Source organism: Pseudenemella bisphenolivorans, from assembly GCF_051133435.1.
In the GTDB taxonomy this organism is placed as follows: domain Bacteria; phylum Actinomycetota; class Actinomycetes; order Propionibacteriales; family Propionibacteriaceae; genus JAAYAO01.
Window position 1 is genome coordinate 1 of the sequence record NZ_JBPGNY010000003.1, and the last position, 55663, is coordinate 55663.

The following is a 55663-nucleotide window of genomic DNA, read 5'->3' on the forward strand; positions in this document are numbered from 1 at the left end:
CACCTCCTCAACATCCGACCCCGACAAACCCTCAACTGGGCCACCCCAGCCGAACAACTCAACGAGTACCTCACTGCACTCACCACTTGACACCGCCCAGGCAGCTTCAGCACCCAAAATCAGGCCAGTTGCAGCAGCACGGACAGGCACGGGGGTACCAAAACCTCCAACTCAGAACGCGGATCGGGCCCGAATCCGGCAAAAGCCGGAGGTGAGTTGGAGGTTTTGGTACCCCGAGCCGCCGACTCAGCCCTCTGTGCGGCGCCGGTACCCCACCCAGTCGAAACCGTCCTGGGGTTCGCGGTAGATCTCGACCCACTCGTCGGTCGAAAGCCCGGGGAAAGTCGTGTCGCCGGCGGGTTCGGCGTGTACCTCGGTGACCTCCCAGCGGGAGATCAGATGCCAGGCCATCCGATAAATCTCCCCGCCGCCGAAGATCCAGATGGTGCGGCCCGGGGCGAGTTCTCCGGCCAGGTCCAGGGCCTCGTCCAGGCTGTGCGCCACCGCCGCGCCGGGGGCCGACCAGTCCGGCGAGCGGGTGATCACGATCGAGGTCCGGCCCGGCAGGGCACCGGGCAGCGAATCCCAGGTGCGCCGGCCCATCACCAGCACATCACCAATGGTGAGGCGCTTCAGTCGGGGCAGGTCACCTTTCAGCCGCCACGGCATGTCACCGTCGGCGCCGATCACGCCGTTGCGGGCGACCGCAACGATCCCGGCGATCTCGGCGGTCGTCGGCGAACCGGACGGGCCGGGCCCGCCTTCCCCGGCACTCATCAGATCGCGATCGGGGCTTTGATGCCCGGGTGCGGGTCGTAACCCGTGACAGTGATGTCGTCGAAGTCGAAGCCGTCGATATCGGTCACCTCGGGATTCAAGGTGAGCGTCGGCAACGGCCTCGGGTCGCGGGCCAACTGGGTGCGGGCCTGTTCCAGATGGTTGGAGTACAGGTGCGCATCGCCCAGGGTGTGCACGAAGTCGCCTACTTCCAGCCCGCAGATCTGGGCGATCATGTGGGTCAGCAGGGCGTAGGACGCGATGTTGAACGGCACGCCCAGGAAGACGTCGCCGGAGCGCTGGTAGAGCTGGCACGACAGCTTGCCGCCCCCGACCCAGAACTGGAACAAGGTGTGGCAGGGCTGCAGCGCCATCTCGTCGAGCTGGCCGACGTTCCAAGCACTCACCACGTGCCGGCGCGAATCCGGATTGGCCTTGATCTGGGCGATCACCTGCTGCAACTGGTCGATGTGCCCGCCGGCCGCATCCGGCCACGACCGCCATTGATAGCCGTAGATCGGGCCCAGGTCACCATCCTCATCGGCCCACTCGTCCCAGATGGTGATGTTGTGCCGGTGCAGGTAGTCGACGTTGGTGCCGCCGCTGATGAACCACAGCAGCTCACCGATCACCGACTTCAGGTGCACCTTCTTGGTGGTGACGAGCGGGAACCCGTCGGCCAGGTTGAAGCGCATCTGGTGGCCGAACACGCTCAGGGTGCCGGTGCCGGTGCGGTCGCCCTTTTCGACACCCTCGGTCAGGATGCGGTCGAGTAGGTCCAGGTAGGCCTGCATGGGTTACTCCTCCCCCGAGTCGGCGGCCAGCAGTTCGGGCAGCCGGGCCACCATCGCCCGCACCGCCCGTCCGCGATGGCTGATCTCGTCCTTGGCTTCGGCGGTCAGTTCGGCCGTGGTCTGCTCGAATCCCTGGGGGACGAAGATCGGGTCGTAGCCGAAGCCGTTCGAGCCACGGGGTTCGGTGATGATCACACCCTCGACCTCACCGCGTTGCAGTTCGGTGCGTCCGTCGGGGTGGGCGAAGGCCATCACGCAGACGAAGCGGGCGGTGCGGCGGCGGGTTTCGACGTCGTGCAGTTGGCGCAACAGCAGTTCCAGGTTGGCCCGGTCGTCGCCCTCGGGGCCGGCCCACCGGGCCGAGCGCACCCCGGGCATCCGGTTCAGCACATCGACCTCCAGCCCGGAATCGTCGGCCAGGGCGGGCAGTCCGGTGGCCTGTGCGGCGGCCGTGGCTTTCAACAGGGCGTTGCCCTCGAAGGTCAGCTCGGTCTCGGCAGGTTCGGGGTAGTCGGCGACTTCACTCAGCCCGACCACGTCGATACCGGCATCGGCGACCAGCCGGCGCAGTTCTTCGAGTTTCTTGGCGTTGTGGGTCGCCAGTACGACCCGGTTCGCCGTCACTGCAGAGCCTCGTTCTGCAGGCGGGTGAGTTCGGCGCAGCCGCTGACCCCGAGGTCGAGCATCGCGTTGAGCTGGTCGCGATCGAAGGGGTCTCCCTCGGCGGTGCCCTGCACTTCGACGAACTTGCCGTCGCCGGTGCAGACGATGTTCATGTCCACCTCGGCGGTGGAGTCCTCTTCATAGGGCAGGTCGAGTACCGGGACGCCGTTGACGATGCCGACCGACACCGCGGCCACCGAGCCGGTGAGCGGTTCACCGGCGAGCAGGTTGCGTTCGCGCAGCCAACTGACCGCATCGGCCAGGGCCACGTAGGCCCCGGTGATCGCGGCGGTGCGGGTACCGCCGTCGGCCTGCAGCACATCGCAGTCGATCACGATGGTGTTCTCGCCCAGCGCCTTGTAATCGATCACCGAGCGCAGGGCGCGGCCGATCAGCCGGGAGATCTCGTGGGTGCGGCCGCCCACTCGGCCCTTGATCGATTCGCGGTCGCTGCGGGTGTGGGTCGAGCGCGGCAGCATCGCGTACTCCGCGGTGACCCAGCCCAGGCCGCTGCCCTTGCGCCAGCGCGGCACTCCCTCGGTGACCGAGGCGGCGATCAGCACCCGGGTGCGGCCGAACTCGACCAGCACCGACCCTTCGGCGTGATCGAGCCATTTGCGGGTGATGGTGACCGGACGCAACTGATCGGGGGCGCGTCCGTCGAAACGTGGGGCAGCAGACATGGCAGCAACCCTACCGGCGAGCCGGGACGGGTCAGATCGTGAGGCGCATCCCGGGCCGGGCGACCTCGATCGGCCCGGCATAGGCCTCCGACGCGGCTGCCACGGTGGCCTCGACATCGGCCCAGGGCGCCAGGTGGGTCAACACCAGGGTGCCGACTCCGGCGGCGGTCGCGGCCTCCCCGGCCTGTCGTCCGGTCAGGTGTACCCCCGGCGGCACATCGTCCCGGTCGGCGAAGCCGGCCTCGGCCAGCAGCACATCGGCGCCGGTGGCCAGCTCCACCAGGGCATCGCAGGGCCCGGTGTCGCCCGAATAGACCAGGCTGCGTCCCTCGGCTTCCAACCGGATCGCGTAGGCCTCGACCGGGTGGGCCACCCGCGCAACCCGCATCCCGAAGGGACCGACCGACCCGGTGTCGGTGATCTGCAGGTGCCGGAAAACCTCGGCATAGGTGTCGACCCCCTCGGCCAGCGCCTCGGGGGTGGCCGGTTCGGTGAGTTCGGCCTGGGCCAGTCGGACCAGAGCGTGCTGCGGGGTGACCAGAGGCAGTTGCCGCCAGTGGTCCTTGAGCCCGTGGCGGGCAGCCACCTTGAGGGCGATCAGGTCGAGGCAGTGGTCGGCATGCAGATGGGACAGCACCACCGCGTCCGGGGTGGCGGGGTCGGTCACGCCGTAGAGCGCTCCGAAGGCGCCGGGGCCGAGGTCGAGCACCACCTGGCCGGCCTCGGTGCGCACCAGGTAACAGGAGGCGGGATTATCCGGCCCGGAGGCCGAGCCGGAGGAACCTACGACTACGAGCTCCATGACGAGAACTGTTCCACATTGTCGACGAATCCGCCCATCAATCGGGCCCCGATGCCGGCGAACTGTTCCGGCATGCCGGTGGTGAGGAACTTGTGGCTGCCTCGTTCGGTGCTTTCGCGCAGCAGGCCCTCGCGGGTGAGCCGGGCGTAGACGGCCTTGGCGCATTCGTCGGCGCTGGAGACCAGGGTGACCCGCTCCCCCAGCACGTAGGAGATCACGCCGGTGAGCAGCGGGTAGTGGGTGCAGCCCAGTATCAGGGTGTCGGCCTCGGCGTCCTGCACGGTGGCGAGGTATTCGCGGGCCGCCTGCAACAGTTCGTCCCCGCCGGTGACCCCGGCTTCGACGAAGGACACGAATCGGGGGCAGGCCTTGGTGGTGAGCTGCACCTGCGGGGCCGCGACGAAGGCATCGTCGTAGGCCCCCGAGGTGGCGGTGGCCTGGGTGCAGATCAGCCCGACCGAGCCGGTGCGGGTGGCGGCGACCGCGCGGCGGGCCGCGGGCAGTATCACGTCCACCACCGGGACGTCGTAGCGTTCGCGGGCGTCGCGCAGCACCGCGGCCGAGGCCGAGTTGCAGGCGATCACCAGGGCCTTGACGCCCTGGGCGACCAGGTAGTCGAGGCATTCCAGGGCGTATTCACGCACCACCGCGATCGGCAGGTCGCCGTAGGGGGCGCGGGCGGTGTCGCCGAGGTAGATCACATGTTCCCCGGGCAACTGGTCGACCACTGCCCGGGCCACGGTCAGGCCGCCGAATCCGGAGTCGAAAATGCCGATCGGGGCTTCGGGGGTGGTTGGCACGGCGGCTACTGTACTCCGACCTCGACCGGGGCAGGCGCTGAGCGGGTCGGCGCAGCCATGACGGTCGTGCCCCTCGTTGGACGCCCCGGTGGGACACCGGGCTCAGGTGCGACGCGACAAGGTCAGCAGCACCGGCCCACCGGTGGGCCCGGCACCGCAGCCCGAGGACGAGGGGCACGACGAGCATCCGCCGCTGGAACAGCCCATCGCCAGTTCCCGGGTTTCGATCCGTCCCATCCGCACCAGGTGGTCGGTGGCGGTGCGCACGGTGTCGATGGCCAGGCCGGTGCGGTCGGCGACCTCGGCCAGTGACCGGCAACCGGAGTTGAGGGCACCGAGTACTTGATGCAGTGGCCCGCTCACCAGAACAACCTGCCGATCTGGAAGACCGCGACCGCCAGTACCCAGGCCATCGCCATTTGCACCGCGATCCCGAACAGGGTCCATTTGGGGCCGATCTCGCGCCATTGGGCGGCCAGGGTCGCCACACAGGGGGTGTAGGCGACCAGGAAGACCAGGAAGGCCATCACCGCCGGTAACGGATGCCCGCCGGAGGATTCCTCGAAGGCGGACATGATCTTCTGACCCAGTGGGCTGTCGGCTTCCTCGGTCTCCTCCACCGCGTAGGTCTGGGCCCAGGACGAGATCACGGCCTCCTTGGCCACGAAGCCGACGACCAGGGCCGAGACGGTTTGCCAGGTGTCGAATCCGGCCGGGGTGAAGACCGGGGCGACGGTCTGGGCGGCCACCGCATAGGCCGAGTCCTCGACCGGTACCTCGGCGAAGCCCTGATCGCCGCGCACCGGGATCGATTGCAGCACCCACACCACGCACACCGTGGCGACGATGATGCCGGCCGCGGTTTGCAGGAAGCCTTTCAGCCGTAGCCAGGTGACCGCCGCGGTGAGGCGGGCGGTGGGGCGCTGGTACGGGGGCAGGTCGATCACCAGCGGGTCGGCGCCCATGGTGCGCCACAGGGTGCGGCGCAACAACAGGCCCAGACCGACCACCAGCAGGATCGAGGTCAGGTACATCGAGAAGACCACCACCCCGGCCCATTTGCCGAAGAAGATCGTGCCGAGCATCACGTAGACGGTGAGCCGCGCCGAGCAGGCGGTCAGCGGCACCAGCAGGGCGGTCAGCAGCCGGTGTTGGGCATTGGGCAGGATCCGGGTGGCACTGATCGCCGGCACATTGCAGCCGAAGCCCACGATCAGCGGCAGGAAGGCCCGTCCGGGCAGGCCGAGGGCGCGCATCACCCGGTCGGTGACCACCGCGGCCCGGGCCAGGTATCCCGAGTCCTCCAGCAGGGCGAGCAGCAGGAACATCAGCGCCATCAGCGGCACGAAGGTGAGCAACATGCCCACACCGGCGATCAGCCCGTTGACGATCAGGCCCTCGAGCCAGGTGCCGCCGAGCCCGACCGATTGCAACAGGCCGGACGCCCCCTCGCTGACCGGGCCGGTGAACAGTCCGTCCAGGAAGTCCTGCAGGGGTGCGGCGACGGTGGTGGTGATCTGGAAGACGACGAACATCACCGCGAGGAACAGCAATCCTCCCCACAGGGGGGCGGTGGCGATCCGGTCGATCCGGTCCGACCAGTTCTGCCGGGCCTCCCCGGCCTCGGTGCTGCGTTCGACGACCTGGTCGATCCAGCCGAAGCGTTCGTCGGCCTCGGCCAGTTCGTCCTCGGCGTCGAAGGGGGCCCGGATCCGGGCCAGCGGGACGGGCAGGCGCAGGGTCTCCCCCACCACTTGGGCCAGCTCGAGCAAGCCCGTGCGGCGCCGGGGGTCGATCGGTACCACCGGGCAGCCCAGTTCGGCGGCCAGGGTTTCGGCGTTGATCCGTACCCCGCGTCGTTCGGCCACATCACCCATGGTGAGGGCGACCACGACTTTCAAGGAGCGTTCGCGCAGTTCGCTGACCAGGTACAGGCCGCGGGTCAGGTTGGCCGAGTCGACCACCGCCACGACCGCGTCCGGGGCTTCGGTGACGATCAGGTCGCGGGCCAGAGCCTCGTCGGGCGAGTGGGCGTCCAGGCTGTAGGCGCCGGGCAGGTCGACCACCGTCCAGGCGGTGCTGCGCGGTTCGGGGCACCCGGCGGCGACACAGTCGCGTTCCGGGCAGTCACAGGCGCCGTCGAAGTGTTCGCATTCGCAGCCGGGCAGCAGCACCTTCCAGCGGCCGCGGGCCACGTCGACGGTGGTGCCGGGCCAGTTGCCGGTGGTCACCCGGCTGCGGGTGACGGCGTTGAACAGGGTGGATTTACCGACGTTCGGCAGGCCCGCGAAGGCGATCACCGGCGCGTCGGGGCCGGCTCCCCCGGAGGTCGCCGCGGCATGGCAACTGACCGTTGCCACCGAACGGGCGCGAAGTTCAGTCATGGGTTTCCACCCGGAAATCTCGGAGCAGGTCCTTGCCCAGGGCGACCCGGGATCCGGCCACCGCGACCACCCGGCCGCCCCCGGCGGTGGTGTGCAGGATCTCGATCTCGGCGCCGCGGCGCAGGCCCAGGGAAGCCAGCCGCCGCGCCACCGCAGCGGTCGGATGAGCTTCGACGATCATCAGCGGGTGACGCTTCGGCGCGTCGACCAAGTTGAACCCGGGCATGCCGACAATCTACACGCCCTTAGGCAAGCCTAACCATACTAAGTGAGGTTCATCACAGGACGTGCAAGAGGGATTCCTGCATCCAACCGAGGAACTCGTACACCGAATACATGAAGGCCCGCGGGTCGGTGTCGGGCAGTTCGGTCAGCTCCTCGGCCGATTCCTCGTCGGTGATGCCCAGCCGGGTGGCAACGGTCAGCCGCAGCGCGTTCAGGGTGCGCAACCAGGCGGTCACCTCATCGGGCTCGACCCGCAGCGGACGGACCCCCGAGTAGGTGGTGTTCAGCGCCTGCAGCACCACCTTGGCCTCGGCGATCTTGCGCCGGCGCTGGTCGGCCTCGGTGAAGCGGCGAAAGTCCGAGGACGCGGCCGGGTCGTGCGGGTAGGCGTCCGGAAAGAGCCGGCGCACCGCGGGGTCCTCCGACACCTCGGGCTGATCGGGGTCGTCGGCCAGTTCCCGGGCCAGGGCCTCGAACGGGTCATCGTCCTCGGCACCGGGTTCGTCCTCGCCGGGCACCTCGAGCAGTTCGATGAGTTGTTCCACCAGCGACGAGATCAGCGCGACCTCGGTCTCTTCCATCTTCGCCTGGTAGTCGCCACCGCGGCGCTTCTTGAAGGCCTTCACTCCGACCGGTCCAGGGTCGCCCACAGGCCGAACTCGTGCATGGCGTTCACATCCCGTTCCATCTCTTCGCGGCTACCCGAGGCCACCACCGCCTTGCCCTCGGTGTGCACCTCCATCATCAACTGGTGCGCCTTGGCCTTCGGGTACTTGAAGTAGGTCACGAACACGTGGGTGACATACGACATCAGGTTCACCGGGTCGTCCCACACGATCGTCACCCAGGGCGGCTGGGTCAACAACTCATCGGCGGGACGTTCGACGACCGCCGTTCCGCCGACCGGAGCCTCAGGAGTGGTGGACATGAGGGTCATTGTCGCAAACTTCCCGGCCTGCACGCATTCGGGAGCACAGGGGTTCTAGTCTGGGGTTCGTGACCTCCACCGCACTGCTCACCGACCATTACGAGCTGACCATGGTGCAGGCCGCCCGACACTCGGGTGCGGCCGACCGCCACAGTGTGTTCGAACTGTTCGCCCGCAAACTTCCCGACGGCCGCCGTTACGGGGTGGTCGCCGGAGTCGGACGGGCGCTGCGGGCTCTGGCCGAGTTTCGTTTCGGCGAACCCGAACTGGATTTCCTGCGCACGAACGAGGTCGTGGACGACGACACCGCCGACTGGCTCGCGAACTACCGGTTCAGCGGCAACATCTGGGGTTACCCCGAGGGCGAGCTCTACTTCCCCTACTCCCCGATCGTGGTGGTGGAGGGCACCTTCGCCGAAGCGGTGCTGTTGGAGACCATGCTGCTGAGCATCTACAACTTCGACTCCGCGATCGCCTCGGCGGCCTCCCGGATGGTGCTCAAGGCCGACGGGCGGCCCTGTATCGAGATGGGTTCGCGCCGCGCCCACGAGGAGTCCGCGGTCGCCGCCGCCCGGGCCGCCTGGGTGGCCGGTTTCGGGTCGACCTCCAACCTGGAGGCCGGCCGCCGCTGGGGTATCCCGACCGCGGGCACCGCGGCCCACTCCTTCACTCTGCTGCACGACAGCGAACGCGATGCCTTCGAAGCCCAGATCCAGTCGCTGGGCGAGACCACCACTTTGCTGGTCGACACCTATGACATCGCCGAGGCGGTCAAGGCCGGCGTCGAGTTGACCGGCGGCAAGTTGGGTGCGGTGCGGCTGGACTCCGGCGACCTGGGCGTGGTGGCCCGTGAGGTGCGGGCCCAGTTGGACGAGCTGGGCGCGAAGGACACCCGGATCATCGTCACCAGCGATCTGGACGAATGGCAGATCGCCGCCCTGCAGGCCGCCCCGGTGGACGGCTACGGGGTCGGTACCTCGCTGGTGACCGGGTCGGGGCATCCGACCTCGAAGATGGTCTACAAGATCGTTTCCCGGGCCGGGGCGTCCGGGGAGATGGAGCCGGTGGAGAAGAAGTCGGCCGGCAAGGGGTCGGTGGGTGGTCGCAAGTTCGCGCTGCGCCGGTTGAACTCCCGCAATGTGGCCACCGCCGAGGTACTCGGGGTCGGCACCCCGCCCGAGGGGGACGACAACGACCGTCCGCTGTTGGTGCCGTTGGTCGAGAACGGGGAAATCGTCGGTGAGGAGCCGCTGTCGGCGGCCCGGGAACGGCACACCTCATCGTTGGCCGAGATGCCCCGAACGATCAGCCGACTGTCGGCCGGTGACCCGGCGATTCCGACCCAGTACCTGAACTGAAACCCCGATATCCGAGTTGCCCCCGGTGCGCCCGGGGGTAACTCAGCCCAGCCCGCGCACGGCCTTGGCTATCGCCTCGAATCGGGGTGAGAGGAAGACCTCGTCCAGCAACAGCGGCTGCCCGTCCGGACGGCTCAGCGGCACGCGCCAGTTCGGGTACTCGTCGATCGTGCCGGGCTGGTTCTGGATCTTGCGGTCCCCCACCGCATCGACCAGGGCCACCCCACGCATCCGTGATCGGGTGTGGGCCAGGTAGCGGTGCAGGGCCAGCACGGTCTGCTCGGTGTCGGTCTCGCCGGCGTCGAGGTAGCCGCGGCGTTCCAGGGCGGCCCGCCAGTCGGCCTGTTCGGCCTTGTCGGCGGCGAGTTCCTCGGACAGGTCATCGCCGATCAGCCCCAGGGTGTGGCGTAGTTCGACGTGGGCATGTTCCAGGTAGCCGGCCGCCGGGGGCAGGTCGTGGGTGGTCACCGAGGCCAGGCAGTATTCGCGCCATTCCTCCGGTTCCAGGGGCAGGCCGTCGCCGTGGTGGTCGCGTTCCCACCACAGAATGGACGTGCCGAGCAGGCCGCGCTCGGCCAAGTAGTCGCGCACCCACGGTTCGACGGTGCCGAGGTCTTCGCCGATGATCACCGCACCGGCCCGCCAGGCCTCCAGGGCCAGGATGCCGATCAGGGCTTCGTGGTCGTAGCGCACGTAGGTGCCCTCCGAGGGCGGTTCGCCCTGCGGAATCCACCACAGCCGGAACAGTCCGATGATGTGATCGACCCGAATCCCGCCGGCATGCCGCAGCAGAGCCGCGACCATCGACCGGAAGGGGGCGTAGGCCAGTTCGGCCAACCGGTCGGGACGCCACGGCGGCTGGCCCCAGTCCTGACCGCGGTGGGTGAAGGCATCCGGTGGTGCGCCGACCGATACCCCGCGGGCGAAAACGTCGCCGCGGGCCCAGGCCTCGGCCCCGGTGGGATTCACCCCGACCGCCAGGTCGTGCACCACCCCGAGCTTCATCCCGGCCTCGGTGGCCGCGGTCTGGGCGCGCTGCAGTTGTTCGTCCAGTACCCATTGCAGCCAGGCGTGGTAGTCGGCCTCGGCCCCGTGGTCGGCCAGGTAGGCGGCCACCGCGGGCGAATCGGGGCTCTGCAGCTCGTCCGGCCAGGTGGTCCAGTCGCTGCCGTGTTCGGCCGCGATCGCACACCAGGTGGAAAAGCCCACCAGGTCTTGACCTTCCCGATCACGGTAGGCGTCGAAGTCGGCCTGTCGCTCGGGGCTGCGCGGCCGGGCGAACACCGCCCGCAGTGCGGTCTCCTTGGCCTGCCACACCATCTCGCGGTAGATGCGGTCTTCATCGGGCGGCACCGAATGCCGCGCGTCGGCGATTTCGGCGCGGTCCTCCTCGTCCAGGTCGGCGTACTCGGCCACCTCTTCGACCCGGATGTAGAGCGGGTTCAGGAATCGGCGGGTGGTGGGCAGGTAGGGCGAGGGCTCCACCGGCGGAAAGGGTTGGGCGGCATGCATCGGGTTGATCAGCACGAAGTCGGCATCGTGCTCGGTGGCCGACCAGGCCGCCAGCTCACGCAGGTCGGCGGCATCCCCCATCCCCCACGACTGCGCCGAACGCACCGAGTACAACTGAGCGATCAGACCCCACACCGGGTCTGCGCCCATCGCCTCGGGGGTGCCGAGCCAATCGGGGGTGATGATCAACGGGGTTTCGGCCCGGTGCTCACCGCTCACCGCGACCAGGCGGTGGTAGCCGAAGGGCAGCCCTTCCGGTACGGCGAAGGTCGCCTCACCGATCCGGGTGCCGTCGATTTCACGCGGCGGCACCCAGTGGTCGCGTTGGGTGCAGGTGACTTCGTCGCCGGTCTCGGTGACCACAGTGACGGTGACCTCGTTGCCGTCGGGGATGTGCACCGGGAAGGTGCGCTCAACCCGCGATCGGGTCACCACGCAGGGCGGCAGCATCCGCCGCCAGGTGGCGTGTTCGGCCTCGTCGCGGGCACGTTCGGCCGCCTCGGGGGTGGAGACGTCATTGCCGAGGGCGGTCAGTACCGCGGTGAGGGTGCTGTGTGGCACCTCACGCAGTTGACCATGCCAGTCGTAGTAGTCGGTGGCGACACCGAAGTGTTCGGCCAGCGCTTGCAGGGCGGGATCGAGGGCCACGGCTCATCTCCAACTCGGGTGCAACGATTCGACTCTAGTGGGTGAACGGCGCCGCCGGGTCACCACAACGCAACGTGGTCGGTTGTTCCCCACCGGGAGCAACCGACCACGTCGGAGTTGGATCAGCCGGAGATGGCCTCGTCCAATACCCGGATCACTTCCTGGGCATCGTCGGCATTGCGCAGCCCATCGCGCACCGGGGTGCGCATCAGGGCCCGCGACAGGGCGGCCAGAATCCGCAGGTGCTCGTCGCCGGCCTGGGCCTCGGGTACCGCGATCAGGAAGATCAGGTCCGAGGGTTTGCCGTCGGGAGCCTGCCAGTCCACCCCGGCACTGCGCCCGAAGGCCAGCACCGGACGGGTGGCCCCGTCCGATTTCGCGTGCGGGATGGCGATGCCGTCGCCGACCGCGGTGGCACCCTGTTCCTCACGCTTCATCGCCGCCGCCACCACGGTGTCGATGTCACCGATCGCCCCGGTGCCGGCACCCAGACCGGCCAGGTGACGGATCACCTGTTCGGGGGACTCCCCGGAGATATTCAGGTCGATCGTCTCCGGGCTCAGGTAGTTGGTGATCTTCGGTGCCTCGGCCTTGGTCTCGGTCTTGGCCTCGGCGGTCTCTGTCGTGGTGTCGGTGTCGGTCTTGGCCCGGGTGGCGGTGGCCGTTGTCGCAGCAGCGGCCGAGTCACCCGGTTCCACGCCCCGACGGGCGGCAACGGCCGGTGCCCCGGCGGTGGCCAGAGCCGGTTCGCCGGGAGCCGGGGAGTCGTCTTCCTTCTTGTGCCCGATCGACAGCAGGCCGGTGGCCACCAGGGCGGTGACCAGGGAGCCGGCGATGATCGCCACGAAGTACATCGGCACGTTCTCGACCGCACCGAGCACGGCCACGATCGGTCCACCGTGCATCACGTTGTCCTTGACCGCGAACAGGGCCGCGATCGCGCCGGCGACCGCACCACCGATCATGTTGGCCGGAATCACCTGCAGCGGACGGGCCGCGGCGAACGGAATCGCACCCTCGGTGATCCCGAAGAAGCCCATGAACAGCGCGGCGATACCGGAGTCACGCTGTTGTCGGTTGAACAGTCGGCGTCCGATGAAGGTGGCGAGCCCCATGCCCAGCGGCGGGACGGCGATGGCGGCGGCCACCATGCCCATCGGGGCGGCGTTGGTGGCGATCAGGCCACCGGCGAACAGGAAGGCCGTCTTGTTGACCGGCCCGCCCATGTCGAAGGCGATCATCGCCCCGAGGATCAACCCGAGCACGATCGCGGTGGCGCCGGTCATCCCGGCCAACCAGTTGGTCAGCGCGGTGAAGGCCGCGGCGATCGGGTTGCCGAGCAGGAACACGAAGGCCAGGCCGACGATCACGGTGGTGAAGATCGGAATGATGATGATCGGCATGATCGGTGCGATGTACTTGTGCACCGGGATCTTCTTGATCGCCAGGGCCACGTAACCGGAGGCGAAACCGGTGATGATGCCGCCCAGGAAGCCGGCATTGGCCTCCGAGCCGTACAGCGATCCGGTGACCGCGATCATGCCGGTGATCATGCCGGGTGCCAGGCCCGGACGGTCGGCGATCGCCATCGCGATGAAGCCCGACAGGATCGGCACCATCAGGCCGAAGGCCAGCGCGCCGATACCCTCGATGGTCTTCCAGAAGCTGTCCTCGGGGATGGTCAGGCCGGCCTCGGTGGGTTGACCGCCGATCGCCAGCGCGATCGCGATCATCAGACCACCGGTGACCACGAACGGGATCATGTGTGACACACCGTTCATCAGGGCCCGGTAGATGGTGCCACCGACCGATTCCCGCTCCCGTCGGGTGGAGTGATCCTCGGCATCGGCTCCGGCGGTGCGTTGACCGGTCGCGGGCTTCGCGGTCAGGGCCCGTTCGATGAGTTGGGTGGGGCGTTTGATGCCCTCGTCCACCCCGGTCACCACGGTTGGGATGCCCTTGAACCGGGTGGTGTCGATCTGCTTGTCGGCAGCGATGACCAGGGCATCGGCTTCCCGGATCTGCTGCTCACTGAAGGCGTTCTCCACGCCGATCGAGCCGTGCGTCTCGATATGGATCGAGTGACCCATCTCGGCCGCGGCTTCCTCGAGTTTCTCGGCCGCCATGTAGGTATGGGCAATGCCTGTCGGACACGCGGTGATCGCCAAGATTTTCTTCGGTTCAGACATTGCTGCCTCCCCCTTCGTTACCGCTGGCAAAAGTCGTTCGACTTCCTTGCGCGGTCTCGAACAACCCTATCGACCCGCTACAGCGTTACGACAAGAGGTAGTGGAGGTTCCCACCCGAGCGTTACCCGGTCGTTAGCAGAGCCTTACCGAAATCACTCGCGGGTGCGGATCACCTGGGTCTTGGCCACCAGATCGTGGACGGCCATCCGGCGCGGATTCCACAGCGACCACAGGGCGTTGATCATGCCGATGAAGTACAGCGAACTGAGACACCAGGGAATGCTCCAGATCACCGCCCGCGGCACCACCACCGAGTAGCCGAGCCGCTCGATGCTGCGGCCCTCACCGACCGGCACCACCCGCAGCCCCAGCGCCAATTGGCCGAGGGTCGCACCCCGGAAATGCCACAGCAGGATGTGGTAGCTCAGTTGCAGGCCGGCGAGCACCAGCGCGATCGCGAGCTGGTTGCCGAAGGGCAGGAGTTCACCGTAGGTGGGGGCAACCGGTGGCGTGCTGCCGGTGCGGGTGGCCTCCATGGTCTCGCCCCAGAAGGTGACCAGCCCGTCGAACAGCGGCCCCATGAAGGGCAGCGCGAGCATGAACCCGACGAAGCCGAGCAGGATCTGGTCGATGCCCGCAGCCAGGAAGCGCCACCAGAAGCCGGCCAGCAGCACACCGTCGTCGGTGGTCAGGCCGGGTACCGGATCACGGGTCGGCGGGACGACCCGGCCGCGGGGACGAGTCGGTGGCCCGGGTTGGGGGCGGTGCTGCGGCGGGGCCGGTGGCCGCGGCGTGTGTTGTCCCGGCACCTGTTGTCCCGGCGCGTGTTGCGCGTGAGGTCCGGGCGCCTGGCCACTCGGCGCCTGCTGCGCGTGCGACCCGGGCGCCCCTTGCGCCGGCGGCCTCGGGGGCGTGGCCGGTCGGTCGTCGGGGCGGTCCTGTGGACCCCGCTGATGCGGGCGCTCCTGGGTGGAGTGAGTCGCGGCCGGTGAGCCGATCCCGCGCTTCTTGCGCCGCGGGCCCCGTCCGGGCTTGTCGGCTCCCGATCCCCGGCGGTTCTTGGCCTCGCGCACTTCCCTCGACCACTGCCACCCGTCCCAGTACCGTTCCCGGGACAGGTCGACCGGGTCGGGGTACCAACCACTCGGCGCGGCGTGCCGGCCGGGCGGGGCTGGAGGGGTGCCCACCGGGATGTCGTTCACCCGACCAGTCTGCCAGCTTTGGTCGACCGGCCCCACGGTAGGCGACAATGAGGGAATCATGGACAGGATCGGACGCTATCGGCTCACCCGTCGACTCGGGTCGGGCTCCTTCGCGACCGTCTGGTTGGGCCATGACGACGATCTGGACGTGCCGGTCGCGGTGAAGATCCTGGCCGACAACTGGGCCGGCAATGACGATGTGCGCGGCCGGTTCCTGGCCGAGGCCCGGTTGATGCGGCAGGTGCGCGACGAGCGGATCGTGCGGGTCTACGACATCGGCACCCTGGACGACCAGCGTCCCTATTTCGTGATGGACTACGCCGACTCCGGCTCCCTGGAGGATCTGCGCAAGCAGGGCATCCAGGCGAAACGTGCCATCCAACTGTGTGCCGAAGCGGGCCGGGCCCTGCACGTCCTGCATGCGCACAATGTGATCCACCGGGATGTGACCCCGGGCAATATCCTGCTGACCCGGCGGGCCGACGGTGAGATGCAGGTGCTGCTGGCCGATCTCGGGGTGGCCAAGTCGATGATCGATCAGGTCGGCCAGACGATGACCGCCGGAACCCCCGCCTATATGGCCCGGGAGCAGGCCACCGGGGTCGGGGTGCTGGATCATCGCGCCGACATCTACTCCCTGGCGGCGGTCACCTACGCGATGCTGACCGGTCGGCCCCCTTTCCCGGTGCGGACGCTGGCCGATTTGCTGGCCCTCGACCCGAATCAGCCGCCGGCGCCGACCGCCGAACGGGTCGGTGCCCCACCGATTCTGGACGGGCTGTTGTTGGCCGCCCTCTCGCCGCAACCGGGCCGCCGGCCGCCCTCGGCCGAGGTGATGGCCAATGCCCTGGACGACATCGCCCGCACGATGCCGGGGCCGGATCGCACCGATCCGGGGGGACGGCCGAGCACCCCGGCCGTCCCTCCCGATGCCACCGTGCTGCGACCCAGCGGCCCCACCCCGACCAGCCTGATCGGGGCCGCCCAGCCCGCCGGAGCCCCGGTACCGGCGATGTCACAGGCCGGGGCACCACAGGCCGGAGCCGTGCCGCAGATGGGTCAGCCGATGGCCCCGGTGATGCCCGCGGGGCTGGCGGTACCGCCCGGGCCCTCGGTTCCCACCGGACTCCAGCCGGACGGCGGCCCCGCCCTCTCACCCGGCAGCCGGGCCGAGTACGCCCCCTCGCCCGGTTCGGTCACCGGGCAGGCCGCCGCGCGTCAGGGCCTCCCCCTGTGGGTGCTGATCGCCGGTGGTGTGCTGTTGTTCATCGCGACGATGTTCATCACCATCTGGCTGCTGTAACCAGCCACCGACACCCCGTCGCCGTCGGCGACGACAGTCCCCAACGGCGCGCGTCTCCTAATAGCTCGTGTCGCGTCCGCTGACCGCCCACTGCCGGATCAGGTCGATCCGCTCCCGCAGTGCGCTTTCCTCGGCCGCGGCGCTGGGCGGGCCGCCGGTGGCCTTGCGCAGTTCGGAGTGGATCACCGCATGCGGTTGTTGGGTGCGGTGGTGCCAGGCGGCCACCAGCCCGTTGAGTTCCTTGCGCAGATCGCGCAGCCGCTGGTGGGTGCTGGGTCCGCTGGGGCTGGCCGCACTGGTGCGGCGCACCTGCTGGGCCTGCCGGTCACGCAACAGGGCGGTCACCTGCTCGGGTTCGAGCAGCCCGGGAATACCCAGGTACTCCAACTCGTCCTCACTGCCGGGCATGGCCTGTTGACCGAAGGAGCCGCCGTCGAAGACCACCCGGTCGAAGTCGGCCTCACTGCCCAGGGCGGCCCACTGGTCCTCCAGCAGCACATCGGCTTCGGTCTCGGTGCGCTGGGCGGCCGCGATGAGTTGTTCCTCATCGGGGGCGGCCTGATCGATGCGCAGCGCGTGGTTGCGTTCGCGTTCCATCGTCGCGGCGTATTCGAGCAGGTGCGGCAGGCTCGGCAGGAACACCGACGCCGTTTCACCACGGGTGCGGGCCCGCACGAAGCGTCCGATCGCCTGGGCGAAGAACAGTGGGGTGCCGGTGGCGGTGGCGTACACCCCGACGTTCAGCCGCGGCACGTCCACACCCTCGGAGACCATCCGCACCGCCACCATCCAGCGCTGTTGGCCGGCGCTGAACTCGGCGATCCGGGCGCTGGAGCCGGGTTCGTCGCTGAGCACCACGACGGGCTTCTCCGCCGAGATCGCCTCCAGCATCTTCGCGTACTCGCGGGCGTGGGCCTGGTCGTTGGCGATCACCAACCCGCCGGCATCGGGGACGTGCCGGCGCACCTCGGTGAGCCGGTGGTCGGCGGCCCGCAGCACGGTCGGAATCCAGGCACCGTGCGGGTCCAGGGCGGTGCGCAGGGCCTGTCCGGCCAGGTCGCGAGTGAGCTCGGTACCCAACCGGGCACTGATCTCCTCACCAGTACTGGTGCGCCAGTTCATCTCACCCGAATAGGACATGAAAATCACCGGACGGACGATGCCGTCGGCAAGGGCCTGGCCGTAGCCGTAGGAGTAGTCGGCCCGTGATTGCAGGGCCCCGGTACCGTCCGGCTCGTACTTCACGAACGGGATCGGATTGGCATCGGAACGGAACGGGGTGCCGGTGAGCGCCAGCCGGCGCCGGGCCGGTTCGAAGGCCTCGCGCACCGCCTCACCCCACGACAGGGCATCCCCGGCGTGGTGGATCTCGTCCAGGATCACCAGGGTGCGGGAGCGTTCGGTGCGCAGCCGCAGACCGGTCGGGTTCACCGCGACCCCGGCGTAGGTCAGCGCCACCCCGGTGAAGTCGGCCGAGGCGCGGCCCTTCCGGGTGGAGTAGTCGGGGTCCAGCGCGATGCCGACCCGTTCGGCGGCCTCGGCCCACTGGGTTTTGAGGTGTTCGGTGGGTGCGACCACGATGATCTTGTCGACCACCCGCCGGTTCAGCAGGTCACTGGCCACGGTCAGCGCGAAAGAGGTCTTGCCCGCCCCGGGGGTGGCCACCGCGAGGAAGTCCTTGGGGTCGGTATCGCGGTATCGCTGCAGGGCCGCGGCCTGCCAGGCCCGCAATGTCTGGACGGTGCCCCACTTGGCTCGGCCGGGGTACGCCGGGGACAGCCCCTTGGCCTGCAGGTCAGGGACGTCGGGGGCGAACAGGTTGGGCTGATCAGACATCGCCGCCGATAGTAGCCGCGGTCACTGACAGGGCCGAACCGGACGGCCCGGGCCTCACTCGGCCTCGTCCGGGACGGGGCCGATCCGCAGGGCCAGCAGTACCCCGAGCCCACCGACCAGGGCGAGCACCAGGAGCGGCCACCCGAAGGTGGGCGCGGTCTCGGCCCGCCCGTCGAGGGAGGCAAAGATGGTGCCGGCGATCGCCAGACACAGGCCGGCTCCGAGGTTCTCCCCGACCTGCAGGGAGGAACTGTTGCGGCCCATCTCGGCTCGACCCGACAGGTTCATCACCGCCACCGCCGAACTGGCGGTCAGCAGTCCCATCCCCACCCCGGCGATCGTCCAGGCACCGGCGGTCAGGGCGAACCACCATCCCGGGTTGAAGGCGATGGCTGCCGCCCAGCCGACCCCGAGCGCGGTCAGCACCACCCCGAGCAGGATCTTGCGGTCGCGGCGCAACCATCCCGGACGGGCCTGGGCCCAGGAGCCGACCATCCAGCCGAAGGCCCCCATCGCCAACACCAGGCCACCGACTTCGACGGGGGTGCCGCGGGTTTCCAGCAGCATCAGCGGCAGGAAGGATTCGGCGGCGAAGAAGGTGCCGGGTACCGCCATCCGCACCCAGACGATCGCGGCCAGCCCCGCGCTCAGGGTGAGGAATCCCCTGGGCATGGCCGGTGGCAGCCCGATCAGCAGCAGCACCAGCCCGCCGACACCGAGCCCGATCGCCACCGCGTCGAGGCGCTGACCGGCGAGCTGGATCATCATCGCGCCGACCGCCAGCACCAGTCCGGCCCACAACGGCACCGGACGCACCGCGGGCAAGGACGAGGCGCCGGCTTCGGGGCGGCCGATCACCCCGTCACGGGTGAGTCGGCGCAGTGGGGGTGCGCCGAGGATCACGGTCATCAGCAACAGCGGCAGCAGCCCGAGGAAGGCCCAGTGCCAACTGAACACCCGGGATACCCAGCCGGCCACCGGTGGGCCGACGAAGGCCGGTAGCACCCACATCGCCGATACCCAGGTCATCACCCGGGCTCGGCCGGGCCCGTCCCAGACCTGGGCGATCACCACATAGACCGAGACGTTCATCAGCCCGGCGCCGAGCCCCTGCACCAGCCTGCCGACCAGGAAAACTCCCATCACGGTGGCCAGGCCGGCCATCGTCAGGCCGATCGCGAAGACCGCGGTGCCGATCGCGACCGGCAGCAGCGGGCCGATCCGGTCGTTGCTGCGGCCGCCGGCGACGGTACTGAAGACCATGCCGAGCATGTACAGCGAGAAGGCCCAGGCATACCACTGCCGGTATCCGAGTTCGCCGACGACGAAGGGCATCGCGGTGGTGACCGCGTACACCTCGAAGGCGATGGACAACACGCCCACGCACAGGCCCACCAACAGGGCCGTCGAGCCGGCGTTCGTTCGGGACACGCCGCTCAGGCTAGATCACCTCAGTTGAACTTGGTGAAGTCCGGCCGGCGCTTCTCGGCGAAGGCCGCGAAGGCTTCCCGGGCCTCATCGGTGCGCAACCGTTGCCCGAAGATCTCCAGTTCTTCCTCGATCACCCGGCCGATCATCTCGGTGTCGCGCATCAGCCGCTTGGTGGCCCGCAGCGCCCCGATGGGTTGCTGTGCGAGTCGTTCGGCGACCTGCTGGGCCCGGTCGTGCAGTTCTTCGGCGGGGACGACGTGGTTGGCGACCCCGGCGGCCACCGCGTCGGCGGCGTCCAACGGTTCGGCCAGGGCGAACATCTCGAAGGCCTTGCGGTGCCCGAGCACTTCGGTGAGCAGCACCGATGAACCGGCCTCGGGTACCAGGGCCAGGTTGACGAAGGGGGTGGTCAGCGAGGCGCCCTCGGCCAGCAGGACGTAGTCGCAGTGCAGCAACATGGTGACCCCGATGCCCACCGCGCGGCCCTGGACGGCGGCCACGATCGGGCAGCTACTGGCGCCCAGTGCCCGGATGAAGCGGCCGCCGTGGGATTCCTCGATCGACCTGCCCTGCGACATCGCGGCGAAGTCGCCCAGGTCGTTGCCGGAGGTGAACATCTCACCGTTGGCCCGGATCACCAACACCCGCACCGCGCTGTCGGTTTCGGCACGCTCCACCGCATCGGCCAGCACCCGGTACATCTCGTTGCTGATCGCATTGCGTTTGTCCGGCCGGTCGAGGGTGACGGTGAGGATGCCGTTGCTCAGCTCAACGCTGATGTCGGGGGTCATGCGCCAAATGTCCTGTCTTTGCGGAAGTACTGCCCGGTCATGGGCGAAGCGTTACGATTGTGGCATGACCCAACTGAGCCCCGGCGCGGAAACGATCCTCGACGAGCGCACCGAGGAACGCCTCGACGATGGTGATCACGAACGCTTTTCGCACTATGTGCCGAAGGACAAGTTGACCGAGGCGATGGTGATGGGTACCCCGGTGATCGCGCTGTGCGGCAAGGTGTGGGTTCCCAGCCGCGACCCGCAGAAGTTTCCGGTCTGCCCCGAATGCAAGGAGATCTGGGCTTCGCTGCGGCCGGGCGAGGGGGACGACGAGTAGGTCCACTGCCCCACCGTCCACTTCACTTACCCGGGGTGGCCTTTCGGGTGACCCGCTCAGCCCCGGGGTACGTGAAAACCGAGTAGCCGGCCCTTGCCGTCGCCGGCCTCGTCCCAGCCGCCGGGTACTCCGACCACCGCCAGGGCGCTGGTGGGGAATTTCTCGCACAGGGCGCGCCAGTTCTCGTCGGTGGCGTCCGGCGTGGCGAGTAGCCCGACCACGTCCTGTACTGCGGGCCAGTGCCCGATCAGCAGCAGGGTGCGCACCTCGGCCGGGGTGTCCCGAATGACCTCCAGCAGGTCGGACCCGTCGGCGTCGTAGATCGCCTCGCTGTAATGCACCGGCTCGGCCTCCGCGCCGCCGAGCACCAGTCGCTCCAGGGTCTGCCGGGTGCGGGTGGAGGTGGAGCACAACACCAGGTCGGGTCGCAGCCCGAGGCGTTCGAACAGTTCCCCGGCGGCCTTGCCGTCGCGGCGTCCGCGGCCTGCCAGCGGACGTTCATGGTCGGGCAGGTTGTCTTTCCAGGACGACTTCGAGTGTCGCATCACGATCACTCGACGGCTCTTCACGTACTCCACAGTAGTCCAGGGACGCTCCCGGCCCGGCCCCGGTTCCCCGGGGCGCGAGCCGTTGCTTCCGGACCGTCGAACCCGAGCCGTCAGCCCAACGTCCAACCCCCGCGGTCGAGCCCAGCTCTCGAGGCCCGGCGCGCCCGCTGCTCAGTAGCGGTAGTGATCGGACTTGTAGGGACCCTCGATCGGAATGCCCAGGTACTCCGACTGCACCGGGGTCAGGGTGGTCAGCTTCACCCCGAGGGATTCCAGGTGCAGGCGGGCGACGTGTTCGTCCAGATGCTTGGGCAACAGGTGGACGCCGATCTCGTAGTCGGCATTCCACAGTTCCAACTGGGCCAGCACCTGGTTGGTGAAGGAGTTACTCATCACGAAGCTGGGGTGGCCGGTGGCATTGCCCAGGTTCAGCAGCCGTCCCTCGCTGAGCACGATCACCGCATGGCCGTCGGGGAAGTGCCACAGGTCGACCTGCGGTTTGACGTTCTCGCGGCGGATGCCCTCGATCGCGGTCAACCCGGCCATGTCGATCTCGTTGTCGAAGTGGCCGATATTGCCCACGATCGCCTGGTGCTTCATCTTCGACATGTGTTCGGCGGTGACCACATCGCGGTTGCCGGTGGCGGTGATCACGATGTCGGCCTCGCCGACCACATCGTCGAGGGTGGCGACCTGGTAACCGTCCATCGCGGCCTGAAGGGCGCAGATCGGATCGATCTCGGTGACGATCACCCGAGCGCCCTGCCCGCGCAGGGATTCGGCCGAGCCCTTGCCGACATCGCCGTAGCCGCAGATCACCGCGACCTTGCCGCCGATCAGCACATCGGTGGCCCGGTTGATGCCGTCGATCAGCGAGTGGCGGCAGCCGTACTTGTTGTCGAACTTCGACTTGGTGACCGAGTCGTTGACGTTGATCGCGGGGAACATCAGGGTGCCGCGCTGGTGCATCTCGTACAGCCGGTGCACGCCGGTGGTGGTCTCCTCGGTGACCCCGCGGATCGCGGCGCCGATGGCCTGCCAGTCGAGTTTGCCGGCCCCGATCGTCTCGGCGACCCGGTCGCAGAAGACGTGGTATTCCTCCGAGTCGTTGTCGCCGGCCTTCGGCAGCTCGCCGGTCTTGGCGGCCTCGGCGGCGGCGTGCAGCAGCATGGTGGCGTCACCGCCGTCGTCCAGGATCATCGTGGGCAACTCGTCTCCCCAGTCGAAGATCTGCTCGGTGCACCACCAGTACTCGGCCAGGCTCTCGCCCTTCCAGGCGAACACCGGCACTCCCCGGGGGTCGTCCGGGGTGCCCTTGCCGACCACGATCGCGGCGGCGGCATGGTCCTGGGTGGAGAAGATATTGCACGAGGCCCAACGCACCTCGGCGCCGAGGTCGACCAGGGTTTCGATCAGCACCGCGGTCTGCACCGTCATGTGCAACGAGCCGACGATGCGGGCCCCGGCCAGCGGCTTCTGCCCCCGGTATTGCTCCCTCATCGCCATCAGGCCGGGCATCTCGTGCTCGGCGAGGGTGATCTCGGTTCGTCCGAAGTCGGCCAGCGACAGGTCAGCCACGCGGTAATCCATGACAGGGAGCGTACAGGCCCGCACCGACCATTTTTCCCGCGACCGGGCAGCGATCGCCCGGCGCCGACGGACGGGGTTCGGGCCGGCTCAGGCCGACCGGTTCAGCACCGAGGCCAGGTGGGCCAGGGCGAGGTCGTAGCCACCCAGGCCGAGCCCGGCGATCACCCCGGTGGCTCTGCCACTGACCACCGAGTGGTGCCGGAATTCCTCGCGGGCGTGGATATTGGAGATGTGCACCTCCACCAGGGGTGCGGTGCGCATCGAGACCGCATCGGCCAGGGCGTAGGAGTAGTGCGTCCAGGCGGCCGGGTTGAGCACCACCGGCAGCGACTGGTCGGCGGCCTCATGCAGCCAGCCGATCATCTCGGCCTCGTTGTCGGTCTGGCGCACCTCGACCTCGAAGCCCAGACCGGTACCGGTCTCGACCAGATGGTCGGCCAGTTCGGCGAAGGTGGTGCTGCCGTAGATCTCCGGTTCGCGTTTGCCGAGCCGGCCCAGATTCGGCCCGTTCAACACCAGTACCTTCTGCATCGCGTCCTCCTCGTCCCTCACTGCTCGTCGGCCAGCCCCAGGCCCAGGTACAGGGCGGCGAAGCGTCCCTCCTGCAACACGGCCGCGTACCGGGCGACCGCGGACGGGGCGTCATGGTCGATCACCGCCACCCGCACATCGCGCCGGTCGGCGGCCGCCATCAGGCTGGTGCGGGCGGCCCGGTCGATCTCGTCGTCGGGCCCGTCGGCGCAGACCACCAGCACCGGACGGCGGTCTCCGGCCGGGTCGTCGAAGGGGTCGGCGAACAGGTCGCGGCCGGTGGTGGCGTTGATGATCGGCAGCAGTTCGCGGGCATCGGCGGCCAGGGCCGGACGTCCGGACTCGGCGCGCAGGGCCTCGGCAATCCGTCGGCTGGCCCGGGCGGCCAGCACCGAACCACCCCACACCAGGGGCTGGGCGTCGGCCAGGGCACAGGCCAGTTCCTTGGCCCGGTTGGCGGCCAGGTCGGCCGAGGGGGAACAGGCGATCGCGACCTGATCCACGGCGTCGGCCACCTCGGCGATGTCGACCCGCGGCCCCAGGCCGAGGTCGTGCAGGCAGGACAGCACCAGCAGCACCGCGGCCAGGGTGTCGCCGGTGTGCATCGGCAACATGGTCGTGCCGCGGGCGGCGGCGTGTTCGGCGATCAACGAGCCGGGCGGGCAGGCGACCAGCAATCGGGCCCCGCGCCGGACGGCCTCGCGCACCGTGGCGACCAGGCCCGGGTCGGAGCCGTCGGTGGCCAGCACGATCACCAGATCCAATGGGCCCACCCAGCCGGGCAGGCCGTGGCTGGGCCAGGCGACGAAGGGCACCGGGCAGGTCGGTTCCAACAGGGCACGGATCAGCCGGGCCTCGGAGCCGGCGGCCACCACCGCGCGCGGCCGGTCGTCGGCGGTCAGGTGCTGGGCAGCGGCGGCATCGGCCTCCCGGCGCAGTCGGGCACCGAGTTCGGCCAGGTGTCGCAGCGGGGCGTCGATGCGCGCCAGCCACTGCTCGTCCTCGAGGCGGGCGTCGTCGAACAACCCGGCCATGGTCAGCTCCCGGAGGTCGGCGAGTCGGCGGCGGGGGCCGGCCCGGCGGTGCCGGGGGCGCGGGCTTCGTCGATCAGCAGCACCGGAATCCGGTCCCGCACCGGGTAGGCGAGCCCGCAGTCGGCACCGGTGCAGACCAGTTCGTCGCGTTCGTGGTCGACCGCGAAGGAGGCGTGGCAGTTCGGGCAGGCCAGTACGGCCAGCAGGTCAGGGGCTAGTTCGACGGCCATGATTCCTCCCGGTCGGGGGCACTCCCCCGTTGGTCAACAGTCGTATCCAATCACGCGCGGACGATGGCCAGCACCTCGTCGCGGATCTCCACCATCCGATTGTGCTCCACGGCCTCCACATTCAGGCGCAGCAGCGGCTCGGTGTTGGACGCCCGCAGGTTGAACCGCCAATCGTCGCCGTTGACGGTGAGCCCGTCGCTGCGGTCGATGGTGCCGCGGTCACGCCACCGCTCGGCCACCTCTTCGATGGCCGCGTCGGTGTCGGCGACGGTGCTGTTCAGCTCGCCCGAAGGCTCGTAGCGCCGGAACCGGGAGAACAACTGCGACAACGGCTCGTCGCGCCCGGCCAGCATCGCGATCACGTGCAGGGCCGCGAGCATGCCGGTGTCGGCACCCCAGAAGTCGCGGAAGTAGTAGTGCGCCGAGTGCTCGCCACCGAAGATCGCCCGGTGTTCGGCCATCGCGGTCTTCACATAGGTGTGCCCGACCCGGGAGACCACGATCTGGCCGCCCATCTCCTCGACCACCTCGTGCACCGAGCGGGAACTGATCGTGTTGCACACGATCGTCGCGCCGGGTTCGCGATGCAGTTCCTGCACCGCGATCAGGGCGGTGATCGAGGACGGGTCGACCGCCTCGCCCTGCTCGTCGATGATGAAACACCGGTCGGCGTCACCGTCGAAGACCAGCCCGATGTCGGCGCCGTGCCGGCGGACGGCTTCGCGGCAGTCGCGCAGGTTCTCCGGATCCAGCGGATTGGGTGGGTGGTTCGGGAAGGTGCCGTCCAGGTCGGTGTAGAGCTCGATCAGGTCGAGATCGAGGCCGCCGAAGACCGCCGGCAGGGTGTGTCCGGCCATCCCGTTGCCGGCATCGACCACCACCCGAAGTTGGCGGCGCAGATCCAGCGGCACCAGCGACAGCATCCGGTTCGCATAGCCGGGCAGCACATCGGTCTCGGTCAGGGTTCCGGGCCGGTCGACGGTTTCACCGGCCCCGGCCATGGCCCGGCGGGCCACCTCGGCGAGCAGGTCGGGGGTGATCGGGGCGGCTTGGGCCAGGCACAGTTTCATGCCGTTGTACTGCCCGGGGTTGTGGCTGGCGGTCAGCATCACGCCGGGGACGTCGAGGTGTCCGGAGGCGAACCACAGTTGGTCGGTGCTGGCCAGACCGATGTCGATGACGTTGGCTCCGCGCGAGCGGGCACCCGAGATCACGGCTTCGGCGAGCATCGGTGAGGAGGTGCGCATGTCCCGCCCGACCACGATGGTGTCGCCGGATTCCGTGCCACGTAGGACATCGGCCCAGGCGGCGCCGATCGCGAAGGCGCCGTCGGCGTCCCAATCGTCGCCGACGACACCGCGGATGTCGTTGGCCTTGAAGATGCCGGGGTTGATCACAATCGGCCAGCGTACCCGCTGAGGGGTGGAAAGCGGGTCTCAGGCGTCCGGGTCGGTGAGGACTCTCAGATGTGCTTTACGTCCCACTTCGACCACTCCGCTGCCCGGGGCGAGGTCGGTGTGGGCGGCTCGTTCGCCATAGCTGAACCCGACTTCGCGCACCGCATTTGCCAGGGCCAGCAGGTCGTCGCCGTCGGCCACCGGGGCCTGATCGGGCATCGGCAGGCGGATGATCTCCCATCCCCGGGGGGCCGAAAGGGTGCTGCAGTGCTGTTCGCAGATGTCGTAGGTGCCCGGTTCGGTGCGCTGGGCGAGGGGACCCAGGATCGCGGTCGAATCGGCGTAGGCATAGGTCAACGTGGCGACCGCGCGCGCCGAGCAGCCCGTCCGGGAGCACTGTCTGATTGCCACGGGAGAGAAACTAATCCGCCCGGGCAGCTTTGGGTGGTAGGCGCGCCGCCGACCATCTCCGGAGGCACCCGCCGCTCGGAATCGGGTCGGCTCCACCCGGTGCCTGCTGCAACCGGCCCGTTCTTGGCCCGCCGGCGCAATATACGGCTTTGCTCCCCGAAACTAGGCTCGTTGCAGCAGCTCGGGTGTCGGAAGGGGGTGAGAGTGGGGGCAGGTCCGGCGGGGTCGACAGTGGGGCAGGTCCGGCGGGGCCGACAGCGGATGACAGGTCGGGCGGGGTGCGAGTAGGCGGAACTGCGACCGGACGGCGAGTGGGTACAGTGCGGGTCATGTCTGCGCGACGCGACCGGCACGGCCGGGGCCTGCGGGGCCCCTTGGCCCTGAGCAACCCCTATACCGCCACACCGGTGCGTCCGCCCCGGACGATCAATCACGGCGACTGGTTCGCCGAGGCGGTGGCCGGGTCGGTGAACCGAATTCGGGAGCACTGCCCCGAAGCGCTGCGCAACACCCGGGTGGGCATCGAGGATGTCCCGGTGTTGACCGATGCTTGGCGGCCCGATCGGGTTCCCCTGGCCGCGGCGGTGGAGGCCGACGAGGAGAATCCGGGTCAGGTGGTGGTGTTCCGGCGTCCGCTGGAGCGGCGGGCGGCCAGCCGCCAGGGCCTGCGCATTCTGGTGCACCGCACCATCGTGGAGCAGTTGGCGGCGTTGACCGGTCTGGATGTCACCACGATCGATCCGAGCGCCGACCCCGACGACGATGACGACGACTGACCTGCCGCATCGCCGGTAGCACTTCCACCCCGAGAACTTTCGCCCCGAAACAATGAAGCCCGGGCGGCGAATGCCTGCCCGAGCTTGATCAACCGGCCCGCTTCTTCAGCTTGCGCCGTTCTCGTTCACTCAGGCCGCCCCAGATGCCGAAGCGCTCGTCGTGCTCCAGTGCATATTCCAGGCACTGGGTGCGAACATCACACGACTGGCACACCTTCTTGGCATCTCGCGTCGATCCGCCTTTCTCCGGAAAGAACGCTTCGGGGTCGGTCTGCGCGCAGAGTGCTTCTTCTTGCCAGGCGAGGAGACCTTCATCCTCGTCGGTAAGCACCTCCCAGATGTCCTGCATATTTCCCCCTCGACCCGACGATTCAACTGAATAACACTGATGGAATTACACGCCTGTCGTTACCCGTTAGTCAAGCTCGAATGAGGTATATACGTCCAAAATCACCCAAACGGAGCCAGTGGTAGCTACCAGTTGCGAAGTTTCGGACTCTCCGGGGTGTCGCTGGACACGACGAACCCGCCGCCTCCACGAAAGATGTGAAACGACGGCGGGTTCGGTTCAGGCACTGCCCGGTTCGGCTCCGATCAGCGGTAACCGCCCTGCTGCGGATCGTTCGGGTCGATCGGCTGCCACTGGTTCTCCGGCTGCTGGTTCGACCACTGATTCTCGGGCTGGTTCGACCACTGGTTGCCGGGCTGCTGGCCGTACTGGCCGGGCTGCTGGCCGTACTGGCCGGGCTGCTGCGCCGGGTCGGTCGGAATCGGGCCGGTGTGTTCGGTCGCGCTCGGCACCGAACCCCACCCACCCTGCGGCGGCTGCTGCTGACCCAGGTAGCCCTGCTGCGGGTCCTGCTGAATCGGGCCGGTGTGCTCGGTCGCACTGGGCACCGAACCCCAACCTTGCTGGGCCTGGGCGGGATCCTGCTGGATCGGGCCGGTGTGCTCGGTGGCGCTGGGCACCGATCCCCAGTCCTGCTGAGGCTGCTGGGGCTGCTGGCCCTGGGCCGGGTCGTGCTGGATCGGACCGGTGTGCTCGGTCGCGCTCGGCGCCGACCCGGTACCCCAGCCCTGGTGCTGACCGGGCTGACCCCATTCGGTGGCCGAGGCCCCGCTGGCGGCATGGCCGGCGGTCTGCCAGGCACCACCCGAGGCCTGGTCGGGCGCCCAGGTGGGCTGCTGACCGGGCTGCTCCTGCTGGCCCGGCTGACCGGCCGGCATTCCCGACTGGCCCTGGGGGTACCCGGAGCCCACCTGGCCCGCGGCCGACCCGTACTGCTGCGGGTGCTGGTAGCTGGGAGCGGGCTTGGTGCCGAAGTAGGTCAGCATCAGCACCGCGGCGCACACCGCCGGAACGACCAGCGTGATCAGCCAATTGATCAGATAGGAGATCATATTGCCCGCGCCGTCGAACTCACTGCCCAGACCGATGAGGCCGAAGACGAAGGCCGCAAAAGCTCCGACCGCGGTCAAGATCGCGCCGATCAGGGCAATCATGCCGACTCGCGGCGACTTCGGCTCCTGGGTCGCCAACGACAGCACCAGCAACACCAGCACCACGGCGGGCACCGCGGCCACGAAGTTCCCGTAGGTGTAAGAGGCCCGAACAGCCACGCCCGGGTCGTACTCGGAGGCGCCGATGACCCGAACCAGGCCGGCCAGGATGGACAACCCAAGGGCTCCCATCATCACGAACGCGCCGACCTCGCGATATCCCTTCAACTTATCGAGCCACTGCATCTGCTCATCCCATCGTTGTCGTCCGGCCACCGTGGCGGCCACTCCGCAGTCACCCTAGCCCGGTGGGGTTCCATCGACCACATACCTCGGGCGGGTCGTGCCGAACAGCCCGGTGCGGTAAGACTGGTGGGGTGCACATTGTGATCTTGGCCGGCGGTGTCGGTGGTTCCCGATTCGTCCGCGGCGTGCGACATGCCCACCCCGAAGCCACCATCGACGTGGTCGTCAACACCGCCGATGACATCACCTTGCACGGGCTGCGGGTGTGTCCCGATCTGGACACGATGATGTACGCCCTGGGCGACGGCATCGACGCGGACCGCAAGTGGGGTCGCAGTGACGAGGGCTGGCGGATCATGGACGAGCTGCGCACCTACGGCGTGGAGCCCACCTGGTTCGCCCTCGGCGATCGTGACGTCGCCACCCACATCATCCGCACCGAGTTGATGAACGCCGGCTACCGGCTGGCCGATGTCACCGCGGCCCTGTGCCACCGCTGGTTGGGCCCGGAGTCGAAGATCCGGATTCTGCCGATGACCGAGGATCGGGTCGAGTCGCATCTGGTGGTCGACGACCCGGAGTCCGCGTCCGGACGCCGCACGATGCACTTCCAGGAGTATTGGGTGCGGCACCGGGCCGAGCCCGAGGCCCGCGAACACCTGCTGATCGGAATCCAGGAGGCGACGCCGGCACCCGGGGTGACCGAGTCGATCGCGGCCGCCGACCTGGTGTTGTTCGCCCCGTCCAACCCGGTGGTTTCGATCGGGCCGGTGCTGGCGGTACCGGGCATCCGGGCGGCGATCCGGGCGGCCAAGGCCCCGGTGCTGGGGGTGTCGGGCATCATCGGCGACTCCCCCGTGCTCGGCATGGCGCACCGGCTGCTGCCGATGGTCGGGGTCGAGGTCAGTGCCGCCGGTGTGGGTCGCCACTACGGGCATCGCTCCCGCGGCGGGCTGTTGGACGGCTGGTTGGTGCACGAAACAGACCGGGACGCCGCCGAGACGCTGACCGCCGAGGGGCTGCCGACAGTCGCCACCCCGCTGATGATGGACGACCCGGCCGAGACTGCCCGATTCCTGACCGTGGGTGAAGAACTCGTGGGCCGGCGGGCCTGATGCGGCTGGAGATCCGGGCCCCAGAGGGGCTCGGGGAGATCACCCCCGGCACCGATCTGGGCGCGCTGCTCGCCGATCTGCTGGCCGACGACCTGCGCGACGGCGACATCGTGGTGGTCACCTCGAAGATCGTCAGCAAGGCCGAGGGCCGGCTGGCCGACGAGGCCGACTACGAGCAGGTGTTCGCCGACGAGACGGTCGAGGTGGTGGCTCATCGGCCGGGGGTGCGGATCGTGCGCAACCGGCTGGGGATCACCCAGGCCGCCGCCGGGCTGGATCGCTCCAATGTCGCCGGGGGCACGGTGCTACTGCTGCCCGCCGATCCCGATGCCTCGGCCCGCGCGATCCATGCCGCACTGACCGCGCGCACCGGCCACCGGCTGGGCGTGGTGATCTCCGATACCGCCGGCCGGGCCTGGCGGGAGGGCCAGACCGACCATGCGATCGGCTCGGCGCATGTGCTCGACATCGACGACCATGCCGGACGGGTGGACGCCCACGGCAATCCGCTGGCGGTGACCGCGATCGCGGTGGCCGATGAATTGGCTGCGGCGGCCGACCTGGTGAAGGGCAAGTTGTCCGGACGCCCGGTGGCGGTGGTGCGGGGCCGGCCCGATCTGGTCACCGACGAACCGGGCGGGGTGCGCGGGTTGTACCGCGACCCGTCCCGCGATCTGTTCGCCCACGGCACCCGTGAGGCAGTGCTGTTGGCGGTGCTGCACGCGATCGGACGCGGCGAGGAGTACGGCTCGTTGGTGCTGCTCGACCACGACGAGGTGGTGCGCCGAGTCACCGAGTGGGCACCCGAGACCGAGGCCGCCGCACTGGCCCGGGTGTTGACCGCGGCCGGCTACCCGGCTGTCGACTGAACGGCGTGGCCTGATCCCTGTCGCCTGAAACCTGTCGACGGAACCCGGCCGACTCCCCGAGGAGCGGAGCCCGCCCGATTCAGGCGTAGTGGTCCCCGGCGGTTTCGGTGACCCGGGCGACGAGTTCCTTGATCCGTTCGGCCTGATCCAGCGGGCAGACCAGGGTGATTTCGTCGGTGTGCACCACCACGTGACCGCTCAATCCGACCGCGGCGACCAGGTGGCCGTCGCCGACGTGGTTCACCACCAGGTTGTCGGTGCCGTCCAGCAGTACTGCCGCACCGTCCACCGCATTGCCCGCCTCGTCGGTGGGTAGTTGGCCGGCCAGGGAGGTGAAGCCGCCGATGTCGTGCCAACTGATCGGCAGTTCGACCGCGACCATGTCGAGTTCGGTGCGGCCGTGCGAGACCGGCTCCATCACCGCGTAGTCGACGCTGACCTTGGGCAACTGAGCGAACAGCTCATCGAGCAGTTCCGGCTGCTCGGCGAGTTGGGTGACGATCCGGTGCGCATGGGGCAGCAGGGTGGCCAGGGCGGACAGGAAGTGTTCGGCCCGCCAGACGAACATGCCGGAGTTCCACCAGTACTCCCCCGAGGCCAGATAGGCCTCGGCGGTTTCCCGGTCGGGCTTCTCGCGGAACTCCCGCACCCGCTGCACCGATTCCCCCAGTACCTCGCCCTGCCACAGGTAGCCGTAGCCGGTGTGCGGATGGGTGGGCACCACCCCGAAGGTGACCAGTGCCGGCTGAGTTTCGGCGACCTCGAAGGCCCGTTGCAGGGTGGCCCGGAAAGTCTCCTCGGGTTCGATGATGTGGTCGGCGGTGACGATCGCCACGGTGGCTTCGGGGTCCTGGGCGGCCAGTACCGCGGTCGGCCAGGCCATCGCGTTCAGCGAATCGCGGCCGACGGGTTCACCGAGGATGTTCCGGGCCGGCAATTCCGGCAGTTCGGCGGCGACCTGATCGGCGAAGGCCGCGCCGGTGCACACCAGCACCCGTTCGGCGCCGACCACGTCGACCACGCGATCGAAGGCCATCCGCAACAGCGAACGGTCACCGATCAGCGGGAGCAACTGCTTGGGCGTCCCCTTGCGGGACAACGGCCACAGCCGGGTACCGGCCCCGCCTGCGACAATCACGGCATAACGCATGCCTTCGACCCTAGTGGCCGGACGAAGCCCACTGCCGCCGGCTCGTCACTTCGCGACCCGGACCGCCCCGCGAGCCGAGGCTCAGGAACTGAGGGTGACGACCTCGTTGAGGGAGCTGACCCCGAGGCTCACCTCGACGCTGGTCAGCAGACCCTCGCGCACGAAGGCGTCGGCGGGGAGTCCGCGTTGTTCGGCCACCCCGGCCATCGCCCCGAGCGCATCGCGCATGTTCTCGCGCTTGTCGGGGAAATGTCGCGCCGCGCTGAGGCAGTGCAGCAGCACCATCAGTTCATCCGGCCGCTGGTCCTTGACCGCGTCCCAGGCCGTTTCGGGCTGCTGGTGATGCTCGAGGCGATCGGTCAACTCCTGAACCACGACGGTACTCGCCCAGGTGAACGCCGCCTGCCAGGCTTGCTCCTTGCTGCCGAAGATCTGACTGATGCGCGGTTGGCTGACCGCAGCTTCAGCAGCAATGTCGTTCACCGTGGTGCCTTCGGGGCCGCGGCGGGCAAATGCGCGCACGGCGGCCATGATCAGGTCTTCACGGTAGCTCACCCGTCAATCTTAGACAGAACTAAAAGTAAACAGAGAATCGGAGGAATCCGTGTACTCAAAAGGATTTCTGGCGTATGTTGCCCCGTTTCACCCTCAGGGGTGTGGTGTATTTAAGGCCAGTGCCTGATTGCTGCCGTGGACGGAGCCCGCGGATCCCTGCCGTGGTGCGGAACCGGGCTCAGAGCCGAGCGTGTTCGTCGGCGGCGATCGCGCTCAGGCGTTCGTCGGCGGCGGTGCCTTCGACCATCACCGCCGATCCCCCGGTCAGGATCGGGGTGACCAACCCGGCCCGGACGGTCGGCCAGGGCTCGCCCGCCCTGATCAGCCGTCGGGCGGCCTCATCCGACTCGGAGGTCAGTTCGGCGAAGGTGACCGGCGGATCGACCCAGGCCTCCCCCGTCTCGTCGTCCACCGGGGGCACATGCAGGTCGGGGTAGCCGCGCACCTCGTCGGCCCAGTCCAGCACTCCGGGGCCGGTGTTACCGAGCCCGACCCCCAACGGGTGCAGGGATACCGCCCAGGCCGGCCGGCCGGCCGGATCGGCCTCGACCGCGGGACCGCCGATCACCAGTCGGGCCCGGTCGTCGTCACGGTGGCTGACCGCGGCACCCAGATGCCAGCAGGCCGCCACCAGTACCAGGGTCATCCAGTGCCCGGGACGTTCGGCCGCCAGGGGAATCGCGACCAGGTCACCGTCCTCGATATCGGCCTCCTCGGCCAGGAGGTGGCCGGTCTTGTCGACCCAGTTGCCGAAGGTGGTGGCCGACAGTTCGACCCTGGCTCCGGTGTCCAGGTCGTACCAGGTCAGCAGCGGTGCGCTCGCGTCGTGGCGCAGCCGCTCCTCGAAACGGCGGTGGTAGCTCATCGTCGACTCAACCCCACCAGAAAGCCCAGACCCCATGACAGGTGCATCACGACCAGCACCGCCGGCAGCAGCGCGCGCACCTTCGGTGGCAGCGGTCGGCGCAGGGAGGCCGCCCCGGCAACGACGACGGTGCCGTAGACCAGCGGGGCCAGGAAACCCAGCATCAGCAGTACCGAGAAGAAGCCGCGTCGTCCGGCGGCCCGGCGCATCAGCCCGGCGAGGCCGGCCGTGCTGCCGACCCCCAGTCCGAGCACGGTCATCGGCGGGGCCAGGTAGCGCAGGGACGCGGTTTCGGGATGGCGGCGCACCACCTCGCGGCGCCAGCGTCCGGTGTTGTAGAACTGCTTGGCCAACGAGACCCAGGTCGAGCGGGGCCGGTAGGTGACCCGCAGTTCGGGTGAGAACCAGATCTGCTCCCCGGCCCGGCGCAGTCGGTAGTTCAGTTCCCAGTCCTGGGCGCGGTGCATGGTTTCGTCGAATCCGCCGACCTTGGCCAGGGCGTCGCGGCGGAAGGTGCCGAGATAGACGGTGTCGGCCGGGCCCTCGTGGCTGGTGGCCAGATGGAAGGCCCCACCGCCCAGTCCGAGCCGGCTGGTGTAGGCGGTGGCGACCGCCCGCTCGAAGGTGCTGTCGCCCTGGGCGTCCATGAAGCCGCCGACATTGGCCGCCCCGGTCTCCTCGATCAGTTCCACCGCGGTGGTGATGTAGCCGGGGGTGAGCTCGCCGTGCCCGTCGACCCGCACGATGATGTCGTGGCGGGCCACCTCGATCGCCCGGTTCAACCCGGCCGGGGTCCAGCCGTCCGGGTTGTCCACGATCCGCACCCGCGGGTCGGCGGCGGCCAGTTCCTCGGCGATCCGGTGGGTCCGGTCCTTGCTGGGCCCGATCGACACGATGAGTTCGAGCTCCCCGGGATACTCCTGGTCGAGCACCCGCGCCACCGCCGCCGACAGGTGCCGTTCCTCATTGCGCACCGGCATCACCACGCTCACCGGTGGATAGCTGAGGCGGTCGGCGGATGCGGGTGCGGTGGTCATGGGTCCATCCTGCCAACCTCGTCACAAATGGCGTCGGCGGCTTCGCCTGTCGGTTACCGTTGCTCTTATGGCCCCTTCCCGCAGCGACCTCGATTGGTTGTATCGGCGCGACGAAAACGATGACGACGCCACCCGCCAGATGCCGCCGGCCGACGACACCCCGGCGGCGGTCAACCCACCCCAGCGTGGCCGTCAGTCGTTCGTCGAAGAACCGGCGGCCGAGGACCCGCGTCGCCGGCAGTCCTACCTCGAGGATCCTGCACAGACCCGGATGCAGCCTCCGGTCGCCGAACCCGAACCCGAGCCGCAACGTCCGGTGCGCCCCACTGCGGCACCCGGGGGTCGTGGCAGTGGCCGCCCGCCCGGGCCGCCGCCCACCCGGCCCGAGCCGTCCCGGCCGCGCAAGCGTCGTCGGCGCCGCCCGGTACGGAGTTTCTTCCTGATCCTGTTGGTGCTGATCCTGGCCCTGGGCGGGTACCTGATCGGGGTGCCGATGGTCGCCTGGAACAGTGCGACCAAGATCGAGGCGATGCCCACCGGTGAGCGCCCCGGTGACCAGCCCGGCACCACCTACCTGTTGGTCGGCTCCGATTCCCGCGAAGGGCTCACCCCCGAGGAACAGCGCCGGTTGGGTACCGGCCGGACCGAGGGCCAACGCACCGACACGATGATGTTGCTGTTCGTGCCGCGCACCGGAAAGCCCGCACTGATCTCCCTGCCGCGCGACCTCTACGTGCCGATCCCGGGGCAGGGCGAGAACAAGTTGAACGCGGCCTATTCCTTCGGTGGCCCGCAACTACTGGTGCAAACCGTGGAACAGAGCACCGGGGTGCGCATCGACAAGTACATCGAGGTCGGCTTCGGTGGCTTCGTCAATGTGATCGACGCCCTGGGCGGCATCGAGATGTGCCTGGACGAACCGATCCAGGACCGCGACTCGCACCTGGATCTACCGGCGGGTTGTCAGCAGATGGACGGACCGACCGCGCTCGGGTACGTGCGGATGCGCAAGGCCGATCCGCGCGGCGATCTGGGCCGGGTCGAGCGGCAGCGGGAGATGTTGTCGCAGATCGCGAAGAAGTCGGCGAACCCGATGAACGTGCTCATTCCGACCCGGTACTGGAACCTCTCCAAGGCGGGTGCGTCCTCGTTGTCGGTGGACCGCAAAACCGGCGCGACCGATGCCGGACGGATGGCGAAGGCCTTCCTCGATGTGTCCCGCGGCAGCGGCCTGACCCTGACCGTTCCGATCGCCGACCCCAACTACTCGACCAATGCCGGTTCGGCGGTGTTGTGGGACGAGGCCGGGGCCAAGGAGATGTTCGGCAAGATTGCCTCGGGCAGCACCGAGGGTTTGGAGAAATTCGCCGGCAAACCATGAGTGGGACAGATTTCCCATCACAACCCAAATAGTGGTACATCTACCCGCCGCCGTTGCCGATCAGTAGCCTGTGGCTCATGAGCGATTTCGATGACGTCTACCGTCCGACTGAGGAACACGAGGCCTTCCGGGCAGCGATCCGTGAGGTGGCGGAGGCGAAGATCGCCCCGCACGCCGCCGAAGCCGATGCGACCGCAACCTTCCCGCAGGCGAGTTACGACGCCCTGCGTGCCACTGATTTCCACGCCCCGCACATCCCGGAACGCTTCGGCGGTGTTGGCGCCGATGCGCTGGCCACGGTGATCGTGATCGAGGAAATTGCTCGGGCCTGCGCGTCCTCGTCGCTGATTCCGGCGGTGAACAAGCTGGGCACTTTGCCGCTGATGCTGGGGGCAAGTGATGAACTCCTCGAGCGCTATCTGACCCCCGTCGCCTCGGGTGAGTCGATGTTCTCGTACTGCCTGTCCGAACCCGAGGCCGGCTCCGATGTGGCCTCGATGACCACCCGCGCGGTGGCCGACGGCGACGAGTTCGTGATCAACGGTGTGAAGCGCTGGATCACCAACGCCGGCGAGTCCGACTACTACACCGTCTTCGCCGTCACCGATCCGGAGAAGCGCAGCCGCGGCATCTCCGCCTTCGTGGTCGAGAAGGCCGACGAGGGTGTTTCCTTCGGTGCGCCCGAGAAGAAGCTCGGTATCAAGGGCTCGCCCACCCGTGAGGTCTACTTCGACAATGTCCGCATCCCGGCCTCCCGGATGATCGGCGAGGAGGGCACCGGCTTCGGCCTGGCGATGAAGACCCTCGACCACACCCGTGTGACCATCGCCGCCCAGGCGCTCGGTATCGCCCAGGGTGCGCTCGACTACGCGCTGGGTTACGTCCAGGAGCGCAAGCAGTTCGGCAAGTCGATCAGCGACTTCCAGGGCATCCAGTTCATGCTCGCCGACATGGGCATGCAGATCGAGGCGGCCCGCCAGCTCACCTACGCCGCCGCGGCCCGTTCGGAGCGCACCGACGCCGACCTGACCTACTTCGGTGCGGCGGCCAAGTGCTTCGCCTCCGATGTGGCGATGCAGGTCACCACCGACGCGGTGCAGTTGTTGGGTGGCTACGGCTACACCCAGGACTACCCCTGCGAGCGGATGATGCGCGACGCCAAGATCACCCAGATCTACGAGGGCACCAACCAGGTACAGCGGATCGTGATGAGCCGTCAGTTGATCGGCGGATTGCCGGCGAACCGCTGAGCCACCCCACCGGGCCGGGGCCACGGGGCGTCGCCCCCCAGTCGCGAGCGATCAGTCGCGATTGCGGACGCGTTCGCCCTTGGCCTCGGCCTGTTTTCTCAGGTCCTCCTGAAAATCGGTCATCCGGGTGATCAGGGCTTCGTCGGCCACCGCCAAAATGCGGGCGGCCAGCAACCCGGCATTGCGGGCATTGCCCACCGCGACGGTGGCCACCGGCACCCCGGCCGGCATCTGGACGATCGACAGCAGCGAGTCCAGCCCGTCCAGATATTTCAACGGCACCGGCACCCCGATCACCGGCAGCGGGGTGAGGGCCGCGAGCATGCCCGGCAGATGCGCGGCACCACCGGCGCCGGCGATGATCACCCGAAGCCCGCGGGTGTGGGCGTTGCGGCCGTAGTCGACCATCGCCTCGGGCATCCGGTGGGCCGAGACCACATCGGCCTCGTAGCCGATCCCGAACTCGTCCAGGGCGGTGGCGGCGGCCTCCATCACCGGCCAGTCGGAGTCCGACCCCATCACGATGCCCACCAGGGGCTGCGCGGCATTGCTCATCGGTTCTCTCCGTCCGTCCGGGGCTGGTCGGCCCAGCCCTCCTCACCCATCAAATAGCCCGCGGCGTGCCGGGCCCGGCCCAGGGTTTGGGCCAGGTCGTCACCGAAGGCCGTCACATGGCCGACCTTGCGTCCCGGGCGCACGTCCTTGCCGTAGAACTGCACCCGCAGTTGCCGGTCGCGGGCGAAACAGTGCAACAGGGCGGCGGGCAGGTCGGCCACCGCCCCGCCCAGCACGTTGCGCATCACCGTCCACCGGGCCCGGGTCGCCGGATCTCCCAACGGCAGGTCGAGCACCGCCCGCACATGGTTCTCGAACTGGGAGGTGTGTGCCCCGTCGATCGACCAGTGCCCGGTGTTGTGCGGGCGCATCGCCAGTTCGTTCACCACCACGGTGCCGTCGCGTCGCTGCATCAACTCGACGGCCAGGATGCCGACCGTCCCAAGTTCGTGGGCGATCTTCAACGCCAACTGTTGCGCGCCGGTGGCCTGTTCCTCGGTCAACCCGGGGGCCGGGGTGGTCGATTCGACGCAGATGCCGTTCTCCTGCACGGTCTCCGAGATCGGATACGCCACGGCCTGGCCCGATGGGGAGCGCACCACCAGCGCGGACAGTTCGCGGGTGAAGTCGACGAACTCCTCGGCCACGATCCGCACACCCTCGGACGAGATCACCCCACCCTCCACGGTGGTGCGTCCGGCCAGGGCCGCGAAGGGTTCATCGGCCTCTTCGGCCGAATCCAGCTTCCACACCCCCTTGCCGTCGTAGCCGCCGCGGGAGGTCTTGGCGATGATCGGCCAGCCGACCCGGTCACCGAAGGCGGCCAGTTCGCGCGCATCGGCGACCACCTCGTGCTCGGGGCAGGGGGCACCCAGCTTCGACAGCCGGGCGCGCATCACGGCCTTGTCCTGGGCGTGGATCAGCGCCGCCGGGCCGGGTCGCACCGCGATGCCGTCGGCTTCGAGGGCCTCCAGGATGTCGATCGGAACATGTTCGTGGTCGAAGGTGATGGCATCGCATTCGCGGGCGAATTCCCGCACCGTGTCCAGGTCGGTGTAGTCGCCGACGGTGACCCGATGGGCCACCTGGGCGGCCGAGGTTTTCGGGCCCTCGGCCAGCACTCGCACCTCGATGCCGAGGCCGATGGCCGCGGCATAGGTCATGCGGGCCAATTGCCCGCCGCCGATGATTCCCACCACATAGGGGCGTACGTCCGTCACGGTGAGCCAGCCTATCGGGTCGGCCCGGGTGGATCGTCGGTAAACGCCCCACGCACGGCCGGTACCGGAAGTGGTAGGAATGGTGATCGTGACCGAGCGCGAGACCACCACTGCCAACGACCCCGCTGCCGCGGAGACCGATACCGCCACCTTCGACGGCACCCACCCGGGCCTGATCGCCGATCTCGACCGAGTACTGGCCGACCCGTCCGGGTACCGGGTGTTGACCGGTGACCGGCCGACCGGCGCGCTGCACATCGGCCATTACCTGGGCACGCTCAAGGGTCGCGTCGAGTTGCAGAATCAGGGCATCGAGACCTGGCTGGTGGTCGCCGATTACCAGGTGATCACCGACCGCACCGACCCGGGCGATCTGCGGCGCAATGTGTTCGACATTCTCGCCGACTACCTGGCGGTGGGGATCGACCCGGCTCGCACCACGATCTTCACCCACTCTTCGGTGCCGGCGCTGAACCAGTTGCTGCTGCCCTTCCTGTCGCTGGTGAGCCTGCCGGAGTTGCAGCGCAACCCGACGGTGAAGGACGAGTTGGCGAACTCGAAGCTGGACGTGCTGAACGGTCTGTTGCTGACCTACCCGGTGCATCAGGCCGCCGACATTCTGTTCTGCCACGGCAACCTGGTGCCGGTGGGCCGCGATCAGTTGCCGCACCTGGAACAGACCCGGGTGGTGGCGCGCCGGTTCAACGACCGGTACGCCGATGGGCGCCGGGTGTTGCCCGAGCCGCAGGCGCTGTTGTCGGCCGCGCCCTATGTGATGGGCCTGGACGGCAAGAAGATGTCGAAGAGCCGTGGCAACACCATCGCCCTGTCGCACTCGGCCGATGAAACCGCGAAGCTGCTCAAGAAGGCCGTCACCGACGCCGACCGCAACATCACCTACGACCCGGACAACCGTCCGGAGGTGTCGAACCTGGTGATGGTCGGTGCCTTGATGAGTGGTCAGGAGCCGGAGGCCTTCGCCGCCGCGATCGGCGATGCCGGTGGCAAGGCATTGAAGGATGCGGTGACCGAGGCGATCAACGAGCACCTGCGCCCGATTCGGGAGCGCCGGGCCGAGCTCGCCGCCGACCCGGCCCACCTGGCCGCGGTGCTGGCCGAGGGTAATGAGCGGGCCAATGCCAAGGCCGATCAGACCCTGGCCGAAGTGCAGGAAGCGATCGGGATGGTCTACACCGCCTGACCTTGCCTCGGGGCGTCAACCGGCGTTCAGGTCGCGGCGGCCGCCGAGCAGGCCGACCACGAGCAGCACCACGATGCTGACCATCAGCAGCACGAAGGACAACCCGACCGCCAGGGCGAGGTTCGATTCGAAGCCGATGAAGATCGCCAGCGGCATGGTTTGGGTGACCCCTTCGCGGTTGCCGGCGAAGAAAAGCGTGGCGCCGAACTCCCCCAGGGCCCGGGCCCAGGCGAGCACCACCCCGCTGAGGATCGCCCGCCGGGCGATCGGCACCATGATGTGCCAGAACAGGGCGAGCTCGGAAGCCTTGTCGACCCGGGCGGCTTCGCGCACGTGCGGGTCGACCTCCTCCAGGCCCAGCCGGGCGGCGCGGACGAAGAACGGCCCGGCGACGAAGACCTGCGAGATCACCACCGCGGTGGTGCTGAAGGGCAGCGAGATACCCAACTCGGCCAGGGGTGCACCGACCACTCCGGTGCGGCCGAAGACCTCCAGCAGGGCGATCCCGGCCACCATCGGGGGCAACACGATCGGCAGGTCGATCAGCAGGGTGACCAGCGAGCGTCCCGGGAACTGCCACCGGGACAGCACATAGGCCAGCGGCAAACCGGTCACCACGATCACCACCATGGCGATGGCAGTGGTGACCAACGACAACCGCACCGCGGCGTGCACCTGCGGATCACTCAGGTATGTGCCCAGGTCACCGGCGATCGCGACCCAGATCAACCCGAGGATCGGCACGCCGAGCAGGCCGACCAGCAGCACCGCCGGGGGGAGAAACCAGAAGGCATCTCGCGCCCGGGGCTGCCCGGTCGGCCTGCGGCCGGCGCGGACCAGGCTCAAGACGTCGGCTCGGTGTAACCGACCTCGACCATCCGCTCCTTACCGGCGCCCTCGGTCATGAACTCGATGAACTGCTTCGCGGCTTCGGTGTTCTTGCCGGCGGTGACCGGGGCGATCATCAGCGACTGTTCGGTGTTCACCTCATCGGGGAAATCGACCGCGGTGGCCTCGGAGTCCTTCGGGATGTCGGTGCGGAAGACGATGCCGGCGTCGGCCTCACCGAGCTGCACCTTCTGCACGATCGGCTGCACGCCCAATTCCCGCGAGACGGTGTTGGACATCAGCTTGTCGGTGAAACCCGGCTGGGAGGTTTCGATCTTCTCGAGGGTCTTCGAGGTGGCCATCCAGATCGGCAGGCTCTCGTCGGCGAGCAGCACCTTCACCCCGGGACGGGCCAGGTCGGTGTACTGCGACACATTGCCCGGGTTGCCCGGGGCCACCACCACGACCAGGCTGGTGTTGGCCAGCGGCTGCACCCCGTCGGGGTCGACCAGGTTCTCCTCCGCGGCGGTCTTCATGTCGCGGGGGTTGGCCGCGATCCAGACGTCCGGGGTCGCACCCTTGGCGAGTTGTTCGCGCTGGATCGGGGTGTGGCCGGCTTCGAAGGTGACCTTGCCCAGCCCGGCCTCCTCGTAGGCGGCGGCCAGCGACTTGGTGTGTCCGGCCAGCGCGCCCGGCGAGAAGACGATGACCTCATTGTCGTCACCGCCTTGTTGTTCGGCGGGTTCGGCAGGGCCCGCGCAGGCGGCCAGCGGCAGCACGACGAGTGCCGCGACAGCGGCCAGCAGGGAACGACGGTTACGCATGGGGAAACAACTCCTGGATCGATGAACTCATTCCAAGGAGTCGTGGCCGGTGCCCGGGAAGTTCCCGTGACCTTGCCCACATCTCAGCCGGCGATGCGCTCCCGATCGGTCAGCGCGGCGACCACGTCGGACCATTGTTCGATCAACTCGGCCCGGGCTCGGGCCACGCGGGAACGGATCGTGCCGACCGCCACCCCGGCGATCGAGGCCGCCTCGGCGTAGCTCAGCCCGAAGACCTGGGTCAGCACCAGGGCTTCGCGTCGTTCCCGGTCGAGGGAGTCGAGCATCTGCTCGATCTCGACCCGGGCGGAGGCATCGGGCACGGCCAAGCGTTCGGCGGCGGCCGGGGAGACCTGCTGGGGACGGGAGGCTTCGCGGCGGAACCGGTCCACCGCGGTGCGGCGGGCGATGGTCAGCAGCCATGCCCGGGCACTGGATTCACCGCGGTAGCCGGGCAGGGCGTCCATCGCCCGCAGGTAGGTCTCCTGGGTGAGGTCGTCGGCGGCGTCGCGCCCGGCCAGATGGGCCAGGAATCGCCAGACATCGTCCTGGGTGAGCCGGATGAACTCCCCCAGGGCCGGACGGTCCCCCGCCCGGGCCTGCAGCGCATAGGCGGTCACCCGGGCGTCGACGACCGTGCGGTCGGATGGGTGACGAGGCGGCATGAGGCCGAGGTTAGCGGTTAACATCGGCCCATGACGGCACCCTGTCCTGATGCGGAACGCTGCCCTGATGCGGAACGCTGCCCCGATGCGGAACGCTGCCCCGATGCGGAACGCTGGCGCGATGCGCTGTCGGCGCGCCTCGACGGCGAGCCGTGTGCGTTCTCCGACGCCGAACTCGACCGACACCTGCTCGAGTGTCCTGCCTGCGCGGCCTGGTACGAGGATTCGCGCCGGGTGAGCTGTCACCTGCAGGCCTCGGCGCTGACCGGGCCGGACCTGAGCCGACAGTTGATCGGGGCGACCGAGGCACACATCTGTGGTTGTCACCACGGTGAACCCTGTGAGTGCACCGATTGTCAGTGCGTCGATTGCACCTGCATGCGCTGAACCGCTGTCGCCGGCCGGGTGTGTCGGGTCAGTCCTTGCCGAAGATGATCGCGCGCTGCACCACGAAGTTGGTCACCGTGGCCACGCCCTGGGCGATCACGAAACCGACCACCTGGGCGATCAGCCGGTTGCTGATATCGAGCAGCACCGGGTACACGACCGCGAAGAGCCCCACCTGGACGGCGAAGGTGATCAGGTACAGGGCCATCACCGCGACGAATCGCTTGGCGGAGCCCGCGGCCCTGAAGGTATAGCGCCGGTTCAGCAGATAGGCGGTGATCGTGCCGGCCACCCAGCTCAGGGCCTTGGCCGGGGTGTGGCCGAGCCCGGCCGACATCAGGATCACCAGCAGCCCGAAGTCGACCACGGCCGAGACCGCGCCCACCAGGACGAAACTGGTCAGTTGGCGCTTGAGCGGTACCCGGCCCGGGGACGAGTTCAGCGCAGGCGCCTGGTCGGTGGGCATACCTCATGGTGACACAGCGGCCACAACCTTCACCGAACGGAACCGCGCGCTCATCGCCGGCGCGAAACAAGTATCGTCCGAACCTCACGCGAACGTTCGCAAGGTGAGGATGGGCCCATGAAGGTACTTGTAGTCGGCGGATCGGGCATGATCGGGGCCAGCACGGCCCGATACCTGAAGGATCAGGGGGCCGATGTCACCGTCGGGGTGCGATCGGCACTGCCCGAGGAGTCACCGGTGGCCGATCTGCCGGTACTGATCGGTGACTACATGGCCGGCACCTACCACGCCGAGATGCTGTCCCCCTTCGACGCGATCGTGTTCGCCGCCGGCCAGGATGTGCGGCACAAGCCCGCCGACGTCGATGACGACGAGTTCTGGAAGTCGGCCCAGATCGAGGGCGTCCCGCGCTTCGCCGAACTGGCCAAACAAGCCGGGGTGCGTCGGTTCGTCCAGGTCGGCAGCTACTACCACATGGTCTTGCCCGATCTGGCCGAGACGAACGCCTACGTCGCCGCCCGCAAGGCCGCCGATGACGGGGCCCGGGCGCTGGCCGACGAGTCGTTCAATGTCTCGACGGTGAACCCGCCGTCGATCATCGGCGTGATCCCGGGGGTACCGGCCAAGCGGTTCCGTCGGCTGGTCTCCTGGGCCGCCGGCAAGGAGTCGCAGATTCCCGACACCGCCCCGCCGGGTGGCACCAACTACATGACGGTGCGTTCGCTGGCCGAGGCGATCTGGGGTGCCCTCAACCATGCCGAACCGGGCCGGGCCTACCTGGTCGGTGACCGGAACCTGACCTATCAGCAGTACTTCCAGATGCTCGTCGACGCCGCCGGCGGCGATCGCACCATCACCACCGTCGACGAGGAACACCGCTTCCTGCCCGACGTGGGCATCGTGCACGGACGCGGCACCGTACTCAGCTACGAGCCGCCGGCCGAGGACGTCGCAGCCCTGGGCTACACCCGTAACGATGTCGAGCGTGGCATCGATGAGGTGGTCTCGATCGTCAAGCCACTGATCGACTGATACCGCTCCGACTCGGCCAACACTCGACCGAGAGCGGGCTCAGTCCGGCACGATCAGCGGGACGAAGGCGTAGTGGCCGATGTACTCGACCTGCGGTTCGTCGGCCGTGCGTCGCACCCGGCACATCCGTCCGGCGACCGGCACGACCAGCACCCCGCCGGGGGCCAGTTGGTCGATCAATTCCTGCGGTAGCCGCTCGGCCATCGCCGAGACCAGAATCCGGTCGTAGGGTCCTTCCTCCGGGGCCCCCAGCACTCCCGGACGGGCCGGTTCCAAGCGCGCCCAGTCCCGTCCGTGGCAGGCGAGGTTCTGCGCTCCCCAGGTGGCCAGGTCGGGCACCAGTTCCACCCCGAGGACGAATCCGTCCGGGCCGGTCAGTTCGGCCAGGATCGCGGTGGTCCACCCCGAGCCGGCACCGACGTCCAGCACCCGGGCACCCTCGGGCACCTCGAGCAGTTCCAACATGTTCGCCACCGTGGACGGTTGGGAGTTGGTCTGGCCGCCGAACAGTGGCAACGGGCGATCCTCGCCGGCATGGCGGCGCTGCCCCTCGGTGAGATGCTGCTCCCGCGGGGTGGCGGACATCGCGGCCCGCACCCGCTGCCGGTGATCGTGCTGCTGGTGCTGCTGGGGGGTCATGGACGTGAGGGTACGCGCCGACCGCGACCGGCAACAGGCTCAGCTCACCGCGGGCTCACGGGGTTCACCAGAGCACGGGTCGCAGCCGTCGGATCTCCTCGGCCGAACGCAGCCCGGTCAGAATCACCGTGCCCAGCGGGGTATCCCGCCAGAGTTCGAGTTGCCGGGCGATGCGCTTCGGCGGACCGATCAGCGCGGTGCCGTCGATCAGGTCGTCGTCGATCGCCTCGATGGCTGCCTCCCGGTGCCCGGCCAGGAAGAGTTCCTGAACCCGCTCGGCCGTATCACCGAAACCGGCCCGACGCAGCACATTGGCGTGGAAGTTCTGCCCCGACGCCCCCATCCCGCCGACATACCAGGCCATCGACTGCTTGGCCCGGTACATCGCGGCCGACACGTCGTCGTCGACATAGGTGTTCAGGCAGGCCGTCACCTCGAAACCGGGACGGGCGGTGGCCAGGACCTCGCCGTACATCGGTTCGAAGGAGTTGATGTGGCTGAACACCGAGATCCAGCCATCGGCGATCTCGAAGGCCAGGGCGGTGTTCTTCGGGCCCTGTGCCCCCAGGTACACCGGGATGTCGCTGCGCAGGGGTTGGGTGATCGACTTGAGCGGTTTCCCCAACCCGGTGCCGCCCGGGTAGGGCAACGGGTAATGCGGCGAATCGGAGGTGACCGGCCCGCGGCGCTCCCAGATATCGCGCATGATCGCCAGGTAATCGCGGGTGCGGGCCAACGGTTTGGGGAAGGGCCGGCCGTACCAGCCCTCGATGATCTGCGGCCCCGACACCCCCAGGCCCAGGATCAACCGGCCCCCGCTCAGGGCGTCCAGGGTCAACGCGGCCATCGCGGTGGCCGCCGGGGTGCGGGCGTCGAGTTGCACGATCGCGGTGCCGAGCATGATTCGGCTGGTGCGGGCCGCGTACCAGGTCAGCGGCACCAGGGCGTCGGAGCCGTAGGCCTCGGCGGTCCACACCGAGTGGAAGCCCAGTTCTTCGGCGGTCAGCACCATGTCGGTCTGATCGACCGGGTCCCGCTGCCAGTACCCCAGGCCGATGCCGATCTTCAGGTCGCTCACGCGATCGACCCCGCAGCCATGATGTCTCCGATCTCCAGAGCCTGTCGGGTTGCCCCACCGACGGTGAACTCCAGTTGTTTGGTGGCGGTGAAGTAGTGGTGCGCCGCGCCGTCCAGATCGACCCCGGCCCCACCGTGCAGATGCACCGCACTGTGGGCGATCAGGTTACCGCCCTCGGCGGCCCAATACCCGGCGGTTTCCACCGCACTGCCCAGCGGTACCCCGGCTTCCCAGCGCCAGGCCGCCTGCCACAGCGTCAACCGTTGGCAGCCCAGATCGATGTAGGCATCGCCGAGGCGTTGTCGCACCGCCTGGAAGGCACCCAACGGCTGGTCGAACTGTTCCCGTTCGGCGGTGTAGTCGGCAGTCAGTTCCAGGGCGCGTTGGCTCACCCCGTACTGGACGGCCGCGGTGGTCAGGGTCAGGGCCCGACGCAACCGCAGGGCCACCTCGGCCCCACCGAGCCGGCGATCGGCGGGCAGTTCGACGCCGGTCAGGTCCAGGTGCGCGACCGGCAGGCCCCCGGTGGCGGTGTCCTCGGTGACCCGGACGCCGTCGTCGGGGGTGACCAGGAAGACCGCCGGTCCGTCCGGGTCGGTGGCGGTGACCAGCCACAGGTCGGCTACGGCACCGTGGGGCACCACGGTCTTGTGTCCCTCCAGCACCCAGCCGTTCGCGGCCCGTGCGGTGACGGCAGGCAGGTTCGGGGCGGCGTCGGTGTTCTCGGCCAGCGCCGGCAGCACGATCGGTGCTTCGGCGAGCCGTTCGGCCGCGGTGGATTCGGCCAGTACTGCGGTGGCTGCGACCTGGGCGGCTGCGGGGATGGCTGCCGCGGCCCGGCCGAACTCGATCAGCGCCCGGCAGGCGGCGATCATGCCCAATCCGGTGCCGTGCGGTTCGGGCAGGTGCAGGGTCAGCAGGCCCGCCTCGTTCGCCTGCTGCCACAGCTCGCGGTCGAACCCGGTCGGATAACCGGGGGTGCGGCCCCGGCAACTGCGTCGGGCCAGGTCGGCCGCGGCGTCCTGTTCTTCGGTGAAGGTGAAGTCCATGAAAGCTCCGTCCGGTGACTAGCGGTGGGGTTGGCCCAGGGCGACCCGCGAGATCAGGTCGCGCTGTACCTCGTTGGCGCCGCCACCGAAGGTGAGGATCAGGTTCGTGCGGTGGGCCCGCTCGAGGCGTCCGGCAAGTACTGCGGCCGGGGAGTTGGTGGGCAACAAGGCGGTCGGGCCGACGATCTCCATCAGCATCCGGTAGATGGTCAGCGCATTCTCCGAGCCGAGCACCTTGGTGGCCGAGGCCTGGGCCGGGGAGACGTCCTCGACCTGGGCGGCGATCTCCCAGTTCATCAGGGTCAGGGCCTCGTTCATGGCCCGGGCGCGGCCGAGCAGCAGCCGCACCCATTCCTGGTCGATCAGCCGGCGACCGCCCGGCCCGGTGGTCTCCCGGGCCCAGTCGGTGACCAGGTCGATCGCCTGGGCGACCGCGGCCGAGGAGAACAGGGCCACTCGTTCCCGGTTCAGTTGTGCGGTCATCAACCGCCAGCCGCCGTGGTACTCCCCGACCAGGTTGGACGCCGGCACCCGGACGTCGTCGAAGTAGGTGGTGGAGGTGCGCAGCCCGGCCACGGTGTCCACCGGGGCGTGGCTGAACCCGGCCGCATCGGTGGGTACCAGGATGATCGACAGGCCACGGTGTTTGGACGCGGACGGGTCGGTGCGGCAGGCCAGCCAGATCCAGTCGGCGTATTTGACCTGGGAGGTCCACATCTTCTGCCCGTTGATCACGAACTCGCCGTCCTCCGGCGTGCCGACGAGTTCGGCGCGGGTGCGCAGCGAGGCCAGATCGGTGCCGGCCTCGGGTTCGGAGTAGCCGATCGAGAAGTGCAGTTCGCCGCGCAGGATCTTGGGCAGGAAGTACTCCTGCTGTTCCCGGGTGCCGTAGCGCATCAGGGTCGGGCCGATGGTGTTGATGGTCAGGTAGGGCACGGCCACCCCGGCGACCGCGGCGGCGTCACTGAAGATCAGTTGTTCCACCATCGATCGGCCCTGGCCGCCGAACTCCTCCGGCCAGCCCATGCCCAGCCAGCCGTCGGCCCCGAGGGTGCGGATCACCTCCAGGTAGACGTCCCCGTCGGCGAACTCTCCCCCGTCGAAGGCCAGCCCGGCCTTGCGTTCGGGGGTCATCAGCCGGTCGAAATAGCCGGCGACCTCTTCGCGCAGTTGCTGTTGTTGTTCGGTCAGTTCAATACGCACGCGGCATCAACCGATCTCGCCGAGGCGGTCGACCGCGGCCCGGTAGCCGTCGACCAGTTCGGCCATGATCGTGTCCACCGACTCGATCTCGTCGATCATGCCGACGATCTGCCCGGCCGGCATCGCCACCACCGACGGGTCGTCACCGGCCGAGATCCGCTGATGGGCCTCCGACACCAGCAGGTTCTGCAGCGGCATCGGCAACGGTTCGGGGGCATCGGCGGCCTGCCAGGCATCGGTCCAGCGGGTGCGCAGCAGCCGGGCGGGCTTGCCGCTGTACACCCGCGACCGCACGGTGTCGCCGGAGCCGGCGTTCAGGATCGCCTGCTGCACCACCGACGGCCGGTCGCCGGCCTCGCGGCCGAGTTGGTACTCGGCGGCGGTCAGCCAGCGCGACCCGAGCCACACCCCGTCGGCACCCAGGGCCAGCGAGGCGGCCACCTGCCGTCCCGACCCGATCCCGCCGGCGGCCAGTACCGCGGCCTCGGAGCCGACCGCGTCGACCACCTGGGGGGTGAGCACCATGGTGGTGATCTCGCCGGTGTGCCCGCCGGCCTCGTGGCCCTGCGAGATCACGATGTCGACCCCTTCGGCGACATGGCGGCGGGCGTGTTCCACGCTGCCGGCCAGGGCGGCAACCGCCACCCCGGCGTCCTTGGCCGCGGCGATCACATCGGCCGGCGGTGAGCCCAGGGCGTTGGCGATCAGTGCCGGACGGTGTCGCAGCGCGACCTCCACCTGGGCGCGGGCGTTGGAATGCAACCAGCCCAGCACGGTCGGGCCGCTCTGCCCCTCGAGTTCGGGGACGTTCAGCTCGGCCAGGGTGCGGGCGACGAAGTCCCGGTGCTCCTGGGGGATCATGTCCTTGAGGTCACCGGCGGCACCCTCGGTGGGGGCCTTGGCCGGCATCACCACGTCCACGCCGAAGGGCAGACCGTCGGTGTTCTGCGACATCCAGGTCAAGGTGGCGTCGAGTTCTTCGGGATCGTCGAAGCGCACGCACCCCAGCACACCCATGCCGCCGGCGCGGGTGATGGCCGCGGCCACATGCTCGGACGGGGTGAACCCGAAGATCGGGTAGCGGATGCCGAAGCGTTCGGTCAGGGCGGTTCGCATGGTTCTCCTCATGTGGCCGGGAGGTCTTCGCTGGAAGGTTTCTCGGTGGTCAGTTGTCGGGCCCAGCGCAGGTCGGACTTGCCTGCCGGGGAGCGTTTGATCTCGTCGACGAACCACACGCTGCGGGGCACCTTGTACCCGGCGATGTGTTGGCGGGCGACGCGGTTGAGGTCGGCCAGGCCGACCTGCGAGCCGGGCGTGCGCACCACGATGGCGGCCACCCGGTGGCCCCAGTGGTCATCGGGGACGCCGAGCACCAGGGCGTCCTGTACGTCGGGGTGGGCGCGCACCGCGGCCTCGACCTCGTCGGGGAAGATCTTCTCCCCACCGCTGTTGATCGAGGTACTGCCCCGACCCAGCACGGTCACCGAGCCGTCGGCCTCGACCCGGGCCAGGTCGCCGGGTATCGCGTAGCGCACCCCGTCGTATTCGCGGAAGGTCTCGCGGGTCTTCTTCTCGTCGTTGTAGTAACCGAGCGCGATGTGGCCCTTGCGGGCCAACATGCCGACCTCACCCGAGCCGGGTTCGACCGGTCGGCCGTTCTCGTCCAGCACCGCGGTGGACGTGTCGAGCCGGATCGACATCTGGGTGGTGGTGTGGCCGGCGCGGATCACGTTCATCCCGTTGAAACCGGCCTCGCTGGCGCCCATCGAATCGGAGATGAAACAGTGCGGCAGCTTCTCGACGAACTGCTGCTGCATCGTGGCTGAGAACAACACCGCGGTGGACGAGACCACGCGCAGCGACGACAGGTCGTACTCGCCGCCGTCCGGTTTGCCCTCGGCCAACGCCTCGAGCAGCGGACGGGCCATCGCGTCCCCGGTGATCATCATCACGTTCACCCGATGCTGTTCCACCCGCTGCCAGACCGCGTGGGCATCGAAGTCGGCCAGCAACACCGCCGCCCCGCAGTTGAACAGTGACGACAGGGTGGCCCACTGGGCGGCACCGTGAATCAGCGGCGGAACCGGGAAGCGCACCACCTGATCACCGGCCGCGCCGGCACGGGACTGCTGGAACTCATCGGCCAGGTACTCCCCGCTGAGCAGGTCGATGCCCCCGCCGAACACCCGCCAGGCGTCCTCCTGGCGCCACATCACACCCTTGGGGTGGCCGGTGGTTCCGCCGGTGTAGAGCAGGAAGATGTCGTCGGGGCTGCGCTCGCCGAAGTCGCGCTCGGGCGACTGATCGACCAGGGCGTCCTCGTAGGCCTCGGCCCACTCCGGTTGATCGGTGCCGTCGGCCGGGTCGGTTTCGACCACCAGCACCGAGGTCAGTTTCGGGCACCGGTCGAAGGCCTCGGCCACCACCGGCAGGTAGCGCCGCTCGCACACCATGGTCACCATGTCGGAGTTGTTGACCAGGTACTCCACCTCGCCGGCGACGTAACGGAAGTTGATGTTGACCATCATCGCCCGCAGTTTGTAGGCCGCCACCATCGCCTCAATGGCCTCGACGGTATTGCGCGACAGCACGCCGACTTTGTCGCCGGGCCCGACGCCACGGGCGGCCAGGGCATGGGCGAGTCGGTTCGCCCGCTGCTCCAATTCGGCGAATGTTCTGTTCCCGCGGTCACTGAGTAGGGCTGGCCGTTGCGGAACAGCGTCGACTGCGTGTTCGATCAAGTCAGCGAGATTGCAGGTCACGGATCCGAGTATGTGGTGTTAGCGTGCCGTCAGCAAGGCTTTTCCCAACGTGTGACACTCACCCGAGAGGACGGACACAGATGACCCCCGGCGCATCCCCCAACCCGGCCGAGACCCCCGACTGCCTGATCGAACAGCACGGCCATGTGCTGCAGATCACACTGAACCGCCCGGAGGCCCGCAATGCGCTGACCGGCGAGATGATGCAGTTGCTGGGTGAGGCCTGGGACCGGATGGACAACGACCCGGAGATCCGGGTCGCGGTATTGACCGGTGCCGAGGGCACCTTCTGCGCCGGCGCCGACCTCAAGGCGATGAGCGCCACCCCGGCCGGCGACCGGATTCACGGCGAGGACGGCGGCGGGGGGATGGACCTGACCCGGATGCCCGGCCTGCTGAAGGGCCGTCGCCCGAGCAAGCCGATCATCGCCGCGGTCGAGGGGTACGCGATCGCCGGGGGCACCGAGATTCTGCTCGGCACCGACATCCGGGTGGCCGGTGCCGGGGCCCGCTTCGGCCTTTCGGAACCGAAGTGGGGGCTCTTCCCGATGGGTGGGTCGAGCGTCCGGCTGCCCCGCCAGATTCCCTACACCGCGGCCGCCGACATCCTGCTCACCGGCCGGCACATCGACGCCGAACAGGCCCTGGCCTGGGGGCTGATCGGTGAGGTGGTGCCCGACGGTCAGGCCCTCACCCGGGCGATGGAGTTGGCCGAGATGGTCTGCGCCAACTCCCCGATCGCGGTACAGGCGATCCTGAAGTCGATGCGCGACACCGAAGGGCTGCACGAACTCGAGGCCTTCGAGGTGGAGACCAAGATCGGCGTCGAGGTCTTCCGCAGCGATGACTCCCGGGAGGGCCCACGGGCCTTCGCCGAGAAGCGCAAGCCAAACTTCACCGGCCGATGAGCGGGCCCCTGCACGGGCTGCGGGTTCTGGAGTTCGAGGCGATCGGCCCGGTACCCCATGCCGTTTCCCTGCTCACCTCCCTGGGCGCCGAGGCGGTGCGGGTGCGCCGACCGCACACCCATTCGCACCGCGACCCGAGCCCGTTCGCCGGTATCACCACCTCCGCCGACCTCACCGACCCCGCGGCGGTGGCCGAGATCGAACACCTCATCGAGCACTGTGATGTGTTGATCGAGGGATACCGTCCCGGTGTCCTGGAACGCCGCGGCTTGGGCCCGGACGTGGCGCTGGCCCGCAATCCGGGGCTGATCTATGCCCGGATGACCGGCTGGGGACAGACCGGCCCCCGCGCGTCCGAGGCCGGCCACGACCTCAACTACATCGGCCTGACCGGCGCCCTGGACCTGATCGGTACACCGGAGGAACCCCTCCCCCCGCTCAACCTGGTCGGCGACTACGGCGGTGGCTCGATGCTGGTGGTGATCGGCATTCTCGCCGCCCTGCATGAGCGGGCGAGGTCCGGACGGGGTCAGGTGGTCGACGCGGCCATCGTCGACGGCACCGCCACGATGCTGGCCCCCTTCGCCGCCGGAATGGCCGCCGGGGTCTGGAAACCTCAGCGGGCCGCCAATGTGATCGACGGCGGCGCCCCCTACTACCGCACCTATCGCTGCGCCGACGGACGGTTCGTCGCGGTCGGGGCGATCGAGGAGCCCTTCTACCGGACCCTGACCGAGACCCTGGGCCTCGACGACCTGCCCGACCGACACGACCGGACGACCTGGCCGGTGCTGCGCGAACGTTTCGCCGAGGTCTTCGCCACCGCCGACCGGGACACCTGGGCCGCCCGGTTCGCCGGCACCGACGCCTGCGTCACCCCGGTACTGACCCTCGACGAGGCCAACGACGACGCCCACCTGCAGTCCCGCGGTGTCCTCGACGCCGAGGGTCGCCGCAGCGGCGCCCCCCGCTTTTCCCGATCGGCCACCGGGCCCCTGGGTGGGTCCGGAACCACCACCGACATGCCACCGGCCGACATCATCGACATGTGGAGGAACCGATGACCCAACCTCTGACCGCCCCGCTGGATCTGTTCTTCGACTACCAGCGCTCCACCGGCCCGGCGATCGGCGCCTTCGTCACCGCCGTCCGCGACGGTCGCCTGCTCGGTGGACGCACCGCCGACCGACGCGTGGTCGTGCCACCACCCGAGTACGACCCGGCCACCGGTGACCCGATCACCGACTTCGTCGACGTCGGCCCGGCCGGCACCGTGCTGTCGTACTCCTGGCAGGCCGAACCGCAGCCCGAGCACCCGCTCGAGACCCCCTTCGCCTGGGTCCTGGTGCAGTTGGACGGGGCCGACACTCCCCTGCTGCACGTGCTGCAGGCCGAGGCGAGCGAACTCGAGGTCGGGATGCGGGTGCAGGCCCGCTGGGCCGACGAGCGTGCCGGACGGATCACCGACCTGGTCTTCGTCCCCGAGGGAGCCGCGGCCGACCCGGCACCGGCCGAGGCGGACGAACCGGTGTCGATGATCAACACCCCGATCGCGCTGTCGATCCAACACAGTGCCTCGCACCAGGAATCGGAGTACCTGCGCGGCCTGGCCCGCGGTGAACTGATCGGTGCCCGGGTCGGGCCCGGCAGCCCGGTCTACATCCCACCCCGGGGAGCCTCCCCCACCGACGGGGTGCCGACCGAGGACTTCGTCCACGTCTCCGACACCGGCACGGTGACCACCTTCTGCATCGTGAACGTGCCCTTCCTGGGCCAGCAGATCACCCCGCCCTATGTCAGCGCCTACATCCTGCTCGACGGCGCCGATATCGCGATCCAACACCTGATCCTGGAATGCCCGGCCGACGAGGTGCGGATGGGAATGCGGGTGCAGGCCAAGTGGCGGCCCGAGTCGGAGTGGGGACACACCCTGCGCAATATCGAGTACTTCCGTCCCACCGGCGAACCCGACGCCGATTACGAGACCTACCGGCACCACCTGTGAGGAGGAGGACCATGACCGACATCGCTGTGGTGGGTTTCGCCCACGCTCCGCACACCCCGGCCACCGACGGCACCACCAACGGGGTCGAGATGCTGGTGCCCTGTTTCCGCGAGCTCTACGCGACCCTGGGCATCACCAAATCCGACATCGGCTTCTGGTGCTCCGGGTCGTCGGACTACCTGGCCGGACGGGCCTTCTCGTTCATCTCCGCGATCGACGCGATCGGTGCGGTACCGCCGATCAACGAATCCCACGTCGAGATGGACGCGGCCTGGGCCCTGTACGAGGCCTGGGTGAAGCTGGTCACCGGTGAGGTCGACACCGCCCTGGTGTACGGCTTCGGCAAGGCCTCGGCCGGCCGGCTCGACCGGGTGCTCGGCCTGCAGACCGACCCCTATCTGGTCGCCCCGCTGGGGGTGGGCGCGTCCAACCTGGCCGCCCTGCAGGCCCGGCTGGGTCTGGTCGAGGGCCGCTGGACCGAACGGGATCTGGCCGAGGTCGCCGCCCGGGCCCGCCGCGCCGCGGGACCGAACGCCCAGATCCGCGAGGACGTGGATGCCGACGAACTGCTCTCGCGTCCGGTGATCAGCGACCCGCTGCGCGAACACGACTGCGCCCCGATCACCGACGGCGCCTCGGCGATCGTGCTCGCCGCCGGCGACCGGGCCCGGGAACTGAGCGAGCGCCCCGCCTGGATCACCGGGATCGAGCACCGCATCGATTCGGCCCACCTGACCGGACGCGACTGGTTGGCGATGCCCTCACTGAGCAGCGCGGCCGAGAAGGCCCTGGCCGGTGACCGGCAACTCGACGCGGCCTACCTGCATGCCCCGTACACCCATCAGGATCTGCTCGCCCGGGAGGCGATCGGGTTGGCCGATGAGGTGACGGTCAACCCCGACGGTGGCCCGCTGACCGGTAACCCGATGTTCAGCGGCGGTCTGGAACGGATCGGCCAGGCCGCCCGGCGGATCTGGGACGGCGCCGACCGGGTGCTCGCCCACGCGGCCCAGGGGCCGTTGATGCAACAGAATCTGGTGGCCGTGCTGGAAGGGAGTCAGCGATGAGCAAGCAGCCAGCCGCAGTCCTCGGGGTCGGTCAGACCCACTACACCTCCAAGCGACTCGACGTGTCGATGTCGGGCCTGGTGCGCGAAGCGATCGACCGGGCGATGGTCGACGCCGCGGTGAGCTGGGACGACATCGACGCGGTGGTGATCGGCAAGGCCCCCGACCTCTTCGAGGGTGCGATGATGCCCGAACTGGCGATGGCCGATGCGATCGGCGCGGTCGGCAAACCACTGTTGCGGGTACACACCGCCGGCTCGGTGGGCGGCTCGACCGCGAACGTCGCCGCCTCGCTGGTGCAGGCCGGGGTGCACGGCCGGGTGCTGGCGGTGGCCTGGGAGAAGCAGTCCGAATCGAATGCGATGTGGGCCCTGTCGATTCCGGTGCCGTTCTCGATGCCGGTGGGGGCCGGCGCGGGCGGCTACTTCGCGCCCCACGTGCGCTCCTACATCCGCAAGTCCGGTGCCCCCGAACACATCGGTGCGGTCGTGGCCACCAAGGACCGCCGCAATGGGGCGATCAACCCTTACGCGCACCTGAAGCAGCCCGACATCACCGTCGAGGAGGTACAGGCCTCGCAGATGTTGTGGGATCCGATTCGGTTCGCCGAAACCTGCCCCTCCTCCGACGGTGCCTGCGCC

At 68.9% G+C, this 55663-nt stretch carries 58 protein-coding genes and 2 pseudogenes (1 of these 60 cut by a window edge); 16 read left to right on the forward strand and 44 right to left on the reverse strand.

Annotated elements, in window-relative coordinates:
* Positions 1 to 246: 246 nt before the first annotated feature.
* The 11 genes from ACR4XW_RS07460 to clpS form a co-directional block, all read right to left on the reverse strand.
* Positions 247 to 777: a dihydrofolate reductase gene (locus ACR4XW_RS07460; protein WP_434759918.1), complete on the reverse strand. Its 531-nt coding sequence runs from the start codon at positions 775 to 777 to the stop codon at positions 247 to 249.
* Positions 777 to 1571 (reverse strand): thymidylate synthase, encoded by a 795-nt coding sequence (locus tag ACR4XW_RS07465; protein WP_434759919.1) that lies wholly within the window; start codon positions 1569 to 1571, stop codon positions 777 to 779. The genes ACR4XW_RS07460 and ACR4XW_RS07465 overlap by 1 nt, the downstream gene beginning before the upstream one ends.
* Positions 1572 to 1574: 3 nt before the next feature.
* Entirely contained in the window at positions 1575 to 2195 is a 621-nt protein-coding gene (rdgB, locus tag ACR4XW_RS07470; protein ID WP_434759920.1) for an RdgB/HAM1 family non-canonical purine NTP pyrophosphatase, read from the reverse strand.
* A complete protein-coding gene (rph, locus tag ACR4XW_RS07475; protein ID WP_434759921.1) occupies positions 2192 to 2917 on the reverse strand; it encodes a ribonuclease PH in 726 nt (241 codons plus the stop codon). The genes rdgB and rph overlap by 4 nt, the downstream gene beginning before the upstream one ends.
* A 31-nt stretch (positions 2918 to 2948) precedes the next feature.
* Positions 2949 to 3719 carry an MBL fold metallo-hydrolase gene (locus ACR4XW_RS07480; RefSeq protein WP_434759922.1) on the reverse strand — a complete coding sequence of 257 codons (771 nt, stop codon included), beginning with the start codon at positions 3717 to 3719 and terminating at the stop codon, positions 2949 to 2951.
* The gene (gene murI / locus ACR4XW_RS07485) at positions 3707 to 4519 is read right to left on the reverse strand and encodes a glutamate racemase (RefSeq protein WP_434759923.1); all 813 of its coding nucleotides are present in this window, start codon (positions 4517 to 4519) and stop codon (positions 3707 to 3709) included. The genes ACR4XW_RS07480 and murI overlap by 13 nt, the downstream gene beginning before the upstream one ends.
* A 102-nt stretch (positions 4520 to 4621) precedes the next feature.
* Positions 4622 to 4882, reverse strand: a complete 261-nt coding sequence (locus ACR4XW_RS07490) for a FeoC-like transcriptional regulator (protein ID WP_434759924.1) — start codon at positions 4880 to 4882, stop codon at positions 4622 to 4624.
* Positions 4879 to 6903, reverse strand: coding sequence for a ferrous iron transport protein B (gene feoB, locus ACR4XW_RS07495; RefSeq protein ID WP_434759925.1), 2025 nt, complete (start codon positions 6901 to 6903; stop codon positions 4879 to 4881). Before feoB ends, ACR4XW_RS07490 begins: the two co-directional genes overlap by 4 nt.
* Entirely contained in the window at positions 6896 to 7129 is a 234-nt protein-coding gene (locus tag ACR4XW_RS07500; protein ID WP_434759926.1) for a FeoA family protein, read from the reverse strand. The genes feoB and ACR4XW_RS07500 overlap by 8 nt, the downstream gene beginning before the upstream one ends.
* A gap of 52 nt (positions 7130 to 7181) precedes the next feature.
* Positions 7182 to 7754: a DUF2017 domain-containing protein gene (locus ACR4XW_RS07505; protein WP_434759927.1), complete on the reverse strand. Its 573-nt coding sequence runs from the start codon at positions 7752 to 7754 to the stop codon at positions 7182 to 7184.
* Positions 7751 to 8056, reverse strand: coding sequence for an ATP-dependent Clp protease adapter ClpS (gene clpS, locus ACR4XW_RS07510; RefSeq protein ID WP_434759928.1), 306 nt, complete (start codon positions 8054 to 8056; stop codon positions 7751 to 7753). Before clpS ends, ACR4XW_RS07505 begins: the two co-directional genes overlap by 4 nt.
* A 110-nt stretch (positions 8057 to 8166) precedes the next feature.
* On the opposite strand from clpS, the gene ACR4XW_RS07515 reads away from it, so the two are divergent.
* Positions 8167 to 9414: a nicotinate phosphoribosyltransferase gene (locus ACR4XW_RS07515; protein WP_434760418.1), complete on the forward strand. Its 1248-nt coding sequence runs from the start codon at positions 8167 to 8169 to the stop codon at positions 9412 to 9414.
* Positions 9415 to 9456: 42 nt separating this feature from the next.
* Here the strand turns inward: ACR4XW_RS07515 and malQ are convergent, their stop codons facing one another.
* The 5 genes and pseudogenes from malQ to ACR4XW_RS07540 form a co-directional block, all read right to left on the reverse strand.
* Complete coding sequence (gene malQ, locus ACR4XW_RS07520; RefSeq protein ID WP_434759929.1) at positions 9457 to 11574, reverse strand: 4-alpha-glucanotransferase; 2118 nt, start codon at positions 11572 to 11574, stop codon at positions 9457 to 9459.
* Positions 11575 to 11696: 122 nt separating this feature from the next.
* A complete protein-coding gene (locus tag ACR4XW_RS07525; RefSeq protein WP_434760419.1) occupies positions 11697 to 12272 on the reverse strand; it encodes a PTS sugar transporter subunit IIA in 576 nt (191 codons plus the stop codon).
* Between the two features lie 54 nt (positions 12273 to 12326).
* Positions 12327 to 13763: pseudogene (locus tag ACR4XW_RS07530) on the reverse strand (PTS fructose transporter subunit IIC); the annotation flags it as partial.
* A 152-nt stretch (positions 13764 to 13915) separates the two neighbouring features.
* Entirely contained in the window at positions 13916 to 14572 is a 657-nt protein-coding gene (locus ACR4XW_RS07535; protein WP_434760420.1) for an RDD family protein, read from the reverse strand.
* 258 nt (positions 14573 to 14830) lie between these two features.
* Positions 14831 to 15025: pseudogene (locus tag ACR4XW_RS07540) on the reverse strand (DUF2510 domain-containing protein); the annotation flags it as partial.
* Here ACR4XW_RS07540 and ACR4XW_RS07545 point away from each other — a divergent pair.
* A complete protein-coding gene (locus ACR4XW_RS07545) occupies positions 15024 to 16268 on the forward strand; it encodes a serine/threonine-protein kinase (protein WP_434759930.1) in 1245 nt (414 codons plus the stop codon). The pseudogene ACR4XW_RS07540 and the gene ACR4XW_RS07545 sit on opposite strands and share 2 nt — an antisense overlap.
* 57 nt (positions 16269 to 16325) lie before the next feature.
* On the opposite strand, the gene ACR4XW_RS07550 is transcribed toward ACR4XW_RS07545, so the two are convergent.
* Genes ACR4XW_RS07550 through ACR4XW_RS07560 form a run of 3 tightly spaced genes read right to left on the reverse strand, consistent with a single transcriptional unit; the run spans position 16326 to position 20326 of the window.
* A complete protein-coding gene (locus ACR4XW_RS07550; RefSeq protein ID WP_434759931.1) occupies positions 16326 to 18104 on the reverse strand; it encodes a DEAD/DEAH box helicase in 1779 nt (592 codons plus the stop codon).
* Between the two features lie 54 nt (positions 18105 to 18158).
* The gene (locus tag ACR4XW_RS07555; protein ID WP_434759932.1) at positions 18159 to 19535 is read right to left on the reverse strand and encodes an MFS transporter; all 1377 of its coding nucleotides are present in this window, start codon (positions 19533 to 19535) and stop codon (positions 18159 to 18161) included.
* Between the two features lie 20 nt (positions 19536 to 19555).
* On the reverse strand, positions 19556 to 20326 hold the full coding sequence (locus tag ACR4XW_RS07560; RefSeq protein ID WP_434759933.1) for an enoyl-CoA hydratase-related protein: 771 nt from the start codon (positions 20324 to 20326) through the stop codon (positions 19556 to 19558).
* Positions 20327 to 20390: 64 nt separating this feature from the next.
* On the opposite strand from ACR4XW_RS07560, the gene ACR4XW_RS07565 reads away from it, so the two are divergent.
* Positions 20391 to 20648, forward strand: coding sequence for a DUF3039 domain-containing protein (locus tag ACR4XW_RS07565; protein ID WP_434759934.1), 258 nt, complete (start codon positions 20391 to 20393; stop codon positions 20646 to 20648).
* Positions 20649 to 20704: 56 nt separating this feature from the next.
* Here ACR4XW_RS07565 and ACR4XW_RS07570 read toward each other — a convergent pair whose 3' ends face one another.
* The 7 genes from ACR4XW_RS07570 to ACR4XW_RS07600 form a co-directional block, all read right to left on the reverse strand.
* On the reverse strand, positions 20705 to 21217 hold the full coding sequence (locus ACR4XW_RS07570; protein WP_434759935.1) for a SixA phosphatase family protein: 513 nt from the start codon (positions 21215 to 21217) through the stop codon (positions 20705 to 20707).
* Between the two features lie 150 nt (positions 21218 to 21367).
* A complete protein-coding gene (gene ahcY, locus ACR4XW_RS07575) occupies positions 21368 to 22786 on the reverse strand; it encodes an adenosylhomocysteinase (protein WP_434759936.1) in 1419 nt (472 codons plus the stop codon).
* Between the two features lie 87 nt (positions 22787 to 22873).
* Complete coding sequence (gene aroQ / locus ACR4XW_RS07580) at positions 22874 to 23317, reverse strand: type II 3-dehydroquinate dehydratase (protein WP_434759937.1); 444 nt, start codon at positions 23315 to 23317, stop codon at positions 22874 to 22876.
* Between the two features lie 17 nt (positions 23318 to 23334).
* Positions 23335 to 24351: an SIS domain-containing protein gene (locus ACR4XW_RS07585; protein ID WP_434759938.1), complete on the reverse strand. Its 1017-nt coding sequence runs from the start codon at positions 24349 to 24351 to the stop codon at positions 23335 to 23337.
* Between the two features lie 2 nt (positions 24352 to 24353).
* Positions 24354 to 24581 (reverse strand): Trm112 family protein, encoded by a 228-nt coding sequence (locus ACR4XW_RS07590; protein WP_434759939.1) that lies wholly within the window; start codon positions 24579 to 24581, stop codon positions 24354 to 24356.
* Between the two features lie 50 nt (positions 24582 to 24631).
* The gene (locus ACR4XW_RS07595) at positions 24632 to 25978 is read right to left on the reverse strand and encodes a phosphomannomutase/phosphoglucomutase (protein ID WP_434759940.1); all 1347 of its coding nucleotides are present in this window, start codon (positions 25976 to 25978) and stop codon (positions 24632 to 24634) included.
* A gap of 39 nt (positions 25979 to 26017) precedes the next feature.
* On the reverse strand, positions 26018 to 26389 hold the full coding sequence (locus tag ACR4XW_RS07600; RefSeq protein WP_434759941.1) for a DUF3499 domain-containing protein: 372 nt from the start codon (positions 26387 to 26389) through the stop codon (positions 26018 to 26020).
* Positions 26390 to 26718: 329 nt separating this feature from the next.
* Here ACR4XW_RS07600 and ACR4XW_RS07605 point away from each other — a divergent pair, with 329 nt between their 5' ends.
* On the forward strand, positions 26719 to 27165 hold the full coding sequence (locus ACR4XW_RS07605) for a metallopeptidase family protein (RefSeq protein ID WP_434759942.1): 447 nt from the start codon (positions 26719 to 26721) through the stop codon (positions 27163 to 27165).
* Between the two features lie 88 nt (positions 27166 to 27253).
* On the opposite strand, the gene ACR4XW_RS07610 is transcribed toward ACR4XW_RS07605, so the two are convergent.
* Positions 27254 to 27514 carry a WhiB family transcriptional regulator gene (locus ACR4XW_RS07610; RefSeq protein WP_434759943.1) on the reverse strand — a complete coding sequence of 87 codons (261 nt, stop codon included), beginning with the start codon at positions 27512 to 27514 and terminating at the stop codon, positions 27254 to 27256.
* A 245-nt stretch (positions 27515 to 27759) separates the two neighbouring features.
* On the reverse strand, positions 27760 to 28911 hold the full coding sequence (locus tag ACR4XW_RS07615; protein ID WP_434759944.1) for a hypothetical protein: 1152 nt from the start codon (positions 28909 to 28911) through the stop codon (positions 27760 to 27762).
* Positions 28912 to 29042: 131 nt separating this feature from the next.
* Between ACR4XW_RS07615 and cofD the strand changes: the two genes are divergently transcribed.
* Together cofD and cofE are read left to right on the forward strand one after the other, a co-directional pair.
* Positions 29043 to 30026: a 2-phospho-L-lactate transferase gene (gene cofD, locus ACR4XW_RS07620; RefSeq protein WP_434759945.1), complete on the forward strand. Its 984-nt coding sequence runs from the start codon at positions 29043 to 29045 to the stop codon at positions 30024 to 30026.
* A complete protein-coding gene (gene cofE / locus ACR4XW_RS07625) occupies positions 30026 to 30895 on the forward strand; it encodes a coenzyme F420-0:L-glutamate ligase (protein ID WP_434759946.1) in 870 nt (289 codons plus the stop codon). Before cofD ends, cofE begins: the two co-directional genes overlap by 1 nt.
* A gap of 79 nt (positions 30896 to 30974) precedes the next feature.
* Here the strand turns inward: cofE and ACR4XW_RS07630 are convergent, their stop codons facing one another.
* The 4 genes from ACR4XW_RS07630 to ACR4XW_RS07645 form a co-directional block, all read right to left on the reverse strand.
* The gene (locus tag ACR4XW_RS07630) at positions 30975 to 32045 is read right to left on the reverse strand and encodes a mannose-1-phosphate guanylyltransferase (RefSeq protein WP_434759947.1); all 1071 of its coding nucleotides are present in this window, start codon (positions 32043 to 32045) and stop codon (positions 30975 to 30977) included.
* Between the two features lie 81 nt (positions 32046 to 32126).
* Entirely contained in the window at positions 32127 to 32600 is a 474-nt protein-coding gene (locus ACR4XW_RS07635; protein WP_434759948.1) for a TetR/AcrR family transcriptional regulator, read from the reverse strand.
* Positions 32601 to 32778: 178 nt separating this feature from the next.
* Positions 32779 to 33465, reverse strand: coding sequence for a TIGR03089 family protein (locus tag ACR4XW_RS07640; RefSeq protein WP_434759949.1), 687 nt, complete (start codon positions 33463 to 33465; stop codon positions 32779 to 32781).
* Positions 33462 to 34502, reverse strand: coding sequence for a glycosyltransferase family 2 protein (locus tag ACR4XW_RS07645; RefSeq protein ID WP_434759950.1), 1041 nt, complete (start codon positions 34500 to 34502; stop codon positions 33462 to 33464). Before ACR4XW_RS07645 ends, ACR4XW_RS07640 begins: the two co-directional genes overlap by 4 nt.
* Positions 34503 to 34569: 67 nt before the next feature.
* Between ACR4XW_RS07645 and ACR4XW_RS07650 the strand changes: the two genes are divergently transcribed.
* Together ACR4XW_RS07650 and ACR4XW_RS07655 are read left to right on the forward strand one after the other, a co-directional pair.
* Positions 34570 to 35883, forward strand: coding sequence for an LCP family protein (locus tag ACR4XW_RS07650; protein WP_434759951.1), 1314 nt, complete (start codon positions 34570 to 34572; stop codon positions 35881 to 35883).
* A gap of 77 nt (positions 35884 to 35960) precedes the next feature.
* On the forward strand, positions 35961 to 37133 hold the full coding sequence (locus tag ACR4XW_RS07655; protein ID WP_434759952.1) for an acyl-CoA dehydrogenase family protein: 1173 nt from the start codon (positions 35961 to 35963) through the stop codon (positions 37131 to 37133).
* A gap of 51 nt (positions 37134 to 37184) precedes the next feature.
* On the opposite strand, the gene purE is transcribed toward ACR4XW_RS07655, so the two are convergent.
* Positions 37185 to 37688 (reverse strand): 5-(carboxyamino)imidazole ribonucleotide mutase, encoded by a 504-nt coding sequence (purE, locus tag ACR4XW_RS07660; RefSeq protein WP_434759953.1) that lies wholly within the window; start codon positions 37686 to 37688, stop codon positions 37185 to 37187.
* Entirely contained in the window at positions 37685 to 38908 is a 1224-nt protein-coding gene (locus tag ACR4XW_RS07665) for a 5-(carboxyamino)imidazole ribonucleotide synthase (RefSeq protein ID WP_434759954.1), read from the reverse strand. Before ACR4XW_RS07665 ends, purE begins: the two co-directional genes overlap by 4 nt.
* A gap of 79 nt (positions 38909 to 38987) precedes the next feature.
* On the opposite strand from ACR4XW_RS07665, the gene trpS reads away from it, so the two are divergent.
* Positions 38988 to 40109, forward strand: coding sequence for a tryptophan--tRNA ligase (gene trpS, locus ACR4XW_RS07670; RefSeq protein WP_434759955.1), 1122 nt, complete (start codon positions 38988 to 38990; stop codon positions 40107 to 40109).
* A gap of 15 nt (positions 40110 to 40124) precedes the next feature.
* On the opposite strand, the gene ACR4XW_RS07675 is transcribed toward trpS, so the two are convergent.
* The 3 genes from ACR4XW_RS07675 to ACR4XW_RS07685 form a co-directional block, all read right to left on the reverse strand.
* A complete protein-coding gene (locus tag ACR4XW_RS07675; protein WP_434759956.1) occupies positions 40125 to 40955 on the reverse strand; it encodes an ABC transporter permease in 831 nt (276 codons plus the stop codon).
* Complete coding sequence (modA, locus tag ACR4XW_RS07680) at positions 40952 to 41761, reverse strand: molybdate ABC transporter substrate-binding protein (protein ID WP_434759957.1); 810 nt, start codon at positions 41759 to 41761, stop codon at positions 40952 to 40954. The genes ACR4XW_RS07675 and modA overlap by 4 nt, the downstream gene beginning before the upstream one ends.
* An 83-nt stretch (positions 41762 to 41844) precedes the next feature.
* Entirely contained in the window at positions 41845 to 42426 is a 582-nt protein-coding gene (locus ACR4XW_RS07685) for a sigma-70 family RNA polymerase sigma factor (protein ID WP_434759958.1), read from the reverse strand.
* A gap of 30 nt (positions 42427 to 42456) precedes the next feature.
* On the opposite strand from ACR4XW_RS07685, the gene ACR4XW_RS07690 reads away from it, so the two are divergent.
* A complete protein-coding gene (locus tag ACR4XW_RS07690; protein ID WP_434759959.1) occupies positions 42457 to 42813 on the forward strand; it encodes a zf-HC2 domain-containing protein in 357 nt (118 codons plus the stop codon).
* 28 nt (positions 42814 to 42841) lie between these two features.
* On the opposite strand, the gene ACR4XW_RS07695 is transcribed toward ACR4XW_RS07690, so the two are convergent.
* Positions 42842 to 43279 carry a GtrA family protein gene (locus ACR4XW_RS07695; RefSeq protein ID WP_434759960.1) on the reverse strand — a complete coding sequence of 146 codons (438 nt, stop codon included), beginning with the start codon at positions 43277 to 43279 and terminating at the stop codon, positions 42842 to 42844.
* A 117-nt stretch (positions 43280 to 43396) separates the two neighbouring features.
* On the opposite strand from ACR4XW_RS07695, the gene ACR4XW_RS07700 reads away from it, so the two are divergent.
* Complete coding sequence (locus tag ACR4XW_RS07700; RefSeq protein WP_434759961.1) at positions 43397 to 44311, forward strand: NAD-dependent epimerase/dehydratase family protein; 915 nt, start codon at positions 43397 to 43399, stop codon at positions 44309 to 44311.
* A 39-nt stretch (positions 44312 to 44350) separates the two neighbouring features.
* Here the strand turns inward: ACR4XW_RS07700 and ACR4XW_RS07705 are convergent, their stop codons facing one another.
* The 6 genes from ACR4XW_RS07705 to ACR4XW_RS07730 all read right to left on the reverse strand — a co-directional run bounded on the left by ACR4XW_RS07705 (position 44351) and on the right by ACR4XW_RS07730 (position 51042).
* Complete coding sequence (locus ACR4XW_RS07705) at positions 44351 to 44950, reverse strand: protein-L-isoaspartate O-methyltransferase family protein (RefSeq protein WP_434759962.1); 600 nt, start codon at positions 44948 to 44950, stop codon at positions 44351 to 44353.
* A 64-nt stretch (positions 44951 to 45014) separates the two neighbouring features.
* Positions 45015 to 46028 carry an LLM class F420-dependent oxidoreductase gene (locus ACR4XW_RS07710; protein WP_434759963.1) on the reverse strand — a complete coding sequence of 338 codons (1014 nt, stop codon included), beginning with the start codon at positions 46026 to 46028 and terminating at the stop codon, positions 45015 to 45017.
* Entirely contained in the window at positions 46025 to 47077 is a 1053-nt protein-coding gene (locus ACR4XW_RS07715; protein ID WP_434759964.1) for an acyl-CoA dehydrogenase family protein, read from the reverse strand. The genes ACR4XW_RS07710 and ACR4XW_RS07715 overlap by 4 nt, the downstream gene beginning before the upstream one ends.
* Positions 47078 to 47095: 18 nt before the next feature.
* Positions 47096 to 48280, reverse strand: coding sequence for an acyl-CoA dehydrogenase family protein (locus ACR4XW_RS07720; protein WP_434759965.1), 1185 nt, complete (start codon positions 48278 to 48280; stop codon positions 47096 to 47098).
* Between the two features lie 6 nt (positions 48281 to 48286).
* Positions 48287 to 49396 carry an NAD(P)H-dependent flavin oxidoreductase gene (locus tag ACR4XW_RS07725; RefSeq protein ID WP_434759966.1) on the reverse strand — a complete coding sequence of 370 codons (1110 nt, stop codon included), beginning with the start codon at positions 49394 to 49396 and terminating at the stop codon, positions 48287 to 48289.
* Positions 49397 to 49404: 8 nt separating this feature from the next.
* Positions 49405 to 51042, reverse strand: a complete 1638-nt coding sequence (locus tag ACR4XW_RS07730) for an acyl-CoA synthetase (RefSeq protein WP_434759967.1) — start codon at positions 51040 to 51042, stop codon at positions 49405 to 49407.
* Between the two features lie 80 nt (positions 51043 to 51122).
* Between ACR4XW_RS07730 and ACR4XW_RS07735 the strand changes: the two genes are divergently transcribed.
* The 5 genes in view from ACR4XW_RS07735 to ACR4XW_RS07755 are tightly spaced (at most 11 nt apart) and all read left to right on the forward strand, a layout consistent with a single transcriptional unit that may run on beyond the window.
* Positions 51123 to 51950 carry a crotonase/enoyl-CoA hydratase family protein gene (locus ACR4XW_RS07735; protein ID WP_434759968.1) on the forward strand — a complete coding sequence of 276 codons (828 nt, stop codon included), beginning with the start codon at positions 51123 to 51125 and terminating at the stop codon, positions 51948 to 51950.
* Complete coding sequence (locus tag ACR4XW_RS07740) at positions 51947 to 53014, forward strand: CaiB/BaiF CoA transferase family protein (protein ID WP_434759969.1); 1068 nt, start codon at positions 51947 to 51949, stop codon at positions 53012 to 53014. Before ACR4XW_RS07735 ends, ACR4XW_RS07740 begins: the two co-directional genes overlap by 4 nt.
* Positions 53011 to 53955 (forward strand): Zn-ribbon domain-containing OB-fold protein, encoded by a 945-nt coding sequence (locus ACR4XW_RS07745; protein ID WP_434759970.1) that lies wholly within the window; start codon positions 53011 to 53013, stop codon positions 53953 to 53955. Before ACR4XW_RS07740 ends, ACR4XW_RS07745 begins: the two co-directional genes overlap by 4 nt.
* 11 nt (positions 53956 to 53966) lie before the next feature.
* Positions 53967 to 55022 (forward strand): thiolase family protein, encoded by a 1056-nt coding sequence (locus ACR4XW_RS07750; protein WP_434759971.1) that lies wholly within the window; start codon positions 53967 to 53969, stop codon positions 55020 to 55022.
* On the forward strand, positions 55019 to 55663 hold the 5' portion of the coding sequence (locus tag ACR4XW_RS07755; RefSeq protein ID WP_434759972.1) for a thiolase family protein. 528 nt of this gene lie beyond the right edge of the window; 645 of the gene's 1173 nt are visible here — the first part of the coding sequence; its start codon is at positions 55019 to 55021; the stop codon falls past the right edge of the window. The genes ACR4XW_RS07750 and ACR4XW_RS07755 overlap by 4 nt, the downstream gene beginning before the upstream one ends.

Bases quoted from the DNA above. Each gene is read 5' to 3' on its own strand.
- ACR4XW_RS07735 (WP_434759968.1), top strand. From the start codon at position 51,123: ATGACCCCCGGCGCATCCCCCAACCCGGCCGAGACCCCCGACTGCCTG.
- ACR4XW_RS07655 (WP_434759952.1), top strand. From the start codon at position 35,961: ATGAGCGATTTCGATGACGTCTACCGTCCGACTGAGGAACACGAGGCC.
- ACR4XW_RS07585 (WP_434759938.1), bottom strand. From the start codon at position 24,351: ATGGCCGGGTTGTTCGACGACGCCCGCCTCGAGGACGAGCAGTGGCTG.
- ACR4XW_RS07715 (WP_434759964.1), bottom strand. From the start codon at position 47,077: ATGGACTTCACCTTCACCGAAGAACAGGACGCCGCGGCCGACCTGGCC.
- aroQ (WP_434759937.1), bottom strand. From the start codon at position 23,317: ATGCAGAAGGTACTGGTGTTGAACGGGCCGAATCTGGGCCGGCTCGGC.
- ACR4XW_RS07460 (WP_434759918.1), bottom strand. From the start codon at position 777: ATGAGTGCCGGGGAAGGCGGGCCCGGCCCGTCCGGTTCGCCGACGACC.
- ACR4XW_RS07545 (WP_434759930.1), top strand. From the start codon at position 15,024: ATGGACAGGATCGGACGCTATCGGCTCACCCGTCGACTCGGGTCGGGC.
- ACR4XW_RS07565 (WP_434759934.1), top strand. From the start codon at position 20,391: ATGACCCAACTGAGCCCCGGCGCGGAAACGATCCTCGACGAGCGCACC.
- ACR4XW_RS07690 (WP_434759959.1), top strand. From the start codon at position 42,457: ATGACGGCACCCTGTCCTGATGCGGAACGCTGCCCTGATGCGGAACGC.
- ACR4XW_RS07745 (WP_434759970.1), top strand. From the start codon at position 53,011: ATGACCCAACCTCTGACCGCCCCGCTGGATCTGTTCTTCGACTACCAG.
- ACR4XW_RS07640 (WP_434759949.1), bottom strand. From the start codon at position 33,465: ATGAGCTACCACCGCCGTTTCGAGGAGCGGCTGCGCCACGACGCGAGC.
- modA (WP_434759957.1), bottom strand. From the start codon at position 41,761: ATGCGTAACCGTCGTTCCCTGCTGGCCGCTGTCGCGGCACTCGTCGTG.
- ACR4XW_RS07465 (WP_434759919.1), bottom strand. From the start codon at position 1,571: ATGCAGGCCTACCTGGACCTACTCGACCGCATCCTGACCGAGGGTGTC.
- ACR4XW_RS07750 (WP_434759971.1), top strand. From the start codon at position 53,967: ATGACCGACATCGCTGTGGTGGGTTTCGCCCACGCTCCGCACACCCCG.
- ACR4XW_RS07645 (WP_434759950.1), bottom strand. From the start codon at position 34,502: ATGACCACCGCACCCGCATCCGCCGACCGCCTCAGCTATCCACCGGTG.
- ACR4XW_RS07700 (WP_434759961.1), top strand. From the start codon at position 43,397: ATGAAGGTACTTGTAGTCGGCGGATCGGGCATGATCGGGGCCAGCACG.
- ACR4XW_RS07630 (WP_434759947.1), bottom strand. From the start codon at position 32,045: ATGCGTTATGCCGTGATTGTCGCAGGCGGGGCCGGTACCCGGCTGTGG.
- ACR4XW_RS07685 (WP_434759958.1), bottom strand. From the start codon at position 42,426: ATGCCGCCTCGTCACCCATCCGACCGCACGGTCGTCGACGCCCGGGTG.
- cofE (WP_434759946.1), top strand. From the start codon at position 30,026: ATGCGGCTGGAGATCCGGGCCCCAGAGGGGCTCGGGGAGATCACCCCC.
- rph (WP_434759921.1), bottom strand. From the start codon at position 2,917: ATGTCTGCTGCCCCACGTTTCGACGGACGCGCCCCCGATCAGTTGCGT.
- ACR4XW_RS07500 (WP_434759926.1), bottom strand. From the start codon at position 7,129: ATGCCCGGGTTCAACTTGGTCGACGCGCCGAAGCGTCACCCGCTGATG.
- ACR4XW_RS07515 (WP_434760418.1), top strand. From the start codon at position 8,167: ATGGTGCAGGCCGCCCGACACTCGGGTGCGGCCGACCGCCACAGTGTG.
- ACR4XW_RS07725 (WP_434759966.1), bottom strand. From the start codon at position 49,396: ATGCGAACCGCCCTGACCGAACGCTTCGGCATCCGCTACCCGATCTTC.
- purE (WP_434759953.1), bottom strand. From the start codon at position 37,688: ATGAGCAATGCCGCGCAGCCCCTGGTGGGCATCGTGATGGGGTCGGAC.
- ACR4XW_RS07705 (WP_434759962.1), bottom strand. From the start codon at position 44,950: ATGACCCCCCAGCAGCACCAGCAGCACGATCACCGGCAGCGGGTGCGG.
- ACR4XW_RS07560 (WP_434759933.1), bottom strand. From the start codon at position 20,326: ATGACCCCCGACATCAGCGTTGAGCTGAGCAACGGCATCCTCACCGTC.
- ACR4XW_RS07695 (WP_434759960.1), bottom strand. From the start codon at position 43,279: ATGCCCACCGACCAGGCGCCTGCGCTGAACTCGTCCCCGGGCCGGGTA.
- ahcY (WP_434759936.1), bottom strand. From the start codon at position 22,786: ATGGATTACCGCGTGGCTGACCTGTCGCTGGCCGACTTCGGACGAACC.
- ACR4XW_RS07480 (WP_434759922.1), bottom strand. From the start codon at position 3,719: ATGGAGCTCGTAGTCGTAGGTTCCTCCGGCTCGGCCTCCGGGCCGGAT.
- ACR4XW_RS07550 (WP_434759931.1), bottom strand. From the start codon at position 18,104: ATGTCTGATCAGCCCAACCTGTTCGCCCCCGACGTCCCTGACCTGCAG.
- ACR4XW_RS07740 (WP_434759969.1), top strand. From the start codon at position 51,947: ATGAGCGGGCCCCTGCACGGGCTGCGGGTTCTGGAGTTCGAGGCGATC.
- feoB (WP_434759925.1), bottom strand. From the start codon at position 6,903: ATGACTGAACTTCGCGCCCGTTCGGTGGCAACGGTCAGTTGCCATGCC.
- ACR4XW_RS07610 (WP_434759943.1), bottom strand. From the start codon at position 27,514: ATGCAGGACATCTGGGAGGTGCTTACCGACGAGGATGAAGGTCTCCTC.
- ACR4XW_RS07605 (WP_434759942.1), top strand. From the start codon at position 26,719: ATGTCTGCGCGACGCGACCGGCACGGCCGGGGCCTGCGGGGCCCCTTG.
- trpS (WP_434759955.1), top strand. From the start codon at position 38,988: ATGGTGATCGTGACCGAGCGCGAGACCACCACTGCCAACGACCCCGCT.
- ACR4XW_RS07615 (WP_434759944.1), bottom strand. From the start codon at position 28,911: ATGCAGTGGCTCGATAAGTTGAAGGGATATCGCGAGGTCGGCGCGTTC.
- ACR4XW_RS07650 (WP_434759951.1), top strand. From the start codon at position 34,570: ATGGCCCCTTCCCGCAGCGACCTCGATTGGTTGTATCGGCGCGACGAA.
- clpS (WP_434759928.1), bottom strand. From the start codon at position 8,056: ATGTCCACCACTCCTGAGGCTCCGGTCGGCGGAACGGCGGTCGTCGAA.
- ACR4XW_RS07590 (WP_434759939.1), bottom strand. From the start codon at position 24,581: ATGGCCGTCGAACTAGCCCCTGACCTGCTGGCCGTACTGGCCTGCCCG.